Genomic DNA, 57,388 nt, shown 5'->3' on the forward strand with positions numbered 1-57,388 from the left:
AAGTCCTCAGAAAACTTACGATGCTTACTGATTAATTTGATGTTTGCTTTCATATAAATTGACTTGATGTGGTCAACCTATATCAGGGACGTACACACTGAAAACTGTGTACTGATCACTGAACACTGAACACTGAACACTGAACACTGAACACTGATTCCTGCTAACCCATGAAAAAAGCCATCCAACTCCTTTCGTTTTCGTTGTTCGTTAGTTTTACTTTTCCTTGTTTTCAAATGTGTTCGGATGCAACGTTATTGAAAAGAAAGCACCAGGAAACACCCACGTTGGCCTCTGCAAGCCCCCCGAAAACAGCGCCCATCAAACCGGCACCCCTAGGGGAAGAAAAGACCCCTGAGGAACAAGCTGCCAAAGTGACTTTTTCAACGTATGAACTCGCCCTGAAAAGCTTTGAATTGGATACTGTAGCCGATTTGAAAGAACGGGAATCCTATCCGTTGCTTTGCTTTACCGGCGTTTTGTTGTGTACCGTATTGCTTTGTTATTATGCGGTTCGGGAACGGTTTTTAGGGGTTTTCAGGATTTCGTTGGTTACCATTAGCTTACTCATAACCGCAGTTGGACTATGGGTTTATGACAATACGTTGGAGGAATTTCAACAATTGAAGTGGGGCTTTTATGTTGTTTTGGTGACTTTGTTGGTGTTGGCTATTTTCTCAAATCTTGCATGGGGAAAAAAGAAGAAAGAAGAAAGAAGAAAGAAGCAAGAAGAAAGAAGCAAGAAAAAAGACGAGCTTTGGTCTAGAGAAAAGAAGAAAGAAGCAAGAAAAAAGACGAGCTTAAAGAAGTGAGATAGCAAATTGCTGATGACTGAACACTGAACACTGAACACTGAACACTGATGACTGAACACTGAACACTGTTGACTGAACACTGATGACTGTACACTGAACACTAATGACTGTTTATCTCGCCACGGTCATCGCTACACGTAACAATTAGTGAGCACCATAAACATTACTTCGGATGAAATTGTGAAAATCTTTCGACTCTTTTTTCTTTACCCCATTAACTGTAATGTTAAAATTGCTTCCCATACAAAGGGAGTCAACTTGCGCATGATTATGATATATTACCTGCATCTTTACATCAAAATTTATTTGAGTCGTATCATTTTTTAACTGATTATAATAGCGTTGAAACAACTTTAAAGTATCTTCATTGTCGATTAATTTATACTTAACTCTTTCTTTTAACATTTCACTTCTAAGCGCTTGGCAGGATATATTCATTGGAAATTTTAACCCAGGATCTAGAAAATAAACTTCAAGAAAAATAGCTGCTTGTTTTTTCTCAAATTGATTACAACCATTAAAAAACAAGAGTAAACCCAATACCCAAAATGTTTTGTGAATTAATTTCATCGTTTCGTTTCGTGTTTAGCCTACAAGATTTCCATTGATGGCCTTGAATTATGTAAGTTATAAAACCATTTCGCCTCGAGAATCTTGTCTTTATACGCCCCAAAATCTCGAATATCCCGCAATCTCATCAAAAATAGTTACTTTAGAACAAAAAAGTTGACTAAAAACTGAACGTTTCGCTCCCTTGTAAACTGCAATTGATGTTTCAAAAAGGCTTTAAATATCGAATCTATCTCGTATACCTCATCATTATAGGGTCCTCCCTATGGGGCACTCCGCCCTTTCATTACGGATACTATGACAATCCGCCTTTGGGTTTTTGTTTCATCATAAATCTAACAACCCTTTTTCTATTTTTAATCCCTCTCAAACAATTCATCGTTGGGGAAAAAATAGTTTATGCAAGCTTGGTATCGCTGTGTTCCTCTGTTATCGCTGTAAATGCAGTGGCATGGGTTATGGATTTTATATACGGAACAGATACCGATTGGGATGAATTGAATTCGCCTGCAGTTTTGGATAGTTTTCTGTTTTACCTTCTCACCTACTTTCTCGGTGTGGGATTTTTCAAACTTTGGCTCAAATACAAAAACCAATAGCTCCTTAATTTGTACCCGAAAGTTCGTAGCTTCGTCCTTGCGGTAAACGGAGCCATGGCCATGAAGTAGTCCATCACCCAAAAAACATTACTTTTGCACAAAGTATCCGATATGAATTGTTGCGTCAGGCTACTGGGCCTACTCCTTGTCATTATGGGATTCGGATGCCAGTCCGATCGTTCCCAAACGTCCCTAGCACAAAACCAAAACATCGTGCGGTATGCCCAGGGATTTACGTTGCAAAACTACAATGACCTTACTGTGGTTACCGTGCGCAATCCTTGGCCCGAAGCCCGACAAACGTACCGCTATGTTTTGTATAAAAAAGGGGCGCGCATACCCGATTCGCTGCAGCAATTCCCCGCCATTCGCATCCCTATTCAAAAAATAGTGGTCACCTCTACCACCCATATTCCTTCCTTGGAGATGTTGAAAAAGGTACCCACACTCATAGGATTTCCACAACTGCAATACATTTCCTCGGCGCAAGTACAAGCGCGCATCGCCCGCGGAAAAGTGGCCGAACTGGGGAAAAACCAATCCTTAAATATCGAGCGACTGATCACGCTGCAACCCGAGGTTGTCATTGGATACGGTATCGACAATCACAATCCTACCCTAGACAACCTGCAACGCAGCGGCTTAAAGGTGATGCTCAACGGCGACTGGAATGAACAAACGCCACTGGGTCGGGCGGAGTGGATTAAATTCTTTGGAGCGCTTTACGATGCACAAGAGGAGGCAGAACGCATTTTTACAAAAATTGAAAAAGACTACCTCAAAACCAAGCGCATCGCGGCACGAGCACCCAACGCACCTACCGTCATGGCCGGCGATGTGTTTGAAGGACAATGGTACCTTCCCAAAGGCGATAGTTGGGGCAGTTTGCTACTCAAAGAAGCCCACGGCAACTACCTATGGAGCGCTACAAAAGGCACGGGAAGTCTGGCCCTCTCTTTTGAAACAGTATTTGAAAAAGCACACAACGCCGACCTGTGGATCACCTCGGGTCAGTTTCAAACCCTAAGTGAAATGGCAGCCCAGAATCCGCATTACCGCCAATTCAAAGCGTTTAAAAATCAAAAAGTGTATTCGTTTCACCGAAAAAAGGGAAAAAACGGCGGCAGTCTCTACTACGAATTGGCGCCCAACCGACCCGATTTAGTACTGAAAGATTTGGTGAAAATACTCCACCCAGAATTGTTACCTTCATACCAACCCTATTTTTTTATGCCGTTACAACCGTGACCCTAACCTCTCGTCATCGCGGGCTTTTTGCCCTGTTAAGTGGACTCCTACTGTTGGCCTTTCTCAGCAACATCGCTTGGGGGCAAGTGGCTATTCCCTTGGGTGATGTTTTGCAAACTATTTTTGGACAAACGCCTATCCAATCGACTTGGTCCTATATTATCCTTGAATTTCGAATCCCAAAAGCGCTCACGGCTATTTTAGTAGGCATGGGCTTATCGACTTGTGGGTTATTGATGCAAACGCTTTTCCGTAATCCTTTGGCGGGACCGTATGTGCTCGGACTCAGCTCGGGGTCGAGTTTGGGCGTAGCCTTGGTACTCTTGGGAGCGGGATTGTTACCCACCGGACTATACACCCTACTCACAGGCCCCTACGGATTGGTGACCGCTTCGTGCTTGGGCAGTTTAGGGGTTATGGCCATAGTGTTGGTTTTATCGCGAAAACTCAGAGACAGTTCGGGTTTACTAATTGTGGGACTCATGTTTGGCAGTTTTACAGCCGCCGCGGTTTCTGTACTTACCTACTTTAGTTCGGCCGAACAATTGCAACGGTTTACGTTTTGGAGTATGGGTAATTTGGGCAATTTGACCTACACACAAATAGGAATTCTTACGGTTTGTTTCGCCGTGGGGCTGCTCCTCACCTTGCAGAGTATAAAAGCCTTGGACGGATTGTTGTTGGGCGAAAACTATGCGGCCAGTTTAGGCATAGCGTTGGGAAAATCACGTTTGCGTATCATTTGGGCTACCGCTTTACTTTGCGGCAGCATTACGGCCTTTGTGGGACCGATCGCATTTATTGGTTTGGCGGTGCCGCATTTGGCCAAACTCTTATTTCAAACCAGCAAACACGGTATTTTATTGGCGGCTACGTTACTCATTGGAGCCATCATCATGCTCGGCTGTGATACAGTGGCACAAATGCCCGGTTTCGATTTTACACTACCCATCAATGCCATTACCTCGCTCGTTGGCGCGCCCGTTGTCATTGGATTAATCATTCGAAAAAAAGCCTTATTATGAGTGTAAATTCCCTGCTTCGCGTGTGCGATCTTACCATTGGGTATGGAAAAGGAAACCAGGCACTTCCCTTGGCCACTCAATTGCATTTTGAACTCAAAGCGGGACAGTTAGTTAGTCTCATTGGTCCCAACGGCGTAGGAAAATCGACCTTGTTGCGAACCCTTTGTGGGATTCAACCCGCGTTGTCGGGATCGATTTTTTGGGAGGACAAACCCTTGGAGGAATGGACTGCCGAACAACGCGCCCGAAAATTGGCCTTGGTGTTGACCGATAAGATTCCGAAAAGCAACCTTACGGTTTATGAATTGATTGCGCTCGGTCGCCATCCGTACACCAACTGGCTTGGGCAACTCGCCCCCGACGACATAAAGGCCATCGAAACTGCGATGGAGCAAACAGAGGTAAGCCTTTGGCGGGACCGAAAACATTATGAATTAAGCGACGGACAATTGCAACGCGTTTTGATCGCCCGAGCCTTGGCCCAAGACACGCCTTGGATTGTATTGGACGAACCCACGACCCATTTGGATTTAGTGCACAAAGTAGGCGTGTTTCAATTGTTACAACGGGTGGCACATCAAACCGGAAAATGCATTCTCTTTTCTACCCATGACATTGATCTTGCCATTCAACTTTCGGACGAAATGTTGATCATGACGCCCCAACAATTGGTGTTAGACCAACCGTGCAATCATATTGAATCGGGCATATTTAATACGCTATTTACCGACGAACACATTCGCTTTGATGCCGAAAAAGGACGGTTTGTCATATCCTAAGGGCATTTTCTTTATCATTTTTATACAACCCAAACATCCATTTATGGATACCATAAAAAAAGCTGCTCCGAAGAACAGCTTTTGATTGGGATTATTGCAACCGATTATTGGCGACTTTGCACGTAATCGGATAATTCATCAGCATTAGAACTAAAACTGAAAATTCCGTTTAATTTAAAGTAATTACGGGGTTCGATGCAGTAGTCATAAGCGAATTTAGCGAACTCTAATTTGTTATCGTCGAAGCTAAACAAATTCGCAATTTGCATGATTTGATCCACATTCAAACAGTTTACCGCTACAATTTGCTTGGCTGTTTTCATACGAGAATCTTCAAAAGCCTGATTTTTTAAGGTCGTTAAAGCAGCATTGTAATCGGCTGGACGCATACAACTACGACTTGGACATCCTACAGGCGCCACTTCCACAGGTACGGGAGCCACATGACCGCCCACATGAGAGGAAGAAGTTGTGGTGGTAGTAGTTTGCGTTACGGTGCCCCCCATGCCCATATTGTCATTGATGGAAACACCCATATTAAGTCCACCAATATTGATGTTGGCGTTGATATTGTCCCCACCATTGGTCGTCGTGGTTGTGGTCGTTTGTGTAACGGTACCGCCACGAACAGGAGCAGGTTGTTGCACCACTACAGTTTGCCCTGGGTTTACGGGACGCGGACGGGGTTGCCCATAATGCATAACATACACATTGGCTGGGGGAACAAAATTGGGTTGTACAGGCACTGCTGAGAAAAAATTCAATTTCATTTTCCCTTTCTTGTTTCGGTCGCGACGAATTTTATAGGTCACATCCGACATGATACCGTCCGGATCGGCGATCATCATGTTGTTGGTGGTAATATCCATCAACGTTTTGTCTTCAAACTGAATACGCGCGTTGTAGTACGGCTGATTCAAGTCCTCTACTCGAATGTTAGTTTGGGGGATATCATTTTGCATTTCCCCATTTAAAATAAGGTAAAATTTGTCGCCATCTTCAGAGAAAATAGTCAAGTGTCCAATTTGTCCTACTTGAGCCATAGAGACTGCCGAGAGTAGCACAAACAATACAGAAGTAATTTTTTTCATGATGATTGTTTTTTTTGGTAAAAATACGGGTTATCTGTTAATATACAAATTCAAAAATTAAGCCAAATTTATTTTTTTAGTAAAATCGTTACAAGCCTACCTGTTCAAAATGGGGAACTTCTTGCACGCTGCCTGCGCTCAAGTTTAAGGCAATACCGCCTACGCGAACCCGTACCAAACGCAATGTTGGAAAACCCACTGCCGCGGTCATTTTGCGCACTTGACGAAACTTCCCTTCGGTGAGCGTTAAGGATATCCAACAGGTGGGGCCATGACGGGCATCTCGTATGCGTCGCCCTTCGCCAATACAGGGCGGCAAAACCGTCACAAGTCGAACTTGACACGGTTGGGTGGTGTATCGAATGCCTTTGAAGCCAATTTCAACCCCCGCCTCGAGTTGTGCTATTGCGGTTGAGTCAATCAAACCGTCGACTTGTGCATAATATTCTTTTTCTACCGTTTTACTGCGCACTCGTTCGCTTTCTTGACCATCCGTAGTCAACAACAACAAGCCCTCCGAATCTTCGTCCAAACGTCCAATAGCCATCGTTCCTTCGGGAAAATCATACAGTTCGCCCAACAGCTTTTTGGCGCGCTTTTTTTGATAAATAAACTGACTTAAATACCCATGGGGCTTGTGCAAAAGAAAGTGACGGTGCATGGCGACTTTTTATTTGTACAAACTTAATCCATTTTAACAAAGAAAAATTGTGTAGCAAATCGCCTTGAAGTTTTGTAATTTTAAAACCTTAAAAAAAATAACGTATGACTCTAACCATTGTTTTATCTGCCATGTTTTTGGGATTGGGATTTCTCATCGGAAAATTACTCTCTAGCAATCAATCCAGTGCAACCCTTGCGCAGAAAGAAGAGCAAATTCGTCAATTAACCCAACAAGTAACGTCGGGGCAACAGCAATGGCAAACGGCCCAAGCAGAGAAAGAAACGTTGCGCACCGAACGCGAAGCATTGGCGTTACAACTCACCAAAAAAGAAGTGGATTTTTCCAATTTGGTCGAACGCAACAAAGAATACCGTCAAGAAGTGGAGCAGCTGCAAGAAAAGTTTACCAAAGAGTTTGAACTCTTGGCGCAGAAAATTCTGGAAGAAAAAACGACCAAGTTTACCGAACAAAACAAAGAAAACTTAAAGACAATTCTTTCGCCCTTACAAGAAAAGATTCAGCTTTTTGAGAAAAAAGTAGAAGACACCCACAAAGAAAGCATCGATTACCATGCCGCATTACGCCAACAAATACTGGGACTGCGGGAAATGAATGAAAAAATGTCGCAAGAAACCATCAACCTGACCAAAGCCTTAAAAGGGGATAATAAAATGCAAGGAAATTGGGGCGAATTGGTACTGGAGCGTGTTTTGGAAAAATCAGGATTGGAAAAAGACCGCGAATATTTTGTACAACAGAGCTTTACCACCCCCGAGGGACAACGTCTTCAACCCGATGTGGTCATTGCATTGCCCGATGGCAAAAAAATGATTGTCGATTCAAAAGTGACTTTAACCGCCTACGAACGCTTGTGCAACGCCGAAACGGAGGAGGAACAAAAACAGCATTTACGCGAACACCTTATCGCTATTCATCGCCATGTGGAGCAATTGAGTAGTAAAAATTATTACGACTTGTACCAAATGGAGAGTCCGGATTTTGTGTTACTTTTCATCCCAATTGAATCGGCATTTGCGGTCGCATTACAAGAAGATAACGGACTCTACAACAAAGCCTTTGAAAAAAATATTGTCATCGTAACGCCTTCAACCTTATTGGCCACGCTGAAAACCATTAACAGCATGTGGACCAATCAAAAGCAGCAAGAAAATGCGCTAGAGATTGCCCGTCAAGCGGGTGCTTTGTATGATAAATTTGAAGGGTTTGTCACCGATTTGATAAAAATTGGCAAAAAGATGGATGAAGCCAAAGTAGAATACCAAGGAGCTATGAACAAACTCACCGAAGGGAAAGGCAACCTGATTTCGAGCGTGGAACGCTTGAAAAAAATGGGGGCAAAAGCCAAAAAAGCAATGCCCGATGCCTTGTTGCAACGCGCAGGAGTAGGCCAAACGAACGATATTGACACGACCCATGAAGAAACAATTTAAAACCGTAAAATCCTCTAGAATTTCCATTTCACAATTGATGCTTCCCTCCCATTCCAACTTTAGTGGAAAAATTCATGGAGGGTATATTCTTTCGTTGATGGACCAAATTGCTTTTGCCTGTGCTTCCAAATATTCGGGCAATTATTGTGTAACCGCTTCGGTGGATACCGTCGACTTTTTACATCCTATTGAAGTGGGCGAACTCGTGATCATGAAAGCCTGTGTAAATTATGTGGGGCGCAGTTCAATGGTGGTAGGAATTCGCGTGGAATCAGAACATATTCAAACGGGCAAATCGAAACACTGTAATTCGAGTTATTTTACCATGGTGGCCAAAGATGAAAACGGCCAAAATACAGAAGTCCCCGGTTTGATTTTAACCAACGGCGATGAAGTGCGGCGTTTTTACAATTGTATCCAACAAATTGAAGCCCGAAAAACCCGTAATCGCCACGAATTGGAGTTCGATTACCTTTCGGAAACTGCCTTGAAAAACCTAGAAAATTACAATGTAAAAATTGAAATGAAAGAACGGTAAAATTTTCAAATTCTAATTCATTTCTTAAAAATTCTCATATAACTGCACGAATTTTAGGCAAATAGATTTTTTTTGTTATTTTTGGTCAAGAATTTTTTAACATGAGAAAATATTACCTTTTGGGGATTTTTACGGGAATCCTTTCTTTATTTATTTATTCTTGTTCTTCCAATGACAACGAGGAGTATGTGGAACCGAGCCCCGTTACGGTTGATCTCACACAAGTCCCTTACGCCAAGCTTTCCGATTACCACTTTTTTAAAGCGCCCATGAGTGCCATGGTGCCCGAAAAAGATGTCCATATTTACGAACCCATTAGTCAGTTATTTACGGATTATGCCCACAAAAAACGTTTTGTATGGTTGCCTCCGGGAACAAAAGCAACGTACAATGGAGACGGTTCGGTTTTGGAATTGCCTGTAGGAGCTGCCATTATCAAAAACTTTTATTACGACGAATTGCAACCTACCAATACCCGTAAAATCATTGAAACCCGCATTATGATTCGCAAATCCAACGGATGGATTTTTGCGGAATATGTTTGGAATGACGAACAAACAGAAGCATTTTTTGATTTAAACGGAAGCAACCGCACCATCACTTTTACAGAAAACGGTGTGCAAAAAACGGCCAATTACCGTATTCCCAATGAAGCACAGTGTGTAACTTGTCATAAACTGCGGGATCCTAATACGAATATTTATTCCAATTCACCCATTGGAATCAAACCACAAAACATCAACTTTAACTATAACTATGGCGCTGAAACGAAAAATCAGTTGGCCAAATGGAAAGAGTGGGGTATTTTAGAAAGCAATGCACCTATTTCCGACCCTGCGACCGCTATGGTTGATTATAAAGATGTATCAAAACCCCTTGAGCAGCGCGTTCGCTCTTATTTTGACATCAATTGTGCGCATTGTCATAGTGAAAAAGGGCACTGTTATTACCGCCCGATGCGTATGAGTTTTGATGAAACCAATAACAATTTAACCAACATGGGCGTCTGTGTTCCCACGGCTGATATGCAAGACTTTCCCCCTGCGTTAATTCGTATTGTTTCGCCAAACAACATCAACCGTTCCATGTTATATTACCGTTTAAATACAGAAAATGAATCGTTTATGATGCCATTACACGGGCGTTCCATCATCCATGAGGAGGGTGTATTACTCGTAAAACAATGGATCGAATCGCTTCAACCTTGCAACTAATAACCACTTAACAACTTTATGAAAAAAATTACTTTACTCCTATCTTTCCTCGTTGTAGGATTGACGCAAGCTCAGGACACCTGCGCTACTGCACTGCCTATTACGGCGGGAACCCATGTGGTTACTGCGGTGAATGGTACCGACTTACCCCCTGCCTATTGTGCAGATAACGGATCCTTAGGCGCTAATGGAAAAGCGGAATGGTATACCTATACCCCCACGCAAAACTACACAGTGACGATCACTTCCGACATTGCAGCCAATACACCACGAGTAGACACCCGTCTTCACGTGTACACAGGTTCATGTGGCGCTATGGTGTGTTTTGATGGTGACGACGATAGCGGTCAGAATTATTCTTCGGTAGCTACCTTCAACGTAACCGCAGGAACAACCTACACTATCGTTTGGGACAACCGCTGGACCAGTAATGGGTTTACTTTTCAATTAATCGAAAATGCAGTTGTGGTACAACCGACAGCGCCTATTACGTACAACGCACAAACGGTTTCGACCATCAATAACCAATACAATATTTGTGTGGTTGATATGAACAACGACGGATTGGATGACATCGTAGGGATTAGTACAGGAACAATGAAAGTTCATTACCAAACGGCTACTCCCGGAACTTTCAACATTGTAAGTTATCCTTTTTCCAATGTAAATTTCTACCCTTCTTGGAGTTTGGCTGCTGGTGATTATAACAAAGACGGTTACAATGATATCGTGTTAGGTGCTGGTCAAGGATTATCCATCTTGCGTTCTGGAAACAACGGTACACAATATACCGGAATTACCCCCGGAGAATATATCTTCTGTCAGCGTACCAACTTCGCCGATTTGAATAAAGATGGGAACTTAGATATCTTCTCCTGTCACGACATCAATGAAAACGTTTATTATTTGAATGATGGCGCAGGAAATCTTACCTACTTCCAAGCGAATGTAACGCCTGGCGCGATGGCCATCAGTAATGGCGGTGGAAATTATGCAACCTTGTTTACCGATTTTGATAACGATGGCGATTCAGATGTATTTATTTCAAAATGTTCTGGCCCTCCATGTCAGTTGATTCGTTACGATGGGGGTACTACCTATACCAACGTTTCTGCAGCTACTGGGGTAAATGTAACACCGATTCAAACGTGGTCCTCGGGAATTGCCGATTTTGACAATGATGGTGATATGGATGTAATCATTACGGCTAGTGCGGGTTCACACCGTTTCTTCAGAAATAACTTCGAAACTACGGGTGCCTTAAGTGCATTTACCAACATCACTACAGGTTCAGGTTGGGATACCAATACATCAACCAACATTGACAACATCGCTTACGACTTTGACAACGACGGAAAAGTAGACGTATTGGGCGGTGGAAACAAAATCATGTTCAACCAAGGAAACAATACGTTCCAAGGCGTAACCTACACAGGTATTGGCGTGGGAGCTGTGGGCGACTTAAACAACGATGGTTTCTTGGATATTCAAAACGGATCTACTATTCGTTATGCTGTACCCAACGGGAACAACTGGTTAAAAGTTCGCTTAAACGGTGTACAAAGCAACAGCAACGGTATTGGGGCGCGCATTGAAATCTACGGTGCCTTCGGAAAACAAATTCGCGATGTACGCAGTGGAGAAGGATTCCGTTATATGAGTTCAATTAATGCTCACTTTGGTATTGGAACCAACACAGCCATTACCCAAGTAATTATCCGTTGGCCTTCAGGGATTGTCGATACCATCAACAACCCCAACATTAACCAATTGTTGACCGTAACCGAAGGCTCTAGCTTGAATAATCCTTCTTTTGACAGTTCAACAGTAAGTGTATTCCCTATCCCAACGCGCAACCTATTGACCATTAAAACGCAAGAGGGCTTCACCGCAGTGCAAGCTGAAGTATACGACTTAAACGGTCGCTTGGTATTGTCTTCCAAAATTGAAAACGAATCAATCTCGTTACAATCTCTAGAAAATGGCAATTACTTGTTGATGGTTATGGATGCAAATGGTGCCAAATTCACCCAGAAAATTGTGAAAAACTAACACATTCCATATTAGAAAAAACAAAAAGCTCCGAGTACATCGGAGCTTTTTTTATAGGGTAACTTTTTCAAAGGCATGCAGTTTGTCAATATGCAGCAGCGTTTTTCTTTGGTAGCCATCACGGGAAAACATGGGTAAAAAGCGAGCCCCATAAACAACCTCATCAAAAGTATACGAAGCGCGTTTTACCACCGAAGTACTAAACATATCATCAAATACCTTGATAAACACAATCAATTCCCCTACCGTATCTTGAAAATCACTTTCGGTAAATTGATACAACGGACTCTGAGGCGTGATCGGATGGACTAAAGTCCAATTTAGATTCAAGGCATTGATTTTATCCAACTCCAACTCCAAGGTGAAAAATTTGTTGACTTTTTGGCCGTTTTCCTCCACATGCATCCCCAAGGTAACCCGCGCCTCTGCATCGGATAAATTGACATTCTTAAAGGGACATAAGCGCAACATCAAGGCGGTACCGTCTTTGTAAGGAGCAATCAAAGCATGGTTGGAAAACAAAAGATGGGCTTTGGGTTGGCTAAACCGACCGTAAAACAAACCCGTAGCAATCGCAAAACTCAACAAGCCCGACAAGGCTTCAACAGCGGCGATAAAACTGGCCAAAAAACCACGCGGACTCACATGACCGTAACCCACTGTGGTAAAGGTTTGTACACTAAAAAAGAACGCTTGTCCAAAAGCATCCCAAGGCGAAGTGACAGTCACCCCATTGAGATGGTCTACGCCAATAAGCACATAAAGTGTGGCAAAAAAAGCATTCACCAAAAAATAAAACAGAAGGATAATCAATAAAAACTTCCATCGCGGTAAGGTCAGCATCGTATGGTACCAACTTATGGTATCTAAAAATGGAAATCCTGTAAGTCGAATATTGGCTTTTCCAGATTTGGTAAAGAAACGTCCCCCATAACTGGAAGCATTGGTCCCTAAACCGGTATTGGCTTCAGTTTTGGCTTGGGCATTGAAGGTTTTTCGAAAATCCATAAGGGTTATTTTGAGGTAAAACTACACTTTTTACACAAAAAAACCGCTCCGAAGAGCGGTACTATACTTATTTAGACAAATACATTTTTCGTCGGGAATAGAGATCGTAAAACTGATCGTCTTTTAAATCCTCAATAAACAAGATACTCTCGCCTGTGGATTTCATTTCTGGACCCAAGGCCTTGTTAACGTTGGGGAATTTATTAAAAGAAAACACGGGTTGCTTGATGGCAAAACCATTTAACTTCGGATTAAAATCGAAATCGCTAACCTTCTTCTCGCCCAACATCACCTTGGTGGCATAATTCACATAGGGTTCGCCATACGCTTTGGCAATAAAAGGCACCGTACGTGAAGCCCGGGGATTGGCTTCGATGATGTATACAATATCATCCTTAATCGCAAATTGAATGTTGATCAGCCCTACCGTTTGAAGCGCTAATGCGATGTTTTTAGTATGGTCTTTAATTTGTTGCATCACAAACTCGCCCAAGTTAAACGGAGGCAATGTCGCATTACTGTCGCCCGAGTGGATTCCACAAGGTTCGATATGCTCCATGATTCCGATGATGTAAACATTTTCACCATCACAAATTGCATCAGCTTCGGCTTCAATCGCACCATCTAAGTAGTAATCCAAAAGCAATTTATTATTCGGAATATGTTTTAAAATCTCGATCACATGCTCTTCCAACTCTTGCTTGTTAATCACAATTTTCATGCCTTGTCCGCCCAATACATAAGAGGGACGAACTAACAAGGGGAATTCCAATTCGTCTGCCAATTGCAAGGCTTGATCGGCGTTTTCGGCTACCCCAAATTTAGGATACGGAATATTCAATTCTTTCAACAAGCCCGAAAAACGACCGCGATCTTCGGCTAAATCCAAGGCATCGTAACTGGTTCCGAAGATTTTTATCCCGTAGCGGTTTAATTTTTCAGCCAACTTCAAGGCCGTTTGTCCTCCCAACTGCACAATTACACCATCGGGTTTTTCGTGCTGGATGATGTCGTAAATATGTTCCCAAAACACGGGTTCAAAATACAACTTATCGGCCGTATCAAAATCGGTTGAAACCGTTTCTGGATTACAGTTGATCATAATGGTTTCATAGCCGCATTCTTTGGCCGCCAAAACCCCGTGCACACAGGAATAATCAAATTCAATACCCTGCCCAATTCGGTTAGGCCCTGACCCCAACACCACAACCTTCTTACGGTCGGTGACTACACTTTCATTGGCCGTATATCGTTCTCCTGTAGGCGTCTCAATTTCTGCCTCAAAAGTCGAATAATAGTAGGGCGTTTGCGCTTTAAATTCGGCCGCACACGTATCGACCAATTTATAAACCCGTCGCACATTCATTTCTTCCCGCAAACGGTGCACCTGACTCTCCAAACAGCCCAGCATGTGTGCAATTTGACGGTCGCCATAGCCTTTTTGCTTGGCTTCCAGGAGCAACTCTTTCGGAAGCGTATCGATACGGTAGTTTGAGATTTCTTTTTCCAACAAATACAATTCCTCGTATTGCTTCAAGAACCACATATCGATTTTGGTAATCTCATGAATACGACTCAGCGGAATCCCCATTTGAATCGCATCGTAAATCACAAATACACGATCCCAACTGGCATAGGTGAGTTTTTCAATAATTTGTTCGTAGTTTTTATAGCCTTTTCCATCTGCGCCCAACCCATTGCGTTTGATTTCCAACGACTGGGTTGCTTTGTGCAAGGCTTCTTGAAACGAACGTCCAATACCCATTACCTCGCCTACCGATTTCATTTGTAAGCCCAGCGTTCGGTCGGCGCCTTCAAACTTATCGAAGTTCCAACGCGGGATTTTCACAATCACATAGTCCAACGTAGGTTCAAACAAAGCAGAGGTCGATTTGGTAATTTGATTTTGCAATTCGTCGAGCGTATACCCTAATGCCAATTTGGTAGCAATCTTCGCGATGGGATAGCCCGTTGCTTTTGACGCCAAAGCCGAAGAGCGCGATACCCGTGGATTGATTTCAATCGCGACGATATCTTCTTTTTCGTCAGGGGAAACGGCAAACTGCACATTACATCCTCCGGCAAAGTTTCCAATCGAGCGCATCATGTGAATCGCCATGTCGCGCATTTTTTGGAAAGTACGATCTGACAAGGTCATCGCAGGCGCCACGGTAATCGAGTCGCCGGTGTGAATTCCCATAGGATCCATATTTTCGATAGAACAAATGATGACAACATTGTCATTTTGATCCCGTAACAATTCCAATTCATATTCTTTCCACCCCAACAAAGCCTTGTCAATCAATACTTCGTGAATGGGGGACGCTTCTAAACCGCGGGTCAACAACTCATCAAAATCCTCTTTGCGATGCACAAAAGCGGCGCCTGTCCCCCCGAGCGTAAACGAGGGACGAATAACTAACGGAAACCCAAATTCCTGGGCTATTTCTTTTCCTTTCAAGAACGAGTTGGCCGTCTTAGCGGGCGCATACGGAATTCCGATTTCACTCAACAGCGTTTTAAATTGGTCGCGGTCCTCGGTAACGTTAATCGCATTGATGTCGACCCCAATTAAGCGTACATTAAAATCTTTCCAAATCCCCTTTTCTTCCGCCTCCAAACACAAGTTCAACGCCGTTTGTCCGCCCATGGTTGGGAGTACGGCATCGATGTTGGGATGCGCTTTGAGAATTTCAATAATCGATTTGGTCGTAAGCGGCTTGAGGTATACATGATCGGCCATAGCGGGGTCGGTCATGATGGTCGCGGGGTTGGAATTGATAAGGATGACCTCGATTCCTTCTTCGCGAAGGGAGCGGGCCGATTGTGACCCAGAGTAGTCAAATTCACAGGCTTGACCAATAATGATCGGACCTGAACCAATAATCAAAACGGATTTGATAGCGGAATCTTTCGGCATGTGGTGTAGTAGTTTAGTCGTTTAGGTTGTGTGTGTCAAAATTAGTCGGTTTCCAAAACTTATGAAAAAATCGGAGTTGCCAACTTATCATTAGTTATAAACAGGATAAAAAAAAGGCGCTACCGATAAAAGTAACGCCTTATGCTATGATGAATACATCATTATTTCTTATGTCTTGGTTCAGAAGATACCGTCAACTTATGTCTTCCTTTGGCACGACGACGAGCAAGGACTTTTCTACCATTTGCAGTAGCCATTCTCTCCATAAACCCGTGTTTATTTCTTCTTTTTCTTTTCGAGGGTTGAAATGTTCTTTTACTCATTGTTCGATATCTTTAAAATCTGGTACTTGTTCGCTGTCTACGGCTTTTCAAAACCGAGTGCAAATATACAAAGCTTTTTATTACATGCAAGTGCTTTTTTAAAAATATTTCAAATTCCTTTTACTACATTTGCAACCTAAATTTTACCCTCATGTTTCACAGAAATAGTAAGATCGTTTTAACCGTCCTGATTTTTGCAGCAGCGGTTTGGCAATTCACCGAAAACAACATTGGCAATGGGATTTTTTTGATATTAGTGGCATTGATTCCGTTGGCCTTATACTTCCGTAATGAGTACATCTTGTTGGCGTTTTTACAAATGCGAAAACAAAATTTCCCTGGGGCTCAAAAATGGTTGTCCAAAATCAAAAACCCAGAAACCGCTTTGATTCGCAAACAACAAGGCTACTACAATTACCTGCAAGGCTTGATGGTGTCGCAAACCAACTTGAACCAAGCCGAGAAGTTTTTCAAAAAAGCCATCGAATTGGGGTTGAATATGGACATGGACTTGGCCGTAGCCAAACTCAACTTGGCCGGAATCGCCTTATCCCGTCGTCGAAAAATGGAAGCGACGAACTTGATCAACGAAGTCAAAAAACTCGACAAGCAAGGCATGCTGAAAGAGCAAATCACCATGATGAAAGAACAGCTGAAACGCATTTAATGAAAAGACTCCGAAAGGGGTCTTTTTTTTATGCTAAATTTTAAATTAGAAATTAGAAATGAGGGGACTCTTGAAAAGTGTTTAGAAGAAAGAGGAAAGAAGCAAGAGAAAAGAAGGCGCGTTTTATGATCATGGTTCACGCTACACTATTAACCCCTTTACACTTTTACACCAATTAACCTTTTAAACTTTATGCAAACTTCATGATACTTTGTGCTCCAAAATTTCAAAACATTAAGGAATTAAGACTACTCACTATACCGCATAAATTAAGACGATTAAGCAAGCTAAAAAACTAGTTTTTCTAGTCTTAAATCTTAGTGACTTTGAGTCTTCGTGGCAAATAGAAAAAAGAAGCAAGAAAAAAGAAGACGCGTTTTATGATCATGGTTCACGCTACACTATTAACCCCCTTACACTTATAAACCAATTAACCTTTTAAACTTTGTGCAAACATCGTGATACTTTGTACTCCAAAATTTCAAAACATTAAGGAATTAAGACTACTCACTATACCGCATAAATTAAGACGATTAAGCAGGCCAAAAAACTAGTTTTTCTAGTCTTAAATCTTAGTGACTTTGAGTCTTCGTGGCAAATAGAAAAAAGAGCAAAGAAGCAAGAGCAAAAACTTGCTTTGGGAGGTGAGGAAGCTAATTGCTGATGGCTGATCGCTAATCGCTGACTGCTAAAATGACTTACGACTAATCCACTTACGACTTACGACTAACCTCCGTCAAGACAAAAAGTAAAGAATCAATTAGTTGCAGACATAACCAACAAAAGACACCAACCTCCCGCAGAAGTTCTTTTTTGTAGCTATTTCCTGTTGTTCGTTGCATGTCCTCAGTGGCCTGCGTGTTTTTACTACGCCGTGCTCAAGCTTCTTGGGTCGCTCTCGCTCGGCGGTAAAAACCAACGCATCCCCCTTCCGGGCTTTCCACTGCCACCAGGGCTAGGGTTTCAGCTATTTATCAATTATAATGTAATTAGAAACATAGGGTTTTTAATACAAAACCACCCGAAGGTGGTTTTGTTTTTAATTTATTCCGCAAAGTCGGGTCCCGATAGCTATCGGGATGCGAAGCATTGTGCATCATATGAACACTTTGCGTAGCAGTGGGTTTTCTTTTATCAATATTAAATACTATTTAGTTAAACAAACTTTTTAATCGCTTTCAATAACCCTTGCCAACTTGTAGCCCCCCCGCTGTATAACACTCGCCATCGGGGGCAGATTGCTATTAATAATACCCTTGCTTTATTATTTCCCCATTTTTTGTAAAAACAATTGTGTAAGCATATTCATCAATAACTAAGTATTTTTCCACTATATAAGTTCCATCATGTTGAATATTTTTTTTAAATACTTTAATCGTCATTGGAGTAGAAAAAATGTAATCAAATTGAAAAAATAAGGGATAAAAAGTATGATTTAAGTAAACATATCTATTGGAAGCTTTAATCCATTGGCTAATAGTAACATCATCTGGATTGTATTTTCGAATGCTAATCTCATAATGACCTTCATCATTTTTGTCTAGTAGAAAAAAAACAGAATCTTTTATCGATTTTAATTTTTCAACCAAGACTAGTTGAATATTTCCATGTAGTAAATAGGGGTGACTGTTTTCAAATTCATTATTCTTAGTCAATGATTTTGAAGTTGAACAACCCAAAATAAAGATAATTAAAAAAAGTATTGTTATTTTTTTCATTTTTTCACAGATTCCGTTAGTGCATCTAAACCGATATTATTATTAGTTGAAGTTGTACCCCGATAGCGCGGATTTGCAATCCGTGCTAAAACAAATACAATACTATTACTTCTAATTCATTTTGCAATCCGTGCTAATACAATGAATAGGCATATATAGTTTTTATCAAATATAGAAAAACGACATCATAAAGATGTAGTTTTAGCTTTTTACGTTGTGGGCACGGATTACAAATCCGCGCCATCGGATTTAGGGTTATTCATTTCAAACTTTGATACATTATCTGTCAATCCGTTTACATTCTTCAATTTTATCTTTAAAAAGATTCTTAATGGCAGTTTTATTTTTTGATTTTACATCAATAAAATAATCTTTTCCATCTTTAAAAATAAATACTTTTCCTTTAGGAGTTAAAGGAGATTGGTGTTCAACATTAGTTTTTGAACTGTAAAGAATATTGAACAAACCAATTTCTATTTTTTTATTATTTCCAATCAGAAGAATTCTTTTTGCTTTTTTATTATAAATTTTATTTTTGAAATCCTCATCTATTCCTATTTCAAATCCTCCCTCAGTTTCACAGACTGTAATATAATTGGTAGATTCTGTCGAATTTTCTGTTTCAACAGATAACACTACACTGTTTTTTTTACCACATGATATTTGAAGTATAATTAAAACCAAAACCAAAAACGATTTAATTACTTTCATAAGTTTATTTTATTTGGTTATAAATTCCTTGTTGCTGTCCATAGATTTCTTGTACTTGTCTTAATGGCATTATGGCTGGCTTAGCCCCCGATAGCGCGGATTTGCAATCCGTGCTAAAACAAATACAATACTATTACTTCTAATTCATTTTGCAATCCGTACTAATACAATGAATAGGTATATATAGTTTTTATCAAATATAGAAAAACGACATCATAAAGATGTAGTTTTAGCTTTTTACGTTGTGGGCACGGATTGAAAATCCGCGCCATCGGGTTGCAAATCCGCGCTATCAACCGTTGAACATATCCGCGCCATCGGGGGTTTCATCTATTTATCAATTATAATGTAATTAGAAATATAGAATTTTATAACACAAAACCACCCGAAGGTGGTTTATGTACAGCTGTTATTACTTGTTTATCTGTGTGGTCACGGATTACAAATCCGCGCTATCGGGGTTGCAAATCCGCCATCGGGGGTTATTATTGCTTTTTATCATAGATTGTGCTATCATGTAAAAAATATTTCTGTTTTGGTTTTGAAACACTAATTATATCATCGACTGTAGTTTCTTTAATATAGTATTTATTTCTTTTAAACGAAGTTATCCCATATTTAGATTTGATAATATTTTTAAATAAGCGGCAATCAAAATCTATTGTTATGAAGTTACAGTTTTTCCAATCATAGATTGGAAAAACAACAATATGTGAATTACTTTTCATGTATATCGTGATATCTTTCGTGGTCAATGTATCTGGATATGAAATTATAGATCCCTCACCGATAAAGTAACATTCACGCTTATTATCAACAATATAAAAACTTGTATTCGTTTGTTGTTTACCATTTATAAAAAAAGAAATATTCACATCCTTATTTCTTTCTAATAATAAGGAAACTAATATTAAAAACATGATTTTTATTTCCATAATTTTAATTCAATATATTTAATAAGGCTTTCAATGAAACACTAAATTGAGTGCCACCCCGATAGCGCGGATTTGCAATCCGTGCTAAAACAAATCCAATAAAATTACCTCTAAATCATTTTGCAAACCAGCATAGTTACGTGCAGAACTAAAGTAATAATCTTCTGGAAATTGAACAATTTTATCTTTAACGGGATTGTTATGTATGTAATTTACTTTTTGTTTAATAAACCAATTCGTCTCAACGATTTCTGCATGATAGCCATCTTGCCAAACCTTGAATTGTTGCTCTCTCTTTAAATGTTGACAAGCCTTTTGAAAATAGTCCAACAACCATTCTCTTCTGCTTTCGGGTTCATTAATAATTACTTTAATAATATTCTTTGATGTGAATTTTTTAAAATCTCTAATTACATCCGATAAGATATAACCATTAGTTGCTTTACATAACAAATGAATATGGCTGCTCATCAAACAGTAAGCATAAACTTCTAAACCTTTATTTTGTTGGCAGTAATTGAGAGCCTTTATTATGATTTCTTTTTGGTTCAATCGAGTGAAAATATCAATCCATCCAACGGTAGTAATGGTTATAAAATAGGCTTCCTCTGAAGTAGTGGCTTTGTACTTAGTTGACATTGGCGTATAAATTAAGAATCAAATATAAACAAAAACTACATCGTTTTGATGTAGTTTTTGTGTCTTTTCTTTGTAGGCACGGATTGCAAATCCGCGCTATCAACCGTTGAACATATCCGCGCCATCGGGGTTTAATTTTCTACAACCACGCGAAAGATTGACTTCGTCGAATTTCAATTCGCGCGGAAGCGGGGGATTCTAATTAATACTATTAATTATAATTCTAAATTAACGTATTTTATTATTAACTAAATCAAAAATTATAATATCGCCATTTAATTTATAAATTTTCAGATATGTTTTTCCTTTTTGTTTAATTACTGAATCTCCTTCCTCTATTACAGTGGCGAGTTTCCAATGAATTGATTGCTTGTAACCATTTAATATAATTTTATTTCCAAAGTGGTCGTTTGTATCAATTATTTTTTTTTGTATAACCCCATCATACTCCTGCTTTTCAATATTTTCAAAGACTAATGTTTTTGAGGGTCCTTTTAAAATCATTGTAATTGAAAATATTACAAATCCAATTACAAATAAAAACCAAATAAATTTAAACTTATTCATAAATTTAATCATTGTTAGAATTGGAACTATATGTATTTGTTCTTCTATACATCACTCCTGCTCCAATTTTTTCTGAAGGCGCTTGGAAAAACCCCGATAGCGCGGATTTGCAATCCGTGCTAAAACAAATACAATACTATTACTTCTAATTCATTTTGCAATCCGTGCTAATACAATGAATAGGCATATATAGTTTTTATCAAATATAGAAAAACGACATCATAAAGATGTAGTTTTAGCTTTTTACGTTGTGGGCACGGATTGAAAATCCGCGCCATCGGGTTGCAAATCCGCGCTATCGGGAGTGGGACATTACCCCTTAATCACACCAATTATCAATTGATTCTAATTTTGACAATATTTTTTTTGACTCAATCCCGTCAAAATTTCTTTCAAGAAAACCATCCGATGTGATATGATAAATATTTTTATTTTGATATGTTTCGGTTACATTACAATAAGTTGTAAAAAGTACTTTCTCTGTTTTCACGTCAAATTTTTCTAAATCATATCTAAATCCCATCGTTCCGTTTGTTCCAATATCAGTATTTGAAGATGATAAAAAATAGACAGTTCTATTGACACTATCAATGTAGTAGGAATAGTGGAAATATAACATTAAGGGCTGTTTAAAACTTTTAATTATGCTTTCCTTTCCATCAATAAAAGAAATTAAAATTAGTTCCGCTTCGGGTGTGCCAACATTTTTTTCAACCAATTTTAATTCTTGAGAAAAACTCTTCAAGTTTAAAATCAATATCATCAAAGCTGTAATAAGATGTTTCATTTTATTTTATAATTACGTTTTTATTTTCCGCTCTGTAAACAAATTTACCCATTTTACCATCGTTAACTATATTCTGAAGTTGTCCTTTAGTCGCATTTTGTTTTGAATTCAGATTTTGACTTCTGTAATCGGTATTTAAACTTGGATAATATTTGGAAATAAAATTATCCGCGCCTTTTTGAAATTCTTGTTGCAACGGATTAAGAGAAATACCTAATGCATTAGCCGGAGTTATAGAAGCTTGCTGTGACTTTATTTCATCATTTTTATCAAGACCCAATGATTGGGATTGACCATTTAATGAAACCGCAAAACCAACCTCACCATCTAAAAACTGTCTTCCATGTTCAAGTTCATCAGCCTAGTCTTTGGTTTTTACTTTGTGGGCACGGATTGAAAATCCGCGCCATAGGGTTTTGTGGTTATTCTATAACTTATATGAAAGATTCGTGCTGTAGCGGGGAATTTAATTTATATAACTAATGTACTGCTTAACTTCTTTTATTACGTTATTATTGTCAAATATAAACATAAGTCTCATTACTGGACCATTTATGTTATCCACTAAATCTATTTCAAAGCCTGTATTCAATATGAATTCTGCACAAAGGTAGTTATCAATTGGTTTTGAAAAAATTAAGTAAAGTTTAGAATCTGATTTAGGTAATATTTTTTCTAGTAATAAATTCTCTTCACTTTTAAAAAAATATTTCTCACGATATGACTTAGCTCCATTTGAGTCTTCTTCAGTAAAATCATTTATTGGCATAAATTTAATGTACTTTGAGATATTAAAATCAATTACATAACTTTGTTTAATTTTCTTGTTTTTAAGCCAATATCCATGAAAATTATTTACTTTTTTTACGATTTCGTCATTTGTTTTTAAGTAAATTATAGCACTTAAATACTTATTGTCAATAATATCATCTTCTGTTTGAGAATAAATATCCTATACAAAAAAAAACATAATTAAAAAACACAACTTAATTTTCATTTTCCATAATTTGTATAAACATAGTTGTAGGCGATTGCCCGTTTCTCAATTGCCCCCGCTGCGCATCCCGATAGCTTTCGGGATGCTAAGCATTGTGCATAAAAGGAACACTTTGCGAAGCGGGGTAGAAGTATGATTTTCATTTTTACTCAATTTAATAACAATACCCAAAACCACACCTATCAAAGGTGCTATTAAACTAATTATTTCTTTCATTTTTATTAATTTTTAAATGCTGCAATAAAACAAATAATTGCACCCAATGCTGTAAGGATAATAAAACCCCAGTCATCAACTATTCTAACCGTTTTATCATATCCAAAAAGTTTTAACCCTTTTTTCTTTTTATCACTTTTCCACCATCTATGATATACGCAGCCTATAATCGACATTATTAAAAACAATATTCCTTTTAAAAAGTAATCATTCATAATTTATTTGTTTTTATTCTTATCCGACGAAACAGCTCCTTCAATTACTGTTAATTTGGCTTTGTTGTGTTTTTCAAAACATCATTGCCAATTACATCATCAATCACAGGTGTAAAACCCGCTGCGCATAAAAGGAACATTTTGCGTAGCGGGGGAAATAATAAATTTTCATTATAAATTATCCTTCATTTTCTTCATCATCAAAAAAAACTTCCTTTATTTCTATTTCATTATTATTTTTAACTATAAAATTAAATGTGTAACAGTTATCTGTTTCTGGCTTACAAATATTTACAAAAAAAACACTCTCTTTATCGGTCAGTTTTTCAATGTTAAATATTGAAAATTGATAATCATCTAAACCACTAGGAATATATTTTTTAAAGTCATCCTTAGAAATTTTGATTTCAAAAATACTTTTATCTCCTTTTTCAATTTTTATATTCACTTTATTGTCAAAAACAAACTTTTTTAGTTTTTGATTATTTTCTGAATATTCAAAATAATAGACTCTTTCTTTAGTTTCTATGATTTCATATTGAACTTTTGTAGCGTTTTTTAATGTATCTTTTTTTAAAATTACACTATTCGAAGAATTATTATTTATTTCTTTTCGAAGAGTATCATTGCTAATTGAATCACTTGTTATTTCTAATTCGTCAATGTTATTACTTTCATCTTTATTTATTTGTTGGTTACAACTTGATATAAACAACAGAGCAATTAAGGATAGAAGATATTTATTAATTTCCATTTGTATTATTTTTTAATTCTTGCATGATTTCTTACTCGCTAGCGCGGTTTTACAATTCGTAAGAATCCTTTACATTGACACATATATCAAATCTCAAAGTTGAATATACTACATTTAGATGACGTGTTTGCCTTTTACCGTGTGGGCGAAGATTGAAAATTAGCGCTATCGGGATTAACGACGACACTAATATAAAATTGCAAATTAGAAGATCATCAAACTACTTTATCCCTTTGATAACTTTAATTTTTTGAGTATCCACATTATATAATCCAATATCTACAATAATGAGATTGAAATTTTTATTAAATAAAGAAATAAAGTTTTTAAATTTTTTTGGTGTTTTATTATTCTCAATCTTTGATTTAAACTCTATGTAAATTAAGGCTTTTCCGTATTCCTCGTCATTTTTAATTATACTTTTGTCTTTAATAAGAGTATTCCATATTTTAGAATTTGTATTTTCTCTAATAACAATTCCCTCTCCAAAACTTGAATTAGTAATATTTTCTCTTTCAACACATTCAATATTATTAGTACAGATTGGATAAAATTCGATGTACCTTATTTCTCCAGTTCTACTGTAACTAAAATTGACTACTCCATAACCACTATAAACAGCATAATCAGAAATTATTATCTCACAATCAGCCGTTCTTTTCGAACACCCAAAAAGAGAAATCATTAACAAAAAAAACAACTTATATTTCATTTTTCCCCAGTTTTTACATTTCTATCAACTTGCAAAAATCCCTTTATCCTGTTTGTATTTTTATTTGCTTTAGACCTTGAAATAGCATGCTGCAACCATGACCTATATTGCTGAGTATTTGGATTAGTATGTGTGGAACTACCCACTAGCGCGGATTTACTTCGTCTGTTCGGCTAAAGCCTCGAGTGCAATTCGTAAGAATCCTTTACATTGACACATATATCAAATATCAAAGTTGAATATACTACATTTAGATGACGTTTTTGCCTTTTACTGTGTGGGCGAAAATTGTAAATCTGCGCTATCGGGGAACAGAGAATATTAAAGCTTATCTATTCTATATATTCAAAGCTTTTTATAAGCTCAAAGTACTTCTCAAAATTTTCTTTCTTTATATTATAGAGCAAAATCAGTGCTTTTCCATCAGTATATACTTTTGAAACACGACTTGAGTTGAAAACTTTTAAATTTCCTTCACTATATTTCCTTTTAGTCCAATAAGAATTTAGTGTATTAAAAATTTCGTCATCATTTGTATCTCTAATTACCCATTTTCCAGCTTGGCCTTTGTTTTTATATCCAGAATTGATATAAATTATTTCTTTCCCGCTATACTCAAAGAAAAATTCATTGCTTGAAATTTGCCAATTCTTGAGATTCTTGGGAAGCTTTATGCTAAAATTTGTTTTGTAGTATATATCGTTGTCAGCAATAGCATTAATTTTCGATTTATAAATGAATTCATTGTGACTTTCCTTAAAATTAAAGTCCATGTATTCTGTATGAATGTCTTTTCCATGGTCTCTATTTAAAACGCAGGAACTAATCAAGGTCAGAATTATTGTTGCCGTTAATATTTTTCCCATTGTGCATTAATTTTGTCAATTGCATTATGTAAAACTGAAAAAAGAATAGTGATTATCGGATTGTTATTTACATCATAGAAACCAACTCTTGGCTTGTAATTTATTCGTGGTGTGCCTCCTACCCACTAGCGCAGATTTACTTCGTCTGTTCGGCTAAAGCCTCGAGTGCAATTCGTAAGAATCCTATACATTGACATATCAATCAAATCTCAAAGTTGAATATACTACATTTAGATGACGTTTTTGCCTTTTACCGTGTGGGCGAAGATTGAAAATCGGGCTTTCGGGGTTTTAATTCTTGGAAAACTGAAGATAACTCCATAAGGTATTCTTGTGATTTCATTAACTTACTAAAATCAATTTTTTCAAATTCGAAATTTAAAGTATTCGCTATTTCTCTTAAATCGTATATTGAAATCAATGAAAACAATAATTGTAAAAAAACATCATCATCATTTTTATAAATTTTAAAAAGCTTTAAAAAATCTGACAAAATGTACTTATCATGAAATTTACCGAGGCACCATGCTAACGAAACAGCGTTTTTATTAACGTTATGAAATAATTCAAACAACACATTTTCAAGGATCAAATTAACTTCATTATCACTAAGTTTAAGATTATAAATTTGAATATCATTATGGAATAGATGTAGATAATCAACATCGCTATACCGATCTTGAATGTGCCTTTCAACTAATAAACCTAAAGATGTAATTGCAGACAAAGATTTATCTTCATTTTCAGAACGCATAACATAGATTAAATTTTCTACAATATTTTTCATAATCACTTTATAATTATGCCTCGATCATGGATTTACTTCATCTATTCAGCGCAAGCCTCGTGTGCAATCGGTGCTATCAGATATAGTTTCTGCTTTTTACCGTGTGGGCGAAGATTGAAAATCGGGCTTTCGGGTTAATTAAACTTTCTTTGAAATTAATTGTAATTATCTACAAATGGTTTTGCTTGATTTTTATTTGGATCATTAGGAAGGTATATTACATCTATACTATCATACTTTTTTAAGTTATCATTATCATAAAAACCATTATAAAAACTTCCTTCAACTTCAAATCTATAAAACCCTCGAATAGTACCTTTGGAACCAATGCTTTTTACTTCATAAAAAAAAGCTTTTGTTTGTTTACCATTTACTTTCAAATCATTAATATTACTATTATTTCTGATTATAAGAAATATAATTAAGCCGACTAAAGATATCCAAAGCCAGTATTTTTTTATTTTAACTACCATTTGTTTTATCCTCTTTACGTTTAACTACTTCAGCACCTGTATTGGAAACCCGACAGCGCGGATTTACAATCCTTGAAAATCCTATACATTGACATATCAATCAAATCTCAAAATTAAATATACTATCAGAAATTTGATCAATTTTTTACTTTTACAGAGGGCACGGATTGAAAATTAACGTCATCGAGGTTAAAGAAAATTAAATAGCAATGAAAAATTACCCATTGTAGAGTAAACATAATAGTATGATTCATCAACACATTTGTTCGCAAAATGAGTGATTATAACATCGCTATGATTAACTCCAGAACCAAATTCAAGATAATATTTTTCAGGAGTTATTTCCACATTTCCTTTAATTGAAAACTTTTCCATTAATTTCCATCCTTCACCTTTAATGTATTCAAATCTGAATATTTCAACCTTCTTATTTTTTTTATAAATAAGATAATTTTGGATAGTGACATATTCACCAGATTTATTAGCTTCAATGACATAAAAATCATTAGAATTTTTAAAGCGTATGATTTTATTCAAAAATTCATACCTAATTGAATTTATGTTGACCTGATTAAATTCATCAATCTCCCAGTAGCCTTTCAAGGATTTTTTTCTATTCTCACAGACATACTTAAATGTTTCATTTTTAGCTTGACTAATCTGTTTTTCTATAGAATTGATTGTCGAAGTATTCCAAGATTTAAATACTTCATCCATTTCTTTATCTTGTATTTTGTCCAAATAATTTTGAGAAGATAAAAAAACATAAAAACATAAACTGAATTTAATTATTTGATTCATAATTAAAAGGGTGTTTTCTTAGTTTAACTTTTAGGTCGCCTTCTATCTCACCTAAATCTTCATTACGTATTAGACTGACCGCTAGCGCGGATTTACTTCGTCTGTTCGGCTAAAGCCTCGAGTGCAACACCTAGGGATAGATTGAAATTGGCTCCTGTAGTAATTCTCAAATATAAAAAAAGGCGCCAAGGAGCACCTTAATTCATAACTCATAACTCATAATTCCTAATACCCTTCCGTAGGAATCTCAATCTGGTATTTCTTTTTCCCAGGGTTGACCAACTTCTTGTCGCGTAACCATGGATTGTGGATTTTTAAGATTTTGTAATTGACCCCTTGCATTTTGGCAAACTTCGCCAAATCGGTAATCGAACTGTCAACTTCAACGATTTTGGTGGGTAAATTTTCATACAATTCGTGCTGACTCAAATCAAAACCATACAGCTTCGGATTTTGCATAATCGCCTTTAAGGCCAAAATTCGAAACACATACCGGTGGGTTTCATCGGTCAACAAAAGATCGTAATAGTCCGTCACCCCTTGTTCTTCCAATTTGCGCGTAATGCCACTCATCCCACCGTTGTAACTCGCCGCAGCCAACGTCCAAGAACCAAATTTTGCTTTGGCCGCCAACAAATATTTGCAAGCCGCTTCTGTCGATTTTTGTAAATGATAGCGTTCGTCTACCGTTTCGGTGACCTCCATACCTTTTTCTTTGGCCGTATCGGGCATAAACTGCCAAACCCCGCGTGCGCCCGCCGACGAGACCGCATTGGTCAAGGCACTCTCAATAACCGCCAAATATTTGAAATCATCAGGCACACCATACTGCTTCAATATAGGTTCCATCACCGGAAAGGCGCGATTGGCACGCTTCATAATCAGTAAGGTCGACGAATGTAAATTGGCATTCACCAGCAACTCGCGATCAAATCGTTCTTTCACATCGGCCAAATGCAAGGGCGTGGGTTCGCCTGCAAAATCAACCTTCGGCGGAAAATACTGCGACGTCCCTTCGCGAAGTAGTGCTTTGCGCGCATCCCCCGAAAGGGCAAAAATAAAAAGACTGGTAAGTACCACGGCCAAGGCTCCTGTAGCCATCCAACGTATCGGTTTCATAGGACAAAGTTTTTTAGTTCAACGCAGCAGCGCACGGTTTCGTATCCATGCTACAAAGAATTGTTACAAAACTACAAAAATCAGTCCAAACCCCCTATTCTTCGGCCAAAATGGAGGGCAAATGCAAATTGAGCCAGCGGTATTTACTCAAAATCATGGCATGAGTACCGTCTTTTACAGGAATGTAGTGGGTAATATGTTTCGGAGGAAAAACCTCATCGTGTGTACCGTGTATATGAATAACCGACGGATCGGGAATTGTACGATCCCAACAAATAACCTGCTCAATCGCCCAGTCCAAGTAACGCTTGTCGCGCATGTGTAAAAACTGTTCATACAAATGCAATTTGCGTTTCAGCGAATCCCCAAAAGCATACTTGACCAATTTTTCCACATCTTGAAGCCAACCCGTAGGCAATAATTTATAGGCTTTGGTGGTTCGCGCTACTTTAAAACGACGGGGGAATTCGTGTTTCGATTTGACACTGGAAATAATAACAACCTTGCGGGGTTGCAAATAAGCCTGCATTTCTTGTACCAAAATCCCGCCAAACGATACCCCAACCAAAATCGCTGTGGGATCGTGAACCTGAGCCGCCATCCGCTGGGCATACGACGCTAATGTTTCCTCGGGTTCGGGCAAAAACCACTCCAACAAATGAATTTCAAACGATTCCTTTGGTAAGGAAATGCGCGCAAAAATAGAAGTGCTCGCTGCAAGTCCGGGCATAAAATAAACAGGGATGGGCTTCATACTAAAAGATTTAACGTACAGAACGATGGGAGTTTTCCAAATTATTCCGAAATTTGCCTAAAATTAATGAATACTACGTAAACAAGATGAACTCAGAGTTAATTTTGGAACAAATGGAAATTAAGGATAACACCTTTGCCCGTCAATTTGAAACGACGTTCAATGGGGAATTAGTTTCTGTGGAATATTCCTTTCAGGAGAAAAAAATCTTCCTGACCCGCATTAACGGTACAGAAAATGAAGCTTTTGTGACCGAATTATTGAAAAATATTATGGAAATCGCTTACGAACGTAAATTAAAAGTCGTTCCCGTTTTCCCTAAAGTAGCGGCTTTTATGCGGAAACATCCCACCTACCGCGATTTACTTCCCCCCGGCATTCGGATTTAATCAAACCCCTATAGGCCGTTTCCCCTGAAGCGGCTTTTTTATTCCCCAAAGTATCATGAGCGCTGACCAACTTCGCGATGCCGTTCTCGATTTTTTTGAACACATCGAAAAATACTACGGCTGTACCACCGAAATCACCGAAGGATTCATGACGGGTTCGAGCCAACTCGATCCTGACAACACCACCTGGAACCTCGCAGAGTTTCAACTCATCCGCGCGGCCTACCGTACTACCGGCAATCGATTCATGCTCGAAGGCCCCGGCGTGTACTACGAAATTGCCGCCGAAAAAATTATGGACTTCAAACAACCCGGCCGCCATAAATACGAATTTATCGAGCAATACGGATTTGATGTTTTTCGGATAACGCGACTCCATTTTCAAAGTAAATACTAAAACAATACGCTCCAATAAAAAAACCGGTACTGATCCTTCAGCTACCGGTTTAATTTTTGGGGAATTACATCCCTTCTGACTTGAAATTATGCTTGGGTTGGGAAATATATGTTTGTAATATACTCCAAAATCGGCGTAAGCGGTCGCCCCAAAATAGTCGCCAAATCGGTACTCGGAGCATCCAATTCGCCACTCGCTTGGGCCAACGCGAAACTTGAAAAAATACCGATACTTTCAGCCGGTACACCAAACTCGGCTAGGGTTTTTGCATAAACGTCTACTTCGGGAGATACATACACCACCGACTTTCCAGAAAGTGCTGCTAAGTGCTGTGCAATCGTTTCATACGAGACCGATTCTGTATGTGAAAACGAATATACTTTCCCTTCATGCCCTGGGGTGAGCACGATTTTGGCAGCGGCCTCAGCCATTTCCGAACGAAGTACAGCACTAATACGCCCTGTTCCCGCGGGTACAAAAATAACTCCCGTTTGCAACACCTCTGCCCCAATAAAGGCCGGTAAGAAGTCCAAATACAAATTGTTTCGCAAAAAAGTATACGGAATGCCGCTATCTTCAATCCAACGTTCCGTTTGCAAATGCGATTCCGCCACTCCCCATAAAGGAGAAGCCGATGATTCTGTTGTGCGTTGAAAACTGGTGTAAATCAAATGTGCTACGCCAACTTCTTTAGCCGCCAAAACTACATTGCGATGTTGCGACAAACGATGGCCAAGGTCGCTGCTGGAAACAAAAAGAACTTTTGAAACGCCTGTAAAAGCTTTGATCAATGACGCATAATCATCATAATCCCCCAAAGCAACCTCAATCCCCAATGGGTGCCAAGGTTCAGCCGCAGCAGGGGTTCGAACAAGAGCTTTAATCTGTGAAGCGGGAATGCCGTTTTCTAAAAGGGTGTGAATGGCCGTAGATCCAAAATGACCTGAAGCGCCGGTAACTAAAATCATGTTTTTTGTGTTTAAATTCATTACTTCGTATATTTGTTACGCAAAGTAACTAGTAATAGTTTAAAAAAGTAACTTGTTACCAAAAGGTAACTTAATTTAAACTGGTAACATGAAAGTAACTATACCCTCAACGAAGGAAAAAACCAACCTTTGTCCCGTAAGTGCAGTATTGGAATTAATCGGTGGCAAATGGAAACCAATCATCTTGTATTGTTTACGAACGGAGACGCGACGGTTTGGTGAAATTGCGGCACGTATCCCAAGTCTTTCGCGCAAAGTACTTACCGACCAACTAAAAGAATTGGAGCAAGACCAACTGATCATTCGCGTTCAATACAATGAAATTCCGCCTCGAGTGGAATACTCTTTGTCGCCACGGGGAAAAAGTTTAGCCCCCTTACTGGAAGCCATGGAAAAATGGGGAAATGAACATGTACTCCAAAAACAGGAAACGACTACAACAAACCCGTAGTATCCCCAAAAAAATAGGCTTATTGCAAACAAAGGAATGAGGATTAACCATCAACGTATTACCTCCACAAACGCAATGCGCACACTACCCTGTTCGTCAATATGGGTGAGCTGCACTTCGTGTAAGGTATTGACCAATTTGGGATTCCATGGGGTTTTTACTTTCACATAGTTTTCGGTAAACCCATAAATGTAGCCTTCTTTGTTTTCGCCTTCAAACAAAACCGTGCGGGTGGTTCCCAACTGACTTTCATAAAAGGCACGGCGTTTTTTGACCGATAAGCCGCGCAACATCTTACTGCGTTTGGCGCGAACATTATGCGGCACCACACCGTCCATCAAAGCGGCTTCGGTATTATCGCGTTCGGAATAGGTGAAAACATGCAAATAGGAAATATCGAGTTCGTTCAAGAAATGGTAGGTTTCCAAGAAATGTTCATCCGTTTCACCCGGAAAACCCACAATCACATCCACGCCAATACACGCATGGGGCATCACTTCACGGATTTTTGCAACGCGCTCCGTGTAGAGTTCGCGCAAATAACGGCGCTTCATTTTTTTCAAGATGGCATTACTCCCCGATTGTAAAGGAATATGGAAATGGGGGACAAACGTGCGACTCTGCGCAACAAATTCGATGGTTTCGTTTTTCAGCAAATTGGGTTCGATCGACGAAATACGCAAACGCTCAATACCCTCTACTTGATCCAAGGCTTGCACCAATTCCAAGAACGTATGCTCGTGTTTTTTGTTGCCAAATTCGCCTTTGCCATAATCCCCAATATTGACCCCCGTCAAAACAATTTCTTTGATCCCTTGTTGGGAAATTTCTGCGGCATTGCGCAACACATTTTCCATAGTATCGCTACGGGAAATACCGCGCGCCAAGGGAATGGTACAATACGTACATTTATAATCACAGCCGTCTTGAACTTTCAAAAAGGCACGCGTTCGATCGCCAATGGAATAACTGCCCACATAGAAATCGGCTTCCTCAATTTCGCAAGAATGCACCTCGCCCAAGTCGTTTTTGGACAAATCGTGAATGTAATCGGTGATTTTAAATTTTTCGGTAGCGCCCAAAACCAAGTCGACGCCATCTACTGCCGCTAATTCTTCGGGCTTCAACTGCGCATAACAACCTACAGCGGCCACGAACGCTTTTTCATTGCGCTTTAGGGCTTTTTTTACGACTTGTTTGAATTGTTTGTCGGCATTGTCGGTTACCGAACAGGTGTTGATGACATAAATATCGGCTACGTCTTCAAAATCGACACGTTCGAATCCTTCGTCTTGAAAATTTCTCGCAATTGTAGAAGTTTCAGAGAAATTGAGCTTACAGCCTAAGGTGTAAAAGGCTACTTTTTTTTGCTGTTCCATAGTATACACAACCCTTGAAATCGTTGTCAAGCGATTGCGGCCGCAAAGGTAAAGATTTTTCTAATGTGTCACTATACGAATTAGAAAATGTACCCATCCCTTTTTTGAATACATTCTCTAGCTCAGTAGCTCAGAATCTCAGCGACTCAGCGGCTCATAGACACATCGCCACATCGCCACATTGACCCATTAACGATACTTCTTCGTCTCCTCAAACACATGCTCCAAAATACGCGCCTCGACTTCATCAAATTCCACATGACGGCGTGCCATAACGATTTTGGCCGTTTGAAACGCTTTGTTGGTGAGATAGGTTGTCATTCCTGAAGCACCGCCCCAACTGAAACTAGGGACAAAGTTGCGCGGAAATCCCGACCCAAAGATATTCGACGAAACCCCTACAACCGTTCCGGTGTTAAACATGGTATTGATACCGCATTTGCTGTGATCACCCATCATTAAACCGCAAAATTGAAGTCCGGTGCGCGCAAAACTTTCGGTTTCGTAGCTCCATAAGCGAACTTCCTCGTAGTTGTTTTTTAAATTAGAATTGTTACTGTCAGCGCCAATGTTGCACCATTCGCCCAACACCGAATTTCCTAAAAATCCGTCGTGTCCTTTGTTGGAATACGCAAACAAAACCGAATTATTGACCTCACCGCCCACGCGACAATGCGGTCCCACCGTAGTAGCGCCATAAATCTTGGTGGCCAACTTTACCTGAGCTTCTTCACACAAGGCAAAAGGACCGCGAATGACCGAACCTTCCATGATTTCGGCATTTTTCCCGATATAAATTGGTCCCGTTGACGCATTCAAGGTAACAAATTCCAATTGCGCGCCTTCTTCAATAAAAATATGTTCGGGAGCGATAACATTGACCGACTTGGGTATGGGTTGTGAATGACGATCGGCCGTGAGCAGTTCAAAATCCTCGCGAAGGGCGGCATCATTTTTGGCAAAAATATCCCAGGTATGCTCGATTTTTAAACACTCATCCTCAAATTCAAGGATTTCATACGTATCAAAATCCACCTCTTCTTGGGAGTCGTTGGTGTAAAAAGCAATCACGTCTTCGCCACGCATAATCGCTTGATTAGGCTCGAGGTTGCGCACCATTTCTACCAATACCGCATTGGGTAAATACGCCCCATTGAGCATGACATTGGCCTCCATTTCGACCATAGGAAACTTTTCCGACAAGTACTCTTCGGTGAGTGTTGTCGTGGTCGAACCCAAATATTTTTCCCATTTTTCACGAATGGTCAATATCCCAATGCGAATATCACAAACGGGTCGAGTAAACGTAAAAGGTAAAAGGGCATTGCGGACTGGGCCGTCGAAGAGAATATAGTTCATGAGTGATTTTTTCAGCTAATGGGTCAAAACTACGAAGAAATAGGCAATAAAAAAACCACCCCGAAGGATGGCTTTTTCTATTTGAACACACAATAAATACGAATTACTTACCGTGCTTAGCGTATTTTGTTTTGAATTTATCAATACGTCCTGCCGTATCAATCAATTTCGATTTACCTGTATAAAATGGGTGAGATGTACGAGAAATCTCCATTTTAAATACCGGATATTCCACTCCGTCTACCACGATAGTTTCTTTAGTTTCTACAGTAGATTTCGTAATAAATACATCCTCGTTTGACATATCTTTGAAAGCTACCAATCTGTAATTTTCTGGGTGAATACCTTGTTTCATCTTGTAAATCTTTTTATTAGTTATGAAGCAGTTAGCCTTGATGCTTTTATTCTCAAAAAGGTATCAGCGCGCTGCAACGTTTAGTAATCCTTTTAATTTTGAGTGTGCAAAAATACAACTAATTTTCAATTTTCAAATCTATTTTGCAACTTTTTTGAAAAACAAGCGACACATAATGTCTCAGTTAAATTTATATCTTTGTTTCACTTAAAAAAATTGGGAATATGAATCCTATTGTAAAGAAAAACGCCGTAAACTATGGTATTGTGCTAGCACTTGTTACCATGTTAATCAGTACGATTATGTACGTCGTCGATTTGAAATTGTTTGTCAATATGGGAATTGGCTTTGGACAGATTTTGATTTTCTTAATTGTCTACGGCGTAATGCTCCACAAAACCAAAAAAGAAATGGGCGGACAAATGACTTTTAAAGACGCGTTTACCACCTATTTTATTGCAGCGGGTTTGCGGGTAACCCTAGCCACTGTTTTTATGATCTTTTTATTCAACGTGGTCGATGTTGAAGCGAAAGAAATTGTAAAAGAGCATACGGTAAAATTTCAAGTCGAAATAATGCAAAAAATGGGCTCTACCAAGCAACAAATGGAAGAGGCCATCCGAGAACTGAAAGAAAGTGACCAATTTGGAATCGCAACTCAAATCAAAGGTATGGCCTTCGCCTTACTCGGAGTTTCCATTGCAGGTCTTATCTTTGCGGCCATTTTTAAATCCAAAGAGCAAACATTTTAGATGAATATCTCCATCGTTATCCCGTTACTCAACGAACAAGAATCGTTACCCGAACTACACCAATGGATCAAAAAGGTAATGGACCAACACCAGTATACCTATGAAGTGTTGTTTATTGACGACGGGAGCACCGACCGTTCTTGGGCGGTTATTGAATCGTTGTGCCAAGAAAATCCCTGTGTAAAAGGCATTCGCTTTTTTCGCAACTATGGCAAATCACAAGCGTTACATGCCGGTTTTGCCCGTGCGCAAGGCGATGTGGTGATTACTATGGATGCCGATTTACAGGATAGTCCCGATGAAATTCCCGGCTTATATAAAATGATTACAGAGGAAAATTATGACTTGGTTTCCGGCTGGAAAAAGAAACGGTACGACAATGTGGTCACCAAGAATTTACCTTCCAAACTTTTTAATTGGGCCGCGCGAAAAACCTCGGGCGTTTACCTTAACGATTTCAATTGTGGTCTAAAAGCCTACCGAAATCTCGTGGTGAAAAACGTTGAAGTCTCAGGTGAAATGCACCGCTATATCCCTGTACTGGCCAAAAACGCTGGATTCAATCGTATTGGTGAAAAAGTGGTCATTCACCAAGCGCGTAAATACGGTGAATCCAAATTTGGAATGAGCCGATTCATCAACGGGTTTTTGGACTTAATTACCATTTGGTTCCTCTCCCGTTATGGCAAACGACCCATGCACTTGTTTGGTGCCTTCGGAGCCCTGATGTTTGTCCTCGGATTCCTGTCTACAGGATTCATTATTGTGGTAAAACTCATCAAACTCTACACCGGTTTCCATACGATTTTGGTCACCGATAACCCTTTATTTTACATTGCCCTTACTTCGATGATTATTGGTACGCAACTCTTTTTGGCGGGATTTCTTGGCGAAATTATCCTACGCACCAAAAACAACGAAGAGCGCTACAAAATTGCCGAAGAGCGATAATTCATTCAACACCTAACACAAGCTTACAATACGTTTAAAATGCCTATGGAACCCTCCTTAGTAAATAAAGTAAACGAATGGTTGACCCCAACCTTTGACGAGGCCACCCAAGCGGCCATTCGAGAAATGATGACTACCAATCCGAAAGAATTGGAAGAAAGTTTCTATAAAAATTTAGAATTTGGAACGGGCGGCATGCGCGGCATCATGGGTGTGGGAACCAACCGCATCAACCGCTACACCCTCGGGAAAAACACCCAAGGACTCTCGGATTATTTAAAACAAGCATTCCCAGGTGAAGCACTCAAAGTGGTTATCGCCTACGATTGTCGCCACAACAGTGATACGTTGGCCAAAGTTGTAGCCGATGTCTTTTCGGCCAACGGAATTCACGTATACTTGTTTTCTGAATTGCGACCCACCCCCGAACTCTCCTTTGCCCTCAAACATTTACAATGCCATGCCGGTATTGTGTTGACAGCCTCGCACAATCCTCCCGAATACAACGGATATAAAGTGTATTGGCAAGACGGCGGACAATTAGTACCGCCCCAAGATGAAGCCATTATTGAGGTGATCGAAAATGTGCGTTACGATGCGATTCAATTTACCGCCAATGCCGATTTAATCGAATACATCGACAGCGCTATCGATGAGGCATTTGTAGCTTCTACCCTAGCCAACGCGAGTTTCAACACGCCAAAAGAAGCCAGAGAAGGTCTCAAAATTGTCTATACTTCGCTACACGGAACGTCCATCAAAGCGATTCCTGCTGTGTTAACCGCTGCAGGGTATACCGATTTAAATATTGTAAAAGAACAAGCCGAACCCAATGGCGATTTCCCAACCGTAAAGTCTCCCAATCCCGAAGAGCCTGAAGCGCTCACCATGGCCTTGCAATTGGCCGACGCGATTGGCGCCGATATCGTGATTGGAACCGATCCCGACTCCGACCGCCTGGGCGTGGCCGTGCGCAATACACAAAATGAAATGGTATTGCTAAACGGAAACCAAACCATGATTATCATGACCGCCTACCTCTTGGAACAATGGAAACGCGCTGGAAAAATCAACGGCAAACAATTCATCGGTTCTACTATCGTATCCACGCCCATGATGCTCGAATTGGCCTCGGCCTATCAGGTGGAATGCAAAGTGGGATTGACCGGTTTCAAATGGATTGCCAAATTCATCAAAGATTTTCCCGAACTCCAATTTATCGGTGGCGGTGAAGAAAGTTTTGGCTACATGGTCGGTGATGCAGTACGCGACAAAGATGCCGTAGGGGCTACCCTTTTGGTTTGCGAAATTGCCGCTCAAGCCAAAGCCGCGGGCAGTTCCCTCTTCCAAGAGTTGCTCAACCTCTACCTCGATCACGGATACTACAAAGAACATCTTATTTCGCTCACCAAAAAAGGAATCTCAGGCCTGCAAGAAATCAACCAAATGATGATTGACATGCGCCAAAATCCAGTAGCCGAAATCAACGGCCAACGCATCGTGTGTATCGAAGACTATCAAACCTCCAAAGGACGCGATGTGCTCAACGGAAGCGAATTTGAACTCACCATCCCCAAATCCAACGTATTGATTTACTATTTGGAAGATGGTAGTAAAATCTGTGCCCGACCCAGTGGTACCGAACCCAAAATCAAATTTTATTTCAGCGTGAATGCGCCTCTCGCTTCCTTAGAAGAAATTGGAGCGGTAGAAGCCATTTTGGATGAAAAGATTAAAAATTGTATCGCCGATATGGGCTTAGACGCATGAAAGAAATCCTCCAAAAACTAAAACCGTACATCTACCCCTTCAAACATCATGTGGTAGGGAATGTTATTTACAACATTCTCTATGCGTTATTTGGAACCTTGTCCTTTATCACGCTTATCCCCATGATGAACGTTCTTTTTGACCAAACAAAAAAGGTCTACGAAGCACCTGTTTATACCAATTTTTCAGAAGCAAAGGACTACCTCGAGAATCTTTTGTACTATAAAGTCACGCAATTCACCGACTCGGGCACACCGCAAAATGCCCTTTTCTTGGTGGTTTCAATTGTCATTGTAACGTTTTTACTAAAAAACATTGCCGGGTACATGGCCTCCTACCACATGATGCATTTACGCACCAATGTTATGGCAACCATTCGCAACGAAATGTATCAAAAAATCATTGCCCTCCCGATCTCATTTTTTTCCGAAAAACGGAAAGGTGACGTCATGACGCGAATGCTGGGCGATGTAGGAGAAATGCAGAATTCCTTTTTTATGGTGCTCGAACTGATCATCAAAGAACCGCTTACCATCATTTTCTCCATCATTATGATGTTTACCATCAGTTGGAAACTCACCCTGTTTGTCTTTATTTTCATTCCCATCGCTGGATTTATCATTTCGCTGATTGGAAAAAGTCTCAAATCACAATCCCTTCGCGCCCAAAACGAAGCAGGATACCTTATTTCACTACTAGAAGAAACGCTCACCGGACTCAAAGTCGTCAAGAGTTATACGGCCGAAGAAAACTTTAAAAGCCGCTTCGAACAATCGGTACAACGCCTATTAGTACTCTCCAATAAAATCGGGAAGAAAAATAACCTCGCCTCGCCTTTAAGTGAATTACTGGGCATCATAACCATAGCCGTTTTACTCGTCTATGGCGGAACCTTAGTATTGGTAGACAAATCCTTGTCGGGCCCGGTATTTTTGTCGTTTATGGGATTGGCGTACAACATTCTAACGCCAGCCAAAGCGATTTCCAAAGCCTCCTATGCCGTGAAAAACGGAATTGCCGCCGCCGAACGGGTTTTTGAAGTACTCGAAGAAGAAAATACTGTGAAGTCTGAACCCAATGCCGTTCAAAAATCCGACTTCACCGACAACATCACGCTGTCACAGGTCAACTTTGGCTACCAAGACGAACCGGTACTAAAAAACTTTTCACTGACCATTCCCAAAGGAAAAACAGTGGCTTTGGTGGGGCAATCGGGCAGCGGAAAAAGTACGTTGGCCAACCTACTCACCCGTTTTTATGATGTCAATGAAGGTAAAATTGCCATCGATGGCGTTGACATCAAAACCATGGACATTCATGCCCTCCGGCGTTTGATGGGCTTGGTTACCCAAGATTCGATTCTTTTCAATGACACCATCGAAAACAACCTGCGCATCGGAAAACCCGAAGCTACTGAAGCCGAATTAATCCATGCCTTGCAGGTCGCCAATGCCTATGATTTTGTGATGGAATTGCCCATGGGACTCCAAACAAACATCGGAGATGCGGGAGGAAAACTTTCCGGTGGACAAAAACAACGGATTTCCATAGCCCGCGCGGTACTCAAAAACTCACCCATCATGATTCTCGATGAGGCCACCTCAGCCCTCGATACCGAAAGTGAAAAAGCCGTGCAGATTGCCCTCGAAAACATGATGCAAAACCGCACGTCTATTGTCATCGCCCACCGTTTATCGACCATTCAAAACGCCGATACCATTGTGGTGCTGCACAAAGGCGAAATCATCGAGCAAGGCAACCACGCCGAACTCATGGCGCTGGAAGGGACGTACGCCAAATTGGTGACGTTACAGAGTTTTGACTAAGTATTGTTTTTTAGGCAGCAAGAACCGCTGTTTTCAAGCACGCGCCCACACCCGTGCTCCACTGTATCTTTGGGCTAAACCCCAAAGGATGCCGTTGCGCCCGGGGCTGAAAACCAACCCCCTGTTTCAAAAAAAAATCCGCTACGGCAGCGGATTGTATTCTTGAGGAGTCCATGTCGGTGAAAGTAAATCGATAAAGTAGTAATGCACTTTATCTTTTTTATCAAAGGCGCCATTTTTATTCAAATCTTCAATAGCGCGAAAATACAAGCGTCCTAACCCTTCCAAACAATTCCAATCAATCAACTCTTGATACTCCGTGGTGAGTTTGGTAAAATGTTGCCCGTCCAAGGTACTCACATACAAACTGCGAATATCATTGGCATTGACAATTCCATCCTGATTGGTATCGTTGTCTTGTACTTCATAAACCAAGAGTTTCGCTTTCCCTTTTTCGGCCAAACCGTGCAAATACGTAATACGCTCAATGCGTATCGGTTTGTCGGTCAAAGGGCGTAAGGAATCTTTTGGACTTCCCTGGAACTTAATATTGGAGAGGTTGCCTGCAATTTCAAACTCGCTGGTGTTCGACACTTGATAACTTACTCCGCTATCATAGCGACTACTGCTGAAGTCCGCTCCACCTTTACTCCCCTCGTTCAAAGCGACCTCGCCCACCGGAAATAACAACACCGAAGTCCCTGGAAATTGGACCGGCAAATCACACAACGTTAGTAACGTACCGTCTTTTTTCGCCTCCGTTTTGGGAGTCGAACTTTTGGAATAAATTACTTTTGGTTGCGGTGGGGTTTCTTTACAACCCACCAAAAGTACTAGTGACAAGGCAAAAGTCAATCGTTTCATAAGCACTTCAGTTTAGAGTCGAGCCGTCAATCGGAGATTGAACACACGCGTCGTCATAAAATTAGGAATTCCATATTGATTTTTGGTGTAAGCATCGCGCACCCATGTATTGGTAATAGCATTCTGGTTGTTAAACATATTAAATACCTCAAATCCTAACGACAAGTCCTGGAACTTGCGCAACCAATGGCTAGCAGGACGTTGGGCGTTGCGCTCGGTAAACACATAAAAGAAGCCCACATCCGCCCGACGATAATCGCGTAAACGCGTTTGATAAACATAGGCATCAGCATACGAAGGGGAACCTCCAGGCAAACCAGTGTTGTACACAATATTCATGTAGATTTTAACATTCGGAATATTGGGCATATAGTCTTGGAACAAAATTCCAAACTTCAACCGTTGATCGGTCGGACGCGCTATGTAGCCTCGGTTGTTTTGATTCTCCTCGGTTTTCATATACCCAAAGGTGAACCACGATTCGGTGCCTTTGACAAACTCACCATTCAAACGAACATCCAATCCGTAGGCATACGCTACTGCATCGTTATTGGCGCGGTAACGAATACGTACATTCTCCAACGTATAGGTATTGACATCATCCATGGCCTTGTAATACAATTCCGAAACCAATTTAAAGGGACGATTCCACATCGTAAACCCGTAATCATTGGCCAACACAAAATGCAAGGATTGTTGGGCTTTCACCCGCGGTTGCACTACCCCACTCATATCGCGTAACTCCCTGTAAAACGGCGGTTGGTAATAAAATCCTGTCGAAAATCGGAACAACATGTCTTTGCTGTCGAGCTTGTAGGCGAGTTGCACACGGGGACTAAATACGGTTTGCGTTACGGTTTCTAAGCCACGCCCCGAAACGGTCCAATTGTGCGCACGAACGCCTGCTGTAGCATACAACATGCCCCGTCGAACGCGTGTTCGAGTGTTCCATTGCGCAAACGCCGAAAGACGGTTGATATCCACAAAATTGGTGGCACGCACATTTTGGAAAGGAACCAAGGGGCCCACATAAGGATTGTACGGCTGATCATTGGGAATATCAACCACCGGCGGATTAATCGAGAAACCGGCCGAGTCAATAACTTCCCATTCTACCAAACGATCTCTAAAATTCTCGTGAGTAAACTTAGCTCCCCAATCAAAGCGATGCTTGCGATTTTCATTGTGCGATCCCTTGATTTCAAAGTTCATAATCAAAGCATCGAGGTTGTTACGCGCATGATTCAACTGCGACCCAATAGCGCGGTTAAAGGTAACATTACCAAAAGTTTCCGATCCAATATTGGCATCCACTTCCCCCAAAAAATATGAGGCATCAATATCAAAATATTCCTGTTCTTGGGTATGAAAAGCCGAAGCGATAATTTTATACGTAGTATTTTCATTGGCTTGATAGACCGACTTAAAGGCGCCAAATAAGGTTTGGTAACGGTCGTCTTCTTGCCCTTCATAAAAAATCTGCAACGCTATGGGCTCGTCCAAGGTACCAAAATTCGTTTGGCGAGTTAGAGGCTGATAATTGTAGCGATTATACGAAGCATTTCCAAGGAAGTTGTGGTTCCATTTGCCTCCCGGCATGAAATTGATATTCACTTGAGCATCCATAAAACGCGGACGGAAATTGGTTTGCGTTTCCTGGCTGTTGACGAGCAAAGAATTGTCACGATACCGTAATCCACCTATGGCACTCCATTTTTTATCTTTAGAAACTCCCTCTGCCGACACAGCCCCACCCAAAAAACTCGCTTCCATAGAGGCGCCAAACTTTTCTGGATTGCGGTAGGTAATGTCAAGAACCGAGGACATTTTATCACCGTATTTCGCTTCAAATCCCCCAGCAAAAAAATCAATTTTTTGGGTCAAATCACTGTTCACAAAACTCAAACCTTCTTGTTGACCCGAGCGAATTAAAAACGGACGATAGACCTCTATCTCATTGACATACACCAAATTTTCATCGTAGTTTCCCCCGCGAACGCTGTATTGCGAACTCATGTCGCTGTTGGAACTCGCTCCTAAAATTTTCAATACATTTTCGACACCCGCATTCAAACCCGGAATACGCCGGACCACCTGCGGGTCTACGCTAATAATTCCGCGTGCTCGGGGACGTACACCCGTGATGACCACCCCTTCGAGTTGTTCTTGCTCACTATCCATGACGGGGTTAAACTCGAGAATCTCTTGGGGTTTTACCTGAAAATTGGCGGTAATGGACTTAAAAGCGACGTGTTTGAACCGAACGGTAATCTTACGGTCGGCTGGAATTTCAAGCACATAAAATCCGTTGGCATCCGAAGTGACAGAAATCATATCGTAGGATATGTTGGCCCCTTCAATGGGTTTGTTGTTTTCATCCAAAACCACACCCGTAATCTTTCCGGTTTGTGCCATGGAAACTGTGGTCACTGCCAAAAACAATAGACCAATAAAATAGTTGGATAACGACAAAATGAGTTATTTTTTTGGATTTCGGTTAAACGTGGATTCAAATATAGTTGAATTTCCAACATGGTCAACGACTTCGACTTTCAAATTATTGTCTCCCGCTTTCAAAAACCGCTCTTCAAAAACATGCGTAATCCGTTTTAACTTCGGATCGTACTCAAACAAAACCCATTCGCCATTGACAAATCCATTGACTTTGGCCACCCCCGATTGTTCATCAGAAATGGTGAGTTGCAAAGCATTTAGGCCCGACCAATCTTTATTTTTGGGCGGTTTAAACCATGCGATTTTGGGCGGTATTACATCGTGAACCAATTGAAATTTCCCCAGGGTTTTGCTGCGCATCGTGAAAGTAGCCCCCTCGACTTGTGTAGGATTGTACCCGAAGCGAGTCCCCTGAACCGTTGCGATGTAAGTTTTGGCGCGCAATGCAGCGGGGATTGATTCATTTTTCCATGTCAGTGTAAAACTTTGGTGCAATGGAACGATATCCTCATGCAACTGAACCTGGTTGTTTTTTACGTCAAATTGAAAATAAAAATCATCGTAAAAGGTCTTCGCAGGAAAATACACCGAAACATTGTCTTTTTCAAACAAAGCATCGGTTTGACACTTGATGAAATACGGCGTTTTAGGAGTTGGATCGGCTATTTTTGCGGGAGCGTTAGCATACGAAATGGGCAGGGCAATCACGGTTTTATTTCCGTTATAGTCAGCCACTTCAATACGGGCTGTGGTGGCCAAATTGGGCGTCACCGTAAGGAGTCCTCCCGCCTTTACATTCCGCAAATTGGACCAAGCATAGGGATAGTTGTAAAACAATTTTTGAAAACGCTGTTTGGTTTTTTTGTAGCGTTCATAATCGATGTAGGCATTGATATAGCGAGCTTCATCAAAAGCCATTTGATCAAAAAGGACTTCAAAATTAGGCTGACCGTTGTGGTACAACTGGGTTTGGTAAGTACCATTGTTGTTGAAGGATACATCATCGCGATCATAGGCATTGATGGCAAAACCAAGGGTTCCTGAAGCTTGAACTTTTTGAGCAATATACGTGCCATCAGCTTGAAGAGAAAGGCTCAACAGAACGGGGCGTTTGGATTCATTCACCACAGCATCGGGACCCACAGGATAAACCATGACATTGGCTACAGTGGGTGCTTTGGTATCTTTGAGGTCAAATCCAAAAAACAAGGGATTAATAATTTGCTCCGTTTTGGAGTCGCGTATTTCAAAATGCAAATGGGGCCCGTCGGAACCGCCAGTATTGCCCGACAATGCGATGAGTTCCCCTTTTTTGACAGGTAACTCCCCTGGCTTAAAGTAGGCTTCTATAGCAAAAGATTTCGCTTCGTATTGCAAGGCTTGGATTTTGGCCTCAAAAACACCAACGGCTTTCTGCAAATGTCCGTACACGGTTGTATACCCGTTAGGATGCGTGATGTATAATGCTTTCCCATAGCCATTGGTGGCAATTTTAATGCGTGAGATATAACCCTCGGCAGCAGCATATACCGGTAGCCCTTCACGTTGTTGTGTTTTGAAATCAAAACCAGCATGAAAGTGATGCGGACGCAATTCTCCAAAATTACCAGAAAGCTGTAAGGGTATCGCGAGGGGAGATTGAAAATAATCTTGCGGATACGGCTGAGCGATTAAGTAAGTAATTGAACACCAAAAAAATAGCAAACTGCGCATAAAAAAAGGTCTTTGGGCTAAAATAGCAAAAGGGATTGGGAGATGAAAACATTTGCTGTTAAGAATTTACAAAATACTGAATCGCAAAAGTTTAGCCAAGCGCTTCAAAATAAATTGTATTTTTTGTCGTTTTTATTGGTTAAATACCCCGAGAGTTATAAATTTGTGGGATTAAGTAACGAAAGGCGTCACCCATGAGTGAAATCAAAGAAATCATTGATGCACTGGAAAAAAAAGTGCTGCGATTGTGTGCCAAGGTGGACGATTTAGAACAAAAAAACCGCGCATTACAGCAGCAGTTGCAGGGTTCAACACAAAGTTTAGCCCAACAACAAGCCACCCATGCCCAGCTTGTCAAAGATTTTGAAGCGCTCAAAATGACCAATTCGTTATTAGGCAGTGAAGAATATAAACGAGATACCAAGCTAAAAATCAATGCGCTTATTCGAGAAATCGACTATTGCATTGCCCAATTGGCTGATTAAATATGAACGATAAACTGAAAATCAAGTTATCGATAGCCGACCGTGTCTATCCGCTTACTGTTGACATGAGTCAAGAGGAAGGATTGCGCAGTGCAGCCAAAAAAATCGATGCGATGATTAAACAGTTTGAGGAAAACTATGCCGTTCGAGACAAACAAGACGTTTTGGCCATGTGTGCCTTACAGTTTGCCTCGCAATTGGAACAGCAGAAATCAGTCGATACGGTAGTTGATACAGAGTCTATCGACCGATTAGCCCGTTTGAATAATGCTTTGGAAACCTATCTCAACCGCTAGAAACAACGTTCTTTTAGATTAAAATACTGCCTACATTAGTTCATTTTTGGTAAACTCAACACTAACAAATTCAAATGAGCAAATCGTCGCTACTATAGCATGCCCGCCTGACGGGAAGCCAGAACAGCGAGCTAGCTCAAAACTTGTCTTTACGAGTTTATACAAGCAACTAATGTGGGCTTTTTTTATATATAACCTTACAAAACCATGAGTATAGTAGAAGTAATAATCGGCCTAGTGGTCGGATTAGCCGGCGGCTTTGGTGTCGCCAAAATGCTGGAGCGCAGCAATGTCTCCGCTTTGATTAAGAATGCCAAAAAAGAAGCTGCATCGATTTTAAAAGATGCCAGTTTGGAAGCTGAAAACCTTAAAAAAGACAAATTACTGCAGGCGAAAGAGAAGTTTTTGGAATTGAAAGCCGAGCATGAAAAAGAGATTTTAGCCAAAGACAAAAAAATGGCTGAAGTTGAAAAACGCATTCGGGATAAAGAGTCGCAAGTATCTAGCGAATTGGCCAAAACCAAAAAGCTCAACGACGATTTTGAGGCGAAGGCTAAAGAATACGAAACCAAGATTGAAATCTTAGACAAAAAGCATCAAGAAGTCGAAAAGATGCACAAAAGTCAAGTGGAACAGTTGGAAGTTATTTCGGGATTGTCGGCAGAAGAAGCCAAAGAGCAATTGGTGGAAAGTTTGAAAGCAGAGGCCAAAACCAAAGCCATGGCTCACATTCAAGAAACCATCGAAGAGGCCAAATTAACGGCACAACAAGAAGCGAAAAAGGTAATCATCAGCACGATTCAGCGTGTGGGTACAGAAGAAGCGGTTGAAAACTGCGTATCGGTCTTCAACATCGAATCCGATGACGTGAAAGGACGCATCATTGGTCGTGAAGGACGGAACATTCGTGCGTTGGAAGCCGCAACCGGTGTAGAAATCATTGTAGACGATACCCCTGAGGCCATCATCCTATCGTGTTTTGACCCTGTGCGCCGTGAAATTGCTCGTTTATCCTTACATAAACTGGTCACCGACGGTCGTATTCACCCTGCTCGTATTGAAGAAGTTGTGGCGAAAACAACCAAACAAATTGAAGACGAAATCATCGAGGTAGGAAAACGCACGGTGATTGATTTAGGAATTCATGGATTGCATCCAGAGTTGATTAAAATTGTAGGGCGCATGAAATACCGCTCTTCTTACGGTCAAAACTTATTACAACACTCGCGCGAAGTAGCGAAGTTGTGTGGGATTATGGCTGCTGAATTGGGACTGAACGTAAAACTAGCCAAGCGTGCAGGTTTACTCCACGATATTGGAAAAGTACCGGATGCCGAAAGTGATTTACCACACGCTTTGTTAGGTATGCAATGGGCTGAAAAGTATGGGGAGAAAGAAGAAGTTTGCAATGCTATTGGAGCACACCACGATGAAATCGAAATGAAGTATTTGATTTCTCCGATTATCCAAGTTTGTGATGCGATTTCTGGAGCGCGTCCAGGTGCCCGTCGTCAAGTATTGGATTCTTATATCCAGCGTTTGAAAGATCTCGAAGCGATTGCTTTTGGATTCCACGGGGTGAAAAATGCGTATGCCATTCAAGCGGGCCGTGAATTACGTGTGATTGTAGAAAGTGAAAAAGTTACCGACGATATGGCCGCTAAACTTTCGTTTGAAATCTCACAGAAAATTCAAACAGAAATGACCTACCCCGGTCAAGTGAAGATTACGGTAATTCGAGAAACTCGTGCCGTTAATATTGCCAAATAAGAAAAACTAGAATAAAATAAGAAAGGGAACCCTTGATTGGCGTTCCCTTTTTTTATGTAAACTAACTGGCGCTGGTTAGCATTTCTTCAAATTCTTTGGTTGTGATGGGTTTGAAATAATAATCCTTCACTTCCTCTTTGTATTGCTTTGAACGGTCGATGTCGGTGGAGTCGTTGGAAGAACTGACTAAATACACTGTGATATCTTTCGACATATTGTTTTTCAGTTTTCGAAACTCATCCAAAAACTGCCATCCGTCGTAAACAGGCATGTTGATGTCTAAGAGAATTAAATCGGGTTCTTTTTCGGTTTTCAATACATTTTTCAACCCGTCAATCGCTTCCAATCCGTTAAAAAAGAATTGAGCCTCCGCTTCGATATTGCATTTGTTAAATAATTTTTTAATGACAAAGTGGTAAACTAAATCGTCATCAACGACAAAAATGTTATTGAATTTCATTCGAAAAGTTGATTTTGAAAGTGGTTCCTACATTAACTTGACTCTCTACTTCGATACTACCGCCCATAGATTCGATTTGGTTTTTGGTAATAAACAAACCGATACCACGCGCATTGGGATGCTGATGAAACGTTTTATACATTCCAAACAATTTCTCTCCGTATTTTTCCAAATTGATCCCCACGCCGTTATCTTGGATGAGTAACACCAATTTCCCCTGCTCCTTTTGAAGCGAATACCGAATTTCAGGCTGTCGTTCGGGATGCGCATACTTAATCGCATTGGTGGTGAAATTTAAAAAGATACTTTCCAAATACGCGGGATTAAATTGTACCGTTTCGTTAGCATCTACCAAATTTACGATATTTACGTTATGGTCCTTAATTTCTTTACTTAAAAGTTCGAGGGTATGATTTAAAAAAGCATTTAAATTCAAATTCTCTTTTTTATGAATAATCGTACTCTGAATGTCTACCAGTTCTTTTAAGTGATCAATGGTTTCGGACAAAGCCTTTGAAGTGGTTTTCAAAAACCCAAAGCACTCTTCTTTTTGCTGCGGATCATCCGTTTCATCAATAATGTTAATCAACATCTTAAAGTTGCCCGTATGCGAGCGAAGGTTGTGTGAAACGATATGCGCAAAATTGAGCAATCGATTGTTCTGCTTGGAGATAATCTCCATATGGGCTTGCAAAGCTTGTTCTTCCTCTTTTTCTGAGGTAACATCGGTATGCACACCTATAATGCGCAACGGATTCCCTTGTGCATCGCGTTCGATTACTTTTCCTTTGCTTCGAATCCATCGATACACCCCATTTTTGGTGAGTACCCGTTTGGTATTCTCAAAATAGGAAGTTTGCCCATTGCTATGGTTTGCAATTTCTTGTTTGTATTGCGGATAATCGTCGGGGTGAATGCGCTCATCCCACTTGGAATTGGTGACCAAATTATCGCTTACATCAAAATCCAAAATGGCCAACGATTCTTTGGAAAAATAAACCCGATCAGTAGCTACATTGTAATCCCAAACGCCATTGTTGGAAGCTTCTAAAGCAAATTGATAGCGTGCTTCCGATTCGATGATACGAAACTCACGTTGCTTTATATCGGTAATATCGGTTAAACTCCCAATAAATATGGCGTCGCCGTTTTCATCAATATCAATGGTTGCTTTTGCTTTAAACCATAAAATACCTCGGGTTTGAAGTACCACACGAAACTCATGATTCCAATGATCGCTGCTGTCTTTGGCTTTGATTATGGATTGCAAAAAATGATCCCAATCTTCGGGATGCACGCGATTTTTTATGACTTCAAAAGGATTCCCTGCAATTTCAAAGCGATTGACTTCAAAAAAAGAAATGATGCTTTTGTTGAGATAGGTAAAGAAAAACTCGTGCTGAGCAGTTACCGATATTTGAAATATCAAATCGGGTATCAGATTTAATATCCGCTTATGATAATTGTACTGTATAGCACTAAACCGTGGGTTGGCGGCTAAGTTTGTGGTCATAGTTGTAGGTTTTGAGGCGTTTGGGTTCATTTTTCTACTTGAGGGGTAAAAAAGTGAAATCAAATTTAACAAAAGATTCGATATAAAGTACATTTTTATCGATAAAATGCATATAACTATCGAAAAACAACTTGTTTTGTAAGAATTAATTTACTTTAATCTCTTGCGTGGGTGAAATTGATGCATAATTTGGGTTAAATGCCTACGATCCAGGTGAACATATACTTCGGTAGTGGTGATCGATTCGTGTCCCAACATCATTTGTATAGCCCGTAAATCGGCGCCATTTTCGAGTAAATGTGTGGCAAAAGAGTGCCGAAAGGTGTGTGGACTAATCTTTTTTTGTAAATGTATGGCCAACGCTAAGTCTTTAATAATAGTAAAAATCATAGCACGAGTTAGGGCTTTCCCTCGACGATTCAAAAACAAGGTATCTTCAAATCCTTTCTGAATAGGAACATGAACGCGAACCTCTCGCCGATACCGTTCGATGCATTGTAAGGTGAAGGTTGCCAACGGCACAAAACGTTGTTTATTCCCTTTTCCCGTTACTTTTAAAAACCCTTCGTCCGCAAAGATGTCCGAAATTTTTAACGTGACCAGTTCAGACACGCGTAATCCACAGCCGTAGAGAACTTCCAGCATGGTCCGGTTGCGTTCGCCTTCGGGTTTGGACAAATCGATAGCCGCGATCAAACGATCAATTTCAACCGTACTCAAGGTATCGGGAAGTTTTCGTCCCAAACGAGGCGCTTCAATCAATTCCATCGGACTGTCACCGCGGAGATTTTCGACGAGTAGATAATTAAAAAACGACTTGAGTCCGCTGATCAATCGAGCCTGTGAGCGCGCATTCAATTCTTTGGAAACGGCATAGACAAAGGCCTGAATATGTTGGGAAGTTATGGTTAAAGGAGAAACTTCAGGGTGGTGTGCTGCCAAAAAAGCACAGAGCCGTTCCAAATCAAAACGATAACTTGCCAACGTATTGGGCGACATCCCACGCTCCAAACGCAGGTAATCGTGATAGGACTTAAGGTAGGCTTTCCATTGCATGGGTTAAAGATACAAAACAAAAAAGCCACCCCGAAGGATGGCTTTCTGTAATAGTTGTATTTCAATTAGAATTTCCAAGTCAAACCGAAAGATGGAGTGTCAAAGAAGTTGTTGAATACATTCAAGTTTCCGTTGAAAGAACTAACTTTAGTCTCTCCACCACCTGGGAACTCAGTAGTAGTGTTGCTGTAACCCAATACATTGTTCAAACCGAAGTTGATTGCAAAGTTTTCAGTTACGAAATAGTTAATTCCTAAATCAATACCGAAGTTCAAGCTTGAGTTAGAAGAAGTTTCGTTTCCGTTAACTTCATTTTTACCAGAACCAAAACCTAAACCAGCTTCAGTATACGTTTTGAAACGCTGACCTAAGTCTAAGAAATAATAACGTGCAAAAACACCAGCATTGAAAGTGTTGCTAGTAGTTTCGTTAGCACCAGTTTCTTCTTTAGCAGAACCTACACCCAACTCAACTCCAAGAGCCAATTTGTCAGATAAGAAGTAACCTACTTTAGGAGAAAAGTTTAAGCTGTTTTCTTTAACTTCAGCTCCACCGTTGTCAGTTGTAGAAGATCCGAAGCTTAAGTTACCTTCAACGATAACGTTTCCTTCAGAAAAACCAAAACCTTTTGATTCTTTTTTGTCTTGAGCATTAGCAGCAGAAAATGCAAGTACTGCAGCTAGAGAAAGAATAATTTTTTTCATGTTCTATTTTGTTTAAAATTATTGAGACAAAGTTAAAACGATTCTTAGGGGAAAGTTTTTAACTCAAAAATGGAGTTATTAACATAGTTGTTAACATCAACATCCGATTAATCCATTCAAAAACAATTCGTTAAACGCATTTTAGCATTTTTTAACGAATTCGAAAAAATAGAAAAAATCGAAAAATGCTTCTCAAAATGGGGATTTAGCGTACTTTTATTAGGTAAAATTGATGTTAATTTACCCTTTTACAACTATGAACAAGCCTTTGCAAGTAATGATTATCAACGGACCCAACCTCAACTTGTTGGGTAAACGCGAACCTGAGGTGTATGGAAATCAAGATTTTGAATCGTTTTTACACGCGCTGAAAACACAATTCCCAGGAGTGGACTTTCACTATTTCCAAAGCAATATCGAAGGAGAACTCATTGATTGTATCCATGCGTGTGGCTTTACCTTTGACGCTATTATTTTGAATGCAGGAGCCTACACGCATACTTCTATCGGTATAGGAGATGCTGTTAAAGGTGTAACAACTCCAGTCATTGAAGTACATATATCCAATACCTATGCGCGCGAAAGCTTCCGGCATCAATCCTACATTGCGCCACATGCCGCAGGAGTTATCGTGGGTTTTGGATTAAAAAGTTACACCCTAGCTGTTCAAAGTTTATTGCACTAACCCTATGAAAAACATCATTTTTACACTCGCTGTACTTTGGAGTACATTCACCTTTAGCCAAATCAAAGGAAAAGTTTCCGACCAAAAAGGACAACCCATTGCTTTTGCCAATATCTATGTACAAGACACCTATATAGGTACTACTTCCAACGACAACGGCCACTATGAAATTTATCCCAAGCAAAATGGGACGTATGTCATTCTATTTCAATTTTTAGGATACAAAACCGAAAAGCGTGTTGTGGAATATACGGGAAAAAGCGAAACCTTAGATGTGGTTTTGCAAACGGAAGACATTCAGTTGAACGAAGTAGTTATCGATGCAAAAGTAAATCCCGCCATCGCCATTATCAAACAAGCCATCGCCAACCGCAAAGCCAATGGGGCCAAAACGGGTCAATATACCTGCGATTTTTATTCTAGAGGTATTTTTCGAGTGAAAAATCTCCCCAAAACGTTTATGGGACAAAAAATTGATTTCTTGGATGAAGTCATCGACTCCACCCGTAGTGGTATTTTATACCTTTCGGAAACCGTGTCGAAACTCACATTTCAAAAACCCGACAAACTGAAAGAAGTCATCGTGGCCTCTAAAGTAAGTGGTCAAGATAATGGCTTCAGTTTTAACAATGCGGCGCAAGCCAACTTTGATTTTTATGAAAACTATATTGAAATCAATGCCAAAGCCATCTCCCCTATTGCCGACAATGCCTTCAACTATTACCGTTATACCTTCGAAGGATCGTTTGCCGATGAAAACAATCACCTGATTAATAAGATTAAAGTGACCCCAAAACGGATGAGTGAACCTGCTTTTGAAGGGTACATTTATATTGAAGACCAGGACTATGCCATCTATGCGATTGACCTCAGCATTAAAGGAAGTCAATCCCAAAATCCAGCACTAAATACCCTGCATTTTAAACAAAGTTTTAGCTACAACAACAAAACCAAGGTATGGACCAAAAACACGCAAACCTTGGATTTTGATGCGGGCATGTTTGGGTTTAATTTCAACGGCCGCTTTACCTATGTGTATTCTAATTTTGATTTTCCCAAACAATTCGAACGACGCACTTTTACTGCCGAAGTACTCAAGTTTGAAGAGAATGCCAACAAAAAAGACGATGCATTTTGGAATACCATTCGCCCAGTTCCTTTAACGTCGGAGGAAAGCACCGACTATGTTAAGAAAGAAATACTGCAAACCAAACGCAAGTCGCAACCCTATTTGGATTCCATTGATCGAAAACGAAATAAATTCAAATGGATGGATGTGTTGATGGGATACACCTATTCGAATTCATTCAAAAACCGCTCGTTTTCATACGAAGGTCCGGTCTTCAATACCGCCTTCAATACGGTTCAGGGATGGAAAACCCAAATTGGTTTCAACTTTACACAACGGAATGAAGATAAACGTACCTTTTATAGTATAGGCACCCGTTTGGATTATGGATTTTCAGAAGATCGTTTGCGTTTTTCGGCTTCGTACACCCAAAAGCTTGACAACATTCGAAACTCCTTTTTATTTATAAGCGGGGGCTCAACCGTCAATCAATTCAACCCCGCCAATCCGATTACCGACAATATCAACTCGATCAGTTCTTCGTTTTTCAAAAACAATTTCATGAAACTTTATGAAAAAAATGCGCTGTCGGTGGGCTATAGTGGTGAAATTGTGAATGGGTTCCGATTGAATGCCAATGTGGAATACGCCGATCGAAAGCCGCTATTCAATACCACGTTTCAAGCTACTGTGAAATCAGACGACCTGTACACGTCCAACAATCCTTTATTACCTTTTGATGAATTAACACCAGCGTTTACCCGTCATCAATTGATGAAAGCATCGTTTACAGGGCGTTTCAATTTTGGACAAAAATATTGGACGCGACCCGATGGAAAATTCAATATGGGGAACGACGACTATCCTACGCTTTTTGTAACGTATGAAAAAGGATTTGCAGCGAGTGAAAAGCAATACGAATTTGACTTTGTATCGGCACGAATTTACCAAGAGTTAAGTTTGGGTAATAAAGGGGAATTTGTATACAACCTTAAATCGGGTAAATTTTTCAATGCCGAAAACATAGCGTTTCCCGACTTCAAGCATTTCAATGGGAATCAAACGCACGTGGCCGGTGGCGGACGCTACACCAATGTTTTCAATAACTTACCCTATTACAGTGCCAGTACCAACGATGCATTTATTGAGTTGCATATGGAGCACAACGACCAAGGCTATTTGATGAATAAAATTCCATTACTCCAAAAGCTAAACACGCAATTGGTATTGGGCTATCATAATTTATCGGTCCCCAATCGCGCACCGTATCACGAATTCACCATCGGTTTGGATAATTTAGGATTCAAAAAGTTCAAAATCCTACGCATTGACTATGTTCGTTCCTACCAAAGCGGCTTTGTGAGTGACGCCGTAATTTTCGGATTGAAGTTCTTGAATATCGTAGAATAACTAAAAAACATCCCACGCAAAACGCAATAAGGTAGCCGCTACCACAAGCATAAACACGCGACGAATGAATTGATTTCCGCGAGCCACGGCGGTTTTGGCACCGATCCATCCGCCTAGTGCATTGGCAAAGGCCATGGGAATGGCGATACTCCAGATAATTTTCCCTTTGGCGATAAAAAGGAGAATCGACCCCAAATTGGTCGCCAAGTTAATGACTTTGGCATGGGCGGAAGCGTGTAAAAAATCGAAACCAAGTAAAACGATGCAACCCAGCACCAAAAAACTACCTGTACCGGGACCGATAAATCCGTCGTAAAACCCCACGACCACCGCCAATACGAGTCCGATGATTTTTAGTTTAAACGGTGAAAGGGACGGTGTGCTGCGCTGCCCAAAATCTTTTTTCACCCACGTATATCCAGCAATCCCGATAAGCACAAAAAGCAAGACGGGTTTCATAAAGGCATTGTGCACGCGCGTCAACAACCAGGACCCGAGGCAAGAAGCCGAAAAGGCTACGATAGCCATGGGAATAAGCAACTTCAACCGTAACGTAACTTGTTGCATGTATTGGCGAGCGGCCATGAAGGTGCCACTAAATGCGGGGACTTTGAGTGTTCCCACCACGGTAGCTACCGATTCCAGGGGTAACAAAATTAAACCTACGGGGGTTTGAATTAACCCGCCGCCGCCCACCACCGCATCGACAAAACCCGCTGCGAACGCTGCTATGCAAAGAATTATGATTATATAGGTTTCCATTAACAAAAAAATCCAAAAAAGAAATTCCAAACTCCAAAACAACTAGTTACATTTTGGAATTTGGAATTTCAAAGATTGGAATTTATGAATTTATACACGTACAATATTGGCTCCTAACGCGCGTAAACGTTCGTCAATACGTTCGTATCCGCGGTCAATTTGCTCAATATTTTGAATAGTTGACGTTCCTTTGGCTGATAAAGCTGCAATCAATAAGGAAATCCCCGCACGAATATCGGGCGATGACATGGTGGTTGCTTTCAGTTGCGATTTGAAGTTATGTCCCATAACCACAGCGCGGTGGGGATCGCATAACATGATTTTGGCGCCCATGTCAATTAATTTATCGACAAAGAACAAGCGGCTTTCAAACATTTTTTGGTGAATAAGCACATCGCCATTGGCTTGGGTCGCCACAACCAAAACAATACTTAGCAAATCGGGAGTAAATCCAGGCCAAGGCGCATCGGCAATGGTAAGGATAGAACCGTCGATATCGGTTTTGATTTCATAGCCATTTTCATGGGTAGGAATGTAAATATCATCGCCACGTCGCTCTAAGGTAATCCCCAATTTGCGGAACACGTTGGGAATAACACCTAAATTATCCCAGCTTACGTTTTTGATTGTGATTTCACTACGGGTCATCGCAGCAAGGCCGATCCAACTTCCAATTTCAATCATATCGGGAAGAATACGGTGTTCGCATCCGCCTAAACTTTCTACGCCTTCAATTGTTAATAGATTGGAACCAACACCTGTAATTTTGGCGCCCATAGAATTCAACATTTTACACAATTGTTGCAAATAGGGTTCACAGGCTGCATTGTAAATCGTGGTTACACCTTCAGCTAGTACTGCTGCCATCACGATATTGGCCGTTCCAGTAACCGAAGCCTCATCTAGCAACATATAGGTTCCTTTCAAACGCTCTTGTGTTTCAACTCCATAGAAATGGTCTTCACGCTCGTAACGGAACTTAGCGCCCAAGTTGATAAAACCTTCAAAGTGCGTATCTAAGCGGCGGCGTCCGATTTTATCGCCTCCTGGTTTAGGAATATAGCCTTTTCCAAAACGCGCCAATAAGGGGCCGACAATCATAATGGAACCGCGCAACGACCCACCTTCTTTTTTAAACGCTTCGGTTTCGAGGTAGCCCACATTGACCTCATCGGCTTGAAAGGTAATTGAACCGGGGCCGTTTTTTTGGATTTTCACCCCTAAATTTCCTAGCAGGGTGATTAATTTATTGACGTCAATAATATCGGGGATGTTATTGATGGTTACTTTTTCGGGGGTGAGTAGCACGGCACATAAAATTTGTAGTGCTTCGTTTTTTGCGCCTTGTGGCGTAACGTCTCCTTTCAAGCGGATACCGCCTTCAATTTTGAATGTTCCCATGGTGAAGTAAAAAGCCTGTTGGCCGTTTTCTATTAGTTTTTGTTATTGTTTTTTTTGATGAATTTTTTTCCGTTGTTCAAATTCTTTTTGAACCCGCCTTTGTGTTTTTGCAT

At 40.2% G+C, this 57,388-nt stretch carries 60 protein-coding genes (1 of these 60 cut by a window edge); 22 read left to right on the forward strand and 38 right to left on the reverse strand.

The annotated features are described in order from the left end of the window. The first annotated feature begins 170 nt into the window (after window positions 1-170). Entirely contained in the window at window positions 171-812 is a 642-nt protein-coding gene (locus BUC17_RS07960) for a hypothetical protein (protein ID WP_143161756.1), read from the forward strand. Between the two features lie 147 nt (window positions 813-959). On the opposite strand, the gene BUC17_RS07965 is transcribed toward BUC17_RS07960, so the two are convergent. Continuing rightward, window positions 960-1,385: a hypothetical protein gene (locus BUC17_RS07965; protein WP_073363197.1), complete on the reverse strand. Its 426-nt coding sequence runs from the start codon at window positions 1,383-1,385 to the stop codon at window positions 960-962. Between the two features lie 458 nt (window positions 1,386-1,843). On the opposite strand from BUC17_RS07965, the gene BUC17_RS14080 reads away from it, so the two are divergent. From BUC17_RS14080 to BUC17_RS07985, 4 genes are all read left to right on the forward strand, one after another. Then, window positions 1,844-1,984, forward strand: a complete 141-nt coding sequence (locus BUC17_RS14080; protein WP_159433938.1) for a hypothetical protein — start codon at window positions 1,844-1,846, stop codon at window positions 1,982-1,984. A gap of 111 nt (window positions 1,985-2,095) precedes the next feature. After that, window positions 2,096-3,232, forward strand: coding sequence for an ABC transporter substrate-binding protein (locus tag BUC17_RS07975; RefSeq protein ID WP_073363200.1), 1,137 nt, complete (start codon window positions 2,096-2,098; stop codon window positions 3,230-3,232). Further along, window positions 3,229-4,257 (forward strand): FecCD family ABC transporter permease, encoded by a 1,029-nt coding sequence (locus BUC17_RS07980; protein ID WP_083544815.1) that lies wholly within the window; start codon window positions 3,229-3,231, stop codon window positions 4,255-4,257. Before BUC17_RS07975 ends, BUC17_RS07980 begins: the two co-directional genes overlap by 4 nt. After that, entirely contained in the window at window positions 4,254-5,036 is a 783-nt protein-coding gene (locus tag BUC17_RS07985) for an ABC transporter ATP-binding protein (RefSeq protein WP_073363202.1), read from the forward strand. The genes BUC17_RS07980 and BUC17_RS07985 overlap by 4 nt, the downstream gene beginning before the upstream one ends. 104 nt (window positions 5,037-5,140) lie before the next feature. Here the strand turns inward: BUC17_RS07985 and BUC17_RS07990 are convergent, their stop codons facing one another. Together BUC17_RS07990 and BUC17_RS07995 are read right to left on the reverse strand one after the other, a co-directional pair. Beyond that, window positions 5,141-6,127 carry a proline and serine-rich protein 1 family protein gene (locus tag BUC17_RS07990; RefSeq protein WP_073363203.1) on the reverse strand — a complete coding sequence of 329 codons (987 nt, stop codon included), beginning with the start codon at window positions 6,125-6,127 and terminating at the stop codon, window positions 5,141-5,143. An 88-nt stretch (window positions 6,128-6,215) separates the two neighbouring features. Beyond that, window positions 6,216-6,788, reverse strand: coding sequence for a pseudouridine synthase (locus BUC17_RS07995; RefSeq protein WP_073363205.1), 573 nt, complete (start codon window positions 6,786-6,788; stop codon window positions 6,216-6,218). Between the two features lie 104 nt (window positions 6,789-6,892). Between BUC17_RS07995 and rmuC the strand changes: the two genes are divergently transcribed. The 4 genes from rmuC (at window position 6,893) to BUC17_RS08015 (ending at window position 12,046) form a co-directional block, all read left to right on the forward strand. After that, window positions 6,893-8,242 (forward strand): DNA recombination protein RmuC, encoded by a 1,350-nt coding sequence (gene rmuC / locus BUC17_RS08000; RefSeq protein ID WP_073363207.1) that lies wholly within the window; start codon window positions 6,893-6,895, stop codon window positions 8,240-8,242. Further along, on the forward strand, window positions 8,226-8,780 hold the full coding sequence (locus BUC17_RS08005; RefSeq protein WP_073363208.1) for an acyl-CoA thioesterase: 555 nt from the start codon (window positions 8,226-8,228) through the stop codon (window positions 8,778-8,780). The genes rmuC and BUC17_RS08005 overlap by 17 nt, the downstream gene beginning before the upstream one ends. A 101-nt stretch (window positions 8,781-8,881) precedes the next feature. Further along, window positions 8,882-9,994: a hypothetical protein gene (locus BUC17_RS08010; RefSeq protein WP_073363210.1), complete on the forward strand. Its 1,113-nt coding sequence runs from the start codon at window positions 8,882-8,884 to the stop codon at window positions 9,992-9,994. A gap of 18 nt (window positions 9,995-10,012) precedes the next feature. Further along, window positions 10,013-12,046, forward strand: coding sequence for an FG-GAP-like repeat-containing protein (locus tag BUC17_RS08015; protein WP_073363212.1), 2,034 nt, complete (start codon window positions 10,013-10,015; stop codon window positions 12,044-12,046). Between the two features lie 51 nt (window positions 12,047-12,097). On the opposite strand, the gene BUC17_RS08020 is transcribed toward BUC17_RS08015, so the two are convergent. The 3 genes from BUC17_RS08020 to rpmH all read right to left on the reverse strand — a co-directional run bounded on the left by BUC17_RS08020 (window position 12,098) and on the right by rpmH (window position 16,297). Beyond that, a complete protein-coding gene (locus BUC17_RS08020; RefSeq protein WP_073363213.1) occupies window positions 12,098-13,054 on the reverse strand; it encodes an ion channel in 957 nt (318 codons plus the stop codon). Window positions 13,055-13,121: 67 nt separating this feature from the next. After that, window positions 13,122-15,974, reverse strand: coding sequence for a carbamoyl-phosphate synthase large subunit (gene carB, locus BUC17_RS08025; RefSeq protein ID WP_073363215.1), 2,853 nt, complete (start codon window positions 15,972-15,974; stop codon window positions 13,122-13,124). 161 nt (window positions 15,975-16,135) lie between these two features. Then, complete coding sequence (gene rpmH, locus BUC17_RS08030; protein ID WP_056072822.1) at window positions 16,136-16,297, reverse strand: 50S ribosomal protein L34; 162 nt, start codon at window positions 16,295-16,297, stop codon at window positions 16,136-16,138. A 151-nt stretch (window positions 16,298-16,448) separates the two neighbouring features. On the opposite strand from rpmH, the gene BUC17_RS08035 reads away from it, so the two are divergent. Further along, window positions 16,449-16,964, forward strand: a complete 516-nt coding sequence (locus tag BUC17_RS08035; RefSeq protein ID WP_073363216.1) for a hypothetical protein — start codon at window positions 16,449-16,451, stop codon at window positions 16,962-16,964. Window positions 16,965-18,208: 1,244 nt separating this feature from the next. On the opposite strand, the gene BUC17_RS08040 is transcribed toward BUC17_RS08035, so the two are convergent. The 18 genes from BUC17_RS08040 to BUC17_RS08115 all read right to left on the reverse strand — a co-directional run bounded on the left by BUC17_RS08040 (window position 18,209) and on the right by BUC17_RS08115 (window position 30,015). After that, window positions 18,209-18,682 (reverse strand): hypothetical protein, encoded by a 474-nt coding sequence (locus tag BUC17_RS08040; RefSeq protein ID WP_073363218.1) that lies wholly within the window; start codon window positions 18,680-18,682, stop codon window positions 18,209-18,211. Window positions 18,683-18,961: 279 nt separating this feature from the next. Beyond that, complete coding sequence (locus BUC17_RS08045) at window positions 18,962-19,393, reverse strand: hypothetical protein (protein ID WP_073363219.1); 432 nt, start codon at window positions 19,391-19,393, stop codon at window positions 18,962-18,964. A gap of 485 nt (window positions 19,394-19,878) precedes the next feature. After that, window positions 19,879-20,328, reverse strand: a complete 450-nt coding sequence (locus tag BUC17_RS08050; protein ID WP_073363221.1) for a hypothetical protein — start codon at window positions 20,326-20,328, stop codon at window positions 19,879-19,881. An 84-nt stretch (window positions 20,329-20,412) separates the two neighbouring features. Beyond that, window positions 20,413-20,967 (reverse strand): REP-associated tyrosine transposase, encoded by a 555-nt coding sequence (locus tag BUC17_RS08055; protein WP_073363222.1) that lies wholly within the window; start codon window positions 20,965-20,967, stop codon window positions 20,413-20,415. Window positions 20,968-21,195: 228 nt separating this feature from the next. Next, entirely contained in the window at window positions 21,196-21,534 is a 339-nt protein-coding gene (locus BUC17_RS08060) for a hypothetical protein (RefSeq protein ID WP_143161757.1), read from the reverse strand. Window positions 21,535-21,853: 319 nt separating this feature from the next. After that, window positions 21,854-22,321, reverse strand: a complete 468-nt coding sequence (locus BUC17_RS08065) for a hypothetical protein (protein WP_073363225.1) — start codon at window positions 22,319-22,321, stop codon at window positions 21,854-21,856. 1 nt (window position 22,322) lies between these two features. Beyond that, window positions 22,323-22,601 (reverse strand): hypothetical protein, encoded by a 279-nt coding sequence (locus BUC17_RS08070; RefSeq protein ID WP_073363227.1) that lies wholly within the window; start codon window positions 22,599-22,601, stop codon window positions 22,323-22,325. A 186-nt stretch (window positions 22,602-22,787) separates the two neighbouring features. Further along, a complete protein-coding gene (locus BUC17_RS08075) occupies window positions 22,788-23,090 on the reverse strand; it encodes a hypothetical protein (RefSeq protein ID WP_073363229.1) in 303 nt (100 codons plus the stop codon). Between the two features lie 273 nt (window positions 23,091-23,363). After that, entirely contained in the window at window positions 23,364-23,534 is a 171-nt protein-coding gene (locus tag BUC17_RS14085; protein WP_159433939.1) for a hypothetical protein, read from the reverse strand. 5 nt (window positions 23,535-23,539) lie between these two features. Continuing rightward, window positions 23,540-23,749, reverse strand: a complete 210-nt coding sequence (locus tag BUC17_RS13995) for a hypothetical protein (RefSeq protein WP_143161758.1) — start codon at window positions 23,747-23,749, stop codon at window positions 23,540-23,542. Window positions 23,750-23,927: 178 nt separating this feature from the next. Then, window positions 23,928-24,503 carry a DUF4738 domain-containing protein gene (locus BUC17_RS08080; protein ID WP_073363231.1) on the reverse strand — a complete coding sequence of 192 codons (576 nt, stop codon included), beginning with the start codon at window positions 24,501-24,503 and terminating at the stop codon, window positions 23,928-23,930. A 220-nt stretch (window positions 24,504-24,723) separates the two neighbouring features. Then, a complete protein-coding gene (locus BUC17_RS08085; RefSeq protein WP_073363233.1) occupies window positions 24,724-25,215 on the reverse strand; it encodes a hypothetical protein in 492 nt (163 codons plus the stop codon). 332 nt (window positions 25,216-25,547) lie between these two features. Continuing rightward, window positions 25,548-26,081, reverse strand: a complete 534-nt coding sequence (locus BUC17_RS08090; RefSeq protein ID WP_073363234.1) for a hypothetical protein — start codon at window positions 26,079-26,081, stop codon at window positions 25,548-25,550. A 250-nt stretch (window positions 26,082-26,331) separates the two neighbouring features. Next, window positions 26,332-26,868, reverse strand: coding sequence for a hypothetical protein (locus tag BUC17_RS08095; RefSeq protein ID WP_143161759.1), 537 nt, complete (start codon window positions 26,866-26,868; stop codon window positions 26,332-26,334). A 155-nt stretch (window positions 26,869-27,023) separates the two neighbouring features. Beyond that, entirely contained in the window at window positions 27,024-27,341 is a 318-nt protein-coding gene (locus BUC17_RS08100) for a hypothetical protein (RefSeq protein ID WP_073363238.1), read from the reverse strand. 189 nt (window positions 27,342-27,530) lie between these two features. Beyond that, on the reverse strand, window positions 27,531-28,142 hold the full coding sequence (locus BUC17_RS08105) for a hypothetical protein (RefSeq protein ID WP_073363239.1): 612 nt from the start codon (window positions 28,140-28,142) through the stop codon (window positions 27,531-27,533). Window positions 28,143-28,367: 225 nt separating this feature from the next. Then, the gene (locus tag BUC17_RS08110) at window positions 28,368-29,261 is read right to left on the reverse strand and encodes a lytic transglycosylase domain-containing protein (protein ID WP_073363241.1); all 894 of its coding nucleotides are present in this window, start codon (window positions 29,259-29,261) and stop codon (window positions 28,368-28,370) included. Window positions 29,262-29,355: 94 nt separating this feature from the next. Next, on the reverse strand, window positions 29,356-30,015 hold the full coding sequence (locus tag BUC17_RS08115) for an alpha/beta hydrolase family protein (protein WP_073363243.1): 660 nt from the start codon (window positions 30,013-30,015) through the stop codon (window positions 29,356-29,358). 113 nt (window positions 30,016-30,128) lie between these two features. Here BUC17_RS08115 and BUC17_RS08120 point away from each other — a divergent pair, with 113 nt between their 5' ends. Together BUC17_RS08120 and BUC17_RS08125 are read left to right on the forward strand one after the other, a co-directional pair. Next, the gene (locus tag BUC17_RS08120; RefSeq protein WP_073363363.1) at window positions 30,129-30,404 is read left to right on the forward strand and encodes a GNAT family N-acetyltransferase; all 276 of its coding nucleotides are present in this window, start codon (window positions 30,129-30,131) and stop codon (window positions 30,402-30,404) included. A gap of 55 nt (window positions 30,405-30,459) precedes the next feature. Then, the gene (locus BUC17_RS08125) at window positions 30,460-30,801 is read left to right on the forward strand and encodes a hypothetical protein (protein WP_073363244.1); all 342 of its coding nucleotides are present in this window, start codon (window positions 30,460-30,462) and stop codon (window positions 30,799-30,801) included. An 86-nt stretch (window positions 30,802-30,887) separates the two neighbouring features. On the opposite strand, the gene BUC17_RS08130 is transcribed toward BUC17_RS08125, so the two are convergent. Beyond that, a complete protein-coding gene (locus BUC17_RS08130) occupies window positions 30,888-31,769 on the reverse strand; it encodes an SDR family oxidoreductase (RefSeq protein ID WP_073363365.1) in 882 nt (293 codons plus the stop codon). Window positions 31,770-31,878: 109 nt separating this feature from the next. On the opposite strand from BUC17_RS08130, the gene BUC17_RS08135 reads away from it, so the two are divergent. Next, window positions 31,879-32,241 (forward strand): winged helix-turn-helix transcriptional regulator, encoded by a 363-nt coding sequence (locus BUC17_RS08135; RefSeq protein WP_073363246.1) that lies wholly within the window; start codon window positions 31,879-31,881, stop codon window positions 32,239-32,241. A gap of 50 nt (window positions 32,242-32,291) precedes the next feature. Here BUC17_RS08135 and mtaB read toward each other — a convergent pair whose 3' ends face one another. The 3 genes from mtaB to BUC17_RS08150 form a co-directional block, all read right to left on the reverse strand. Beyond that, entirely contained in the window at window positions 32,292-33,620 is a 1,329-nt protein-coding gene (gene mtaB / locus BUC17_RS08140) for a tRNA (N(6)-L-threonylcarbamoyladenosine(37)-C(2))-methylthiotransferase MtaB (protein WP_073363248.1), read from the reverse strand. A 189-nt stretch (window positions 33,621-33,809) separates the two neighbouring features. Then, a complete protein-coding gene (locus BUC17_RS08145) occupies window positions 33,810-34,979 on the reverse strand; it encodes a GlmU family protein (protein ID WP_073363249.1) in 1,170 nt (389 codons plus the stop codon). Window positions 34,980-35,082: 103 nt separating this feature from the next. Continuing rightward, window positions 35,083-35,334, reverse strand: a complete 252-nt coding sequence (locus BUC17_RS08150) for a type B 50S ribosomal protein L31 (RefSeq protein WP_073363251.1) — start codon at window positions 35,332-35,334, stop codon at window positions 35,083-35,085. Window positions 35,335-35,558: 224 nt separating this feature from the next. Here BUC17_RS08150 and BUC17_RS08155 point away from each other — a divergent pair, with 224 nt between their 5' ends. Genes BUC17_RS08155 through BUC17_RS08170 form a run of 4 tightly spaced genes read left to right on the forward strand, consistent with a single transcriptional unit; the run spans window position 35,559 to window position 40,633 of the window. Continuing rightward, entirely contained in the window at window positions 35,559-36,086 is a 528-nt protein-coding gene (locus tag BUC17_RS08155; protein WP_073363252.1) for a DUF4199 domain-containing protein, read from the forward strand. Continuing rightward, window positions 36,087-37,037: a glycosyltransferase family 2 protein gene (locus BUC17_RS08160; protein WP_073363253.1), complete on the forward strand. Its 951-nt coding sequence runs from the start codon at window positions 36,087-36,089 to the stop codon at window positions 37,035-37,037. 39 nt (window positions 37,038-37,076) lie between these two features. Beyond that, entirely contained in the window at window positions 37,077-38,807 is a 1,731-nt protein-coding gene (locus BUC17_RS08165) for a phospho-sugar mutase (protein WP_073363254.1), read from the forward strand. Then, window positions 38,804-40,633 carry an ABC transporter ATP-binding protein gene (locus BUC17_RS08170; protein WP_073363256.1) on the forward strand — a complete coding sequence of 610 codons (1,830 nt, stop codon included), beginning with the start codon at window positions 38,804-38,806 and terminating at the stop codon, window positions 40,631-40,633. The genes BUC17_RS08165 and BUC17_RS08170 overlap by 4 nt, the downstream gene beginning before the upstream one ends. Window positions 40,634-40,774: 141 nt before the next feature. Here BUC17_RS08170 and BUC17_RS08175 read toward each other — a convergent pair whose 3' ends face one another. The 3 genes from BUC17_RS08175 to BUC17_RS08185 all read right to left on the reverse strand — a co-directional run bounded on the left by BUC17_RS08175 (window position 40,775) and on the right by BUC17_RS08185 (window position 45,664). Next, entirely contained in the window at window positions 40,775-41,497 is a 723-nt protein-coding gene (locus BUC17_RS08175; RefSeq protein ID WP_073363257.1) for a hypothetical protein, read from the reverse strand. A 12-nt stretch (window positions 41,498-41,509) separates the two neighbouring features. Then, entirely contained in the window at window positions 41,510-43,912 is a 2,403-nt protein-coding gene (locus BUC17_RS08180) for a TonB-dependent receptor (RefSeq protein ID WP_073363259.1), read from the reverse strand. A gap of 63 nt (window positions 43,913-43,975) precedes the next feature. Beyond that, window positions 43,976-45,664, reverse strand: a complete 1,689-nt coding sequence (locus BUC17_RS08185) for a M23 family metallopeptidase (RefSeq protein WP_073363260.1) — start codon at window positions 45,662-45,664, stop codon at window positions 43,976-43,978. A gap of 194 nt (window positions 45,665-45,858) precedes the next feature. On the opposite strand from BUC17_RS08185, the gene BUC17_RS08190 reads away from it, so the two are divergent. The 3 genes from BUC17_RS08190 to rny all read left to right on the forward strand — a co-directional run bounded on the left by BUC17_RS08190 (window position 45,859) and on the right by rny (window position 48,215). After that, complete coding sequence (locus BUC17_RS08190) at window positions 45,859-46,149, forward strand: hypothetical protein (protein WP_073363262.1); 291 nt, start codon at window positions 45,859-45,861, stop codon at window positions 46,147-46,149. Between the two features lie 2 nt (window positions 46,150-46,151). Further along, window positions 46,152-46,445: a cell division protein ZapA gene (locus BUC17_RS08195; RefSeq protein WP_073363264.1), complete on the forward strand. Its 294-nt coding sequence runs from the start codon at window positions 46,152-46,154 to the stop codon at window positions 46,443-46,445. Window positions 46,446-46,652: 207 nt separating this feature from the next. Beyond that, on the forward strand, window positions 46,653-48,215 hold the full coding sequence (gene rny, locus BUC17_RS08200; RefSeq protein WP_073363265.1) for a ribonuclease Y: 1,563 nt from the start codon (window positions 46,653-46,655) through the stop codon (window positions 48,213-48,215). Between the two features lie 61 nt (window positions 48,216-48,276). Here rny and BUC17_RS08205 read toward each other — a convergent pair whose 3' ends face one another. From BUC17_RS08205 to BUC17_RS08220, 4 genes are all read right to left on the reverse strand, one after another. After that, complete coding sequence (locus tag BUC17_RS08205) at window positions 48,277-48,675, reverse strand: response regulator (protein ID WP_073363267.1); 399 nt, start codon at window positions 48,673-48,675, stop codon at window positions 48,277-48,279. After that, on the reverse strand, window positions 48,662-50,188 hold the full coding sequence (locus BUC17_RS08210) for a sensor histidine kinase (RefSeq protein WP_073363366.1): 1,527 nt from the start codon (window positions 50,186-50,188) through the stop codon (window positions 48,662-48,664). The genes BUC17_RS08205 and BUC17_RS08210 overlap by 14 nt, the downstream gene beginning before the upstream one ends. A gap of 150 nt (window positions 50,189-50,338) precedes the next feature. After that, the gene (gene xerD / locus BUC17_RS08215; RefSeq protein ID WP_073363268.1) at window positions 50,339-51,244 is read right to left on the reverse strand and encodes a site-specific tyrosine recombinase XerD; all 906 of its coding nucleotides are present in this window, start codon (window positions 51,242-51,244) and stop codon (window positions 50,339-50,341) included. A gap of 65 nt (window positions 51,245-51,309) precedes the next feature. Further along, window positions 51,310-51,948 carry an outer membrane beta-barrel protein gene (locus tag BUC17_RS08220; protein WP_073363270.1) on the reverse strand — a complete coding sequence of 213 codons (639 nt, stop codon included), beginning with the start codon at window positions 51,946-51,948 and terminating at the stop codon, window positions 51,310-51,312. A gap of 268 nt (window positions 51,949-52,216) precedes the next feature. Here BUC17_RS08220 and aroQ point away from each other — a divergent pair, with 268 nt between their 5' ends. Beyond that, window positions 52,217-52,633: a type II 3-dehydroquinate dehydratase gene (gene aroQ / locus BUC17_RS08225; RefSeq protein WP_073363368.1), complete on the forward strand. Its 417-nt coding sequence runs from the start codon at window positions 52,217-52,219 to the stop codon at window positions 52,631-52,633. Between the two features lie 4 nt (window positions 52,634-52,637). Continuing rightward, a complete protein-coding gene (locus BUC17_RS08230; protein WP_073363271.1) occupies window positions 52,638-55,112 on the forward strand; it encodes a DUF5686 and carboxypeptidase regulatory-like domain-containing protein in 2,475 nt (824 codons plus the stop codon). Here BUC17_RS08230 and BUC17_RS08235 read toward each other — a convergent pair whose 3' ends face one another. The 3 genes from BUC17_RS08235 to BUC17_RS08245 all read right to left on the reverse strand — a co-directional run. Continuing rightward, window positions 55,113-55,874 (reverse strand): sulfite exporter TauE/SafE family protein, encoded by a 762-nt coding sequence (locus BUC17_RS08235; RefSeq protein ID WP_073363369.1) that lies wholly within the window; start codon window positions 55,872-55,874, stop codon window positions 55,113-55,115. Between the two features lie 90 nt (window positions 55,875-55,964). Continuing rightward, the gene (gene murA, locus BUC17_RS08240) at window positions 55,965-57,275 is read right to left on the reverse strand and encodes a UDP-N-acetylglucosamine 1-carboxyvinyltransferase (RefSeq protein WP_073363273.1); all 1,311 of its coding nucleotides are present in this window, start codon (window positions 57,273-57,275) and stop codon (window positions 55,965-55,967) included. A gap of 32 nt (window positions 57,276-57,307) precedes the next feature. Next, window positions 57,308-57,388, reverse strand: partial view of a DUF4290 domain-containing protein gene (locus BUC17_RS08245; protein WP_073363275.1) — the 3' end only. It continues 639 nt past the right edge of the window; the window shows 81 of its 720 coding nt (coding positions 640-720); its start codon lies beyond the right edge, outside the window — the gene reads right to left on this strand; the stop codon is at window positions 57,308-57,310.

The organism is Flavobacterium fontis, from assembly GCF_900129405.1.
GTDB lineage: Bacteria > Bacteroidota > Bacteroidia > Flavobacteriales > Flavobacteriaceae > Flavobacterium > Flavobacterium fontis.

Excerpts from the sequence above, each read along its gene's own strand:
- BUC17_RS07960 (WP_143161756.1), top strand. The coding sequence starts at position 171 with ATGAAAAAAGCCATCCAACTCCTTTCGTTTTCGTTGTTCGTTAGTTTT.
- BUC17_RS07965 (WP_073363197.1), bottom strand. The coding sequence starts at position 1,385 with ATGAAATTAATTCACAAAACATTTTGGGTATTGGGTTTACTCTTGTTT.
- BUC17_RS14080 (WP_159433938.1), top strand. The coding sequence starts at position 1,844 with ATGGATTTTATATACGGAACAGATACCGATTGGGATGAATTGAATTCG.
- BUC17_RS07975 (WP_073363200.1), top strand. The coding sequence starts at position 2,096 with ATGAATTGTTGCGTCAGGCTACTGGGCCTACTCCTTGTCATTATGGGA.
- BUC17_RS07985 (WP_073363202.1), top strand. The coding sequence starts at position 4,254 with ATGAGTGTAAATTCCCTGCTTCGCGTGTGCGATCTTACCATTGGGTAT.
- BUC17_RS07990 (WP_073363203.1), bottom strand. The coding sequence starts at position 6,127 with ATGAAAAAAATTACTTCTGTATTGTTTGTGCTACTCTCGGCAGTCTCT.
- BUC17_RS07995 (WP_073363205.1), bottom strand. The coding sequence starts at position 6,788 with ATGCACCGTCACTTTCTTTTGCACAAGCCCCATGGGTATTTAAGTCAG.
- rmuC (WP_073363207.1), top strand. The coding sequence starts at position 6,893 with ATGACTCTAACCATTGTTTTATCTGCCATGTTTTTGGGATTGGGATTT.
- BUC17_RS08005 (WP_073363208.1), top strand. The coding sequence starts at position 8,226 with ATGAAGAAACAATTTAAAACCGTAAAATCCTCTAGAATTTCCATTTCA.
- BUC17_RS08010 (WP_073363210.1), top strand. The coding sequence starts at position 8,882 with ATGAGAAAATATTACCTTTTGGGGATTTTTACGGGAATCCTTTCTTTA.
- BUC17_RS08015 (WP_073363212.1), top strand. The coding sequence starts at position 10,013 with ATGAAAAAAATTACTTTACTCCTATCTTTCCTCGTTGTAGGATTGACG.
- BUC17_RS08020 (WP_073363213.1), bottom strand. The coding sequence starts at position 13,054 with ATGGATTTTCGAAAAACCTTCAATGCCCAAGCCAAAACTGAAGCCAAT.
- carB (WP_073363215.1), bottom strand. The coding sequence starts at position 15,974 with ATGCCGAAAGATTCCGCTATCAAATCCGTTTTGATTATTGGTTCAGGT.
- rpmH (WP_056072822.1), bottom strand. The coding sequence starts at position 16,297 with ATGAGTAAAAGAACATTTCAACCCTCGAAAAGAAAAAGAAGAAATAAA.
- BUC17_RS08035 (WP_073363216.1), top strand. The coding sequence starts at position 16,449 with ATGTTTCACAGAAATAGTAAGATCGTTTTAACCGTCCTGATTTTTGCA.
- BUC17_RS08040 (WP_073363218.1), bottom strand. The coding sequence starts at position 18,682 with ATGAAAAAAATAACAATACTTTTTTTAATTATCTTTATTTTGGGTTGT.
- BUC17_RS08045 (WP_073363219.1), bottom strand. The coding sequence starts at position 19,393 with ATGAAAGTAATTAAATCGTTTTTGGTTTTGGTTTTAATTATACTTCAA.
- BUC17_RS08050 (WP_073363221.1), bottom strand. The coding sequence starts at position 20,328 with ATGGAAATAAAAATCATGTTTTTAATATTAGTTTCCTTATTATTAGAA.
- BUC17_RS08055 (WP_073363222.1), bottom strand. The coding sequence starts at position 20,967 with ATGTCAACTAAGTACAAAGCCACTACTTCAGAGGAAGCCTATTTTATA.
- BUC17_RS08060 (WP_143161757.1), bottom strand. The coding sequence starts at position 21,534 with ATGAATAAGTTTAAATTTATTTGGTTTTTATTTGTAATTGGATTTGTA.
- BUC17_RS08065 (WP_073363225.1), bottom strand. The coding sequence starts at position 22,321 with ATGAAACATCTTATTACAGCTTTGATGATATTGATTTTAAACTTGAAG.
- BUC17_RS08075 (WP_073363229.1), bottom strand. The coding sequence starts at position 23,090 with ATGCCAATAAATGATTTTACTGAAGAAGACTCAAATGGAGCTAAGTCA.
- BUC17_RS14085 (WP_159433939.1), bottom strand. The coding sequence starts at position 23,534 with ATGAAAGAAATAATTAGTTTAATAGCACCTTTGATAGGTGTGGTTTTG.
- BUC17_RS13995 (WP_143161758.1), bottom strand. The coding sequence starts at position 23,749 with ATGAATGATTACTTTTTAAAAGGAATATTGTTTTTAATAATGTCGATT.
- BUC17_RS08080 (WP_073363231.1), bottom strand. The coding sequence starts at position 24,503 with ATGGAAATTAATAAATATCTTCTATCCTTAATTGCTCTGTTGTTTATA.
- BUC17_RS08085 (WP_073363233.1), bottom strand. The coding sequence starts at position 25,215 with ATGAAATATAAGTTGTTTTTTTTGTTAATGATTTCTCTTTTTGGGTGT.
- BUC17_RS08090 (WP_073363234.1), bottom strand. The coding sequence starts at position 26,081 with ATGGGAAAAATATTAACGGCAACAATAATTCTGACCTTGATTAGTTCC.
- BUC17_RS08095 (WP_143161759.1), bottom strand. The coding sequence starts at position 26,868 with ATGAAAAATATTGTAGAAAATTTAATCTATGTTATGCGTTCTGAAAAT.
- BUC17_RS08100 (WP_073363238.1), bottom strand. The coding sequence starts at position 27,341 with ATGGTAGTTAAAATAAAAAAATACTGGCTTTGGATATCTTTAGTCGGC.
- BUC17_RS08105 (WP_073363239.1), bottom strand. The coding sequence starts at position 28,142 with ATGAATCAAATAATTAAATTCAGTTTATGTTTTTATGTTTTTTTATCT.
- BUC17_RS08110 (WP_073363241.1), bottom strand. The coding sequence starts at position 29,261 with ATGAAACCGATACGTTGGATGGCTACAGGAGCCTTGGCCGTGGTACTT.
- BUC17_RS08115 (WP_073363243.1), bottom strand. The coding sequence starts at position 30,015 with ATGAAGCCCATCCCTGTTTATTTTATGCCCGGACTTGCAGCGAGCACT.
- BUC17_RS08120 (WP_073363363.1), top strand. The coding sequence starts at position 30,129 with ATGGAAATTAAGGATAACACCTTTGCCCGTCAATTTGAAACGACGTTC.
- BUC17_RS08125 (WP_073363244.1), top strand. The coding sequence starts at position 30,460 with ATGAGCGCTGACCAACTTCGCGATGCCGTTCTCGATTTTTTTGAACAC.
- BUC17_RS08130 (WP_073363365.1), bottom strand. The coding sequence starts at position 31,769 with ATGATTTTAGTTACCGGCGCTTCAGGTCATTTTGGATCTACGGCCATT.
- BUC17_RS08135 (WP_073363246.1), top strand. The coding sequence starts at position 31,879 with ATGAAAGTAACTATACCCTCAACGAAGGAAAAAACCAACCTTTGTCCC.
- mtaB (WP_073363248.1), bottom strand. The coding sequence starts at position 33,620 with ATGGAACAGCAAAAAAAAGTAGCCTTTTACACCTTAGGCTGTAAGCTC.
- BUC17_RS08145 (WP_073363249.1), bottom strand. The coding sequence starts at position 34,979 with ATGAACTATATTCTCTTCGACGGCCCAGTCCGCAATGCCCTTTTACCT.
- BUC17_RS08150 (WP_073363251.1), bottom strand. The coding sequence starts at position 35,334 with ATGAAACAAGGTATTCACCCAGAAAATTACAGATTGGTAGCTTTCAAA.
- BUC17_RS08155 (WP_073363252.1), top strand. The coding sequence starts at position 35,559 with ATGAATCCTATTGTAAAGAAAAACGCCGTAAACTATGGTATTGTGCTA.
- BUC17_RS08160 (WP_073363253.1), top strand. The coding sequence starts at position 36,087 with ATGAATATCTCCATCGTTATCCCGTTACTCAACGAACAAGAATCGTTA.
- BUC17_RS08165 (WP_073363254.1), top strand. The coding sequence starts at position 37,077 with ATGCCTATGGAACCCTCCTTAGTAAATAAAGTAAACGAATGGTTGACC.
- BUC17_RS08170 (WP_073363256.1), top strand. The coding sequence starts at position 38,804 with ATGAAAGAAATCCTCCAAAAACTAAAACCGTACATCTACCCCTTCAAA.
- BUC17_RS08175 (WP_073363257.1), bottom strand. The coding sequence starts at position 41,497 with ATGAAACGATTGACTTTTGCCTTGTCACTAGTACTTTTGGTGGGTTGT.
- BUC17_RS08180 (WP_073363259.1), bottom strand. The coding sequence starts at position 43,912 with ATGGCACAAACCGGAAAGATTACGGGTGTGGTTTTGGATGAAAACAAC.
- BUC17_RS08185 (WP_073363260.1), bottom strand. The coding sequence starts at position 45,664 with ATGCGCAGTTTGCTATTTTTTTGGTGTTCAATTACTTACTTAATCGCT.
- BUC17_RS08190 (WP_073363262.1), top strand. The coding sequence starts at position 45,859 with ATGAGTGAAATCAAAGAAATCATTGATGCACTGGAAAAAAAAGTGCTG.
- BUC17_RS08195 (WP_073363264.1), top strand. The coding sequence starts at position 46,152 with ATGAACGATAAACTGAAAATCAAGTTATCGATAGCCGACCGTGTCTAT.
- rny (WP_073363265.1), top strand. The coding sequence starts at position 46,653 with ATGAGTATAGTAGAAGTAATAATCGGCCTAGTGGTCGGATTAGCCGGC.
- BUC17_RS08205 (WP_073363267.1), bottom strand. The coding sequence starts at position 48,675 with ATGAAATTCAATAACATTTTTGTCGTTGATGACGATTTAGTTTACCAC.
- BUC17_RS08210 (WP_073363366.1), bottom strand. The coding sequence starts at position 50,188 with ATGACCACAAACTTAGCCGCCAACCCACGGTTTAGTGCTATACAGTAC.
- xerD (WP_073363268.1), bottom strand. The coding sequence starts at position 51,244 with ATGCAATGGAAAGCCTACCTTAAGTCCTATCACGATTACCTGCGTTTG.
- BUC17_RS08220 (WP_073363270.1), bottom strand. The coding sequence starts at position 51,948 with ATGAAAAAAATTATTCTTTCTCTAGCTGCAGTACTTGCATTTTCTGCT.
- BUC17_RS08230 (WP_073363271.1), top strand. The coding sequence starts at position 52,638 with ATGAAAAACATCATTTTTACACTCGCTGTACTTTGGAGTACATTCACC.
- BUC17_RS08235 (WP_073363369.1), bottom strand. The coding sequence starts at position 55,874 with ATGGAAACCTATATAATCATAATTCTTTGCATAGCAGCGTTCGCAGCG.
- murA (WP_073363273.1), bottom strand. The coding sequence starts at position 57,275 with ATGGGAACATTCAAAATTGAAGGCGGTATCCGCTTGAAAGGAGACGTT.